The sequence below is a fragment of the Burkholderia sp. MSMB1459WGS genome (genome assembly GCF_001534535.1).
GTDB lineage: Bacteria > Pseudomonadota > Gammaproteobacteria > Burkholderiales > Burkholderiaceae > Burkholderia.
In genome coordinates, this window is record NZ_LPMU01000044.1 from 225,727 (window position 1) to 283,397 (window position 57,671).

Genomic DNA, 57,671 nt, shown 5'->3' on the forward strand with positions numbered 1-57,671 from the left:
GGGCCCGACAACTATCTGTCGTCGAATCCGCATTTCGCGCGCTCGGCGCTGGCGCGCTATACGCCGCGCGACTTCCTCGGGCTGCTCAAGCGCCATCGCGTGACCTGGCATGAAAAGCACAAGGGTCAGCTCTTTTGCGACCACGGCAGCGACGCGATCATCGACGTGCTGAAGCACGAGTGCGACGCGGGCGGCATCGCGTGGCGCCGGCCCGTCGTCGTCGACGCGGTGCGCCATACGCCGTCCGACGGCTTCACGCTCGATACGCAGCAGGCCGGCCCGATCGGTGCGCGTGCGCTGATCGTCGCAACCGGCGGCCTGTCCATCCCGAAGATCGGTGCGACCGACTTCGGCTATCGGCTCGCGAAGCAGTTCGGCCACAAGCTCGTCGATACGCGGCCCGCCCTCGTGCCGCTGACGTTCGCGCCGCAGGACTGGGCGCCGTTCGCGCCGCTGTCGGGCGTATCGCTCGAAGTGCGCGTATCGACCGGCGACAAAAAGCGCGGCGGCGAATTCGTCGAGGATCTGCTGCTGACCCATCGCGGGCTGTCCGGGCCGGGCATCCTGCAGATCTCGAGCTACTGGCAGCCCGGCGACCCGATCCGCGTCGACCTGCTGCCGCAGCGCGACACGGTGGCCGATCTGCTCGACGCGAAACGCACGTCGAAGCGCCAGATCGGTTCGCTGCTCGCCGACTGGGTGCCGTCGCGCCTCGCGCACGCGTGGCTCGACACGCATCGCGTCGCGGCCGACGCGCGGCTCGCGGACCTGCCCGACAAGACGCTGCGCCAGATCGGCGACGCGCTGTCCGGCTGGACGCTCACGCCGAACGGCACCGAAGGCTACAAGAAGGCCGAAGTGACGAAAGGCGGGGTCGATACGCGCGAGCTGTCGTCGGCGACGATGATGAGCGCGCGCGTGCCGGGGCTGTTCTTCGTCGGCGAGGCGGTGGACGTGACGGGCTGGCTCGGCGGCTACAACTTCCAGTGGGCGTGGGCGTCCGGCACGGCGGCCGGGCAGGCTGCGGCCGAGTATGCGCGCGGCGCCTGACGCACCGGCCCGCGCCGTTGCGCCGGGGGCGGCTCCGTGCCTTTGGGCAGTCGCTCTGCTATACTCGGTAGTCTTTCCCTGCAAACCTTTATTCGTGTCGGATCATGACGATCATTCGCGTTAAAGAGAACGAGCCGTTCGAAGTTGCAATGCGTCGCTTCAAGCGCACGATCGAGAAGAACGGTCTGCTGACCGAGCTTCGTGCGCGCGAGTTTTACGAGAAGCCGACCGCGGAACGCAAGCGCAAGAAGGCCGCGGCGGTGAAGCGTCACTACAAGCGTATTCGCAGCCAGACGCTGCCGAAGAAGCTGTACTGAACGATTGGGCGCCGCGCGGTTCGCTGAGCGGCGCACCGGCGACTCCGCGCGATCGGGTGCGATCGCGCAGCCGATCAGGCGGCGAGTCGCCGATGCCGGATTCGAGCAACCCGCTTGAGACACTGTCCCAAGCGGGTTTTTGTGTTGACGTCCGTTCGCGGGCGTCGGATTCACGTTTCCATCCCGGGTGAAAGATGAGTTTGAAAGAGCAGATCAGCGAAGACATGAAGGCCGCGATGCGCGCGAAGGAAAGCGAGCGTCTGGCAACGATTCGCCTGCTGATGGCCGCGATCAAGCAGCGCGAAGTCGATGATCGGGTCACGCTCGACGACGCGGGCGTCACGGCCGTGATCGACAAGATGATCAAGCAGCGCAAGGATTCGATCAGCCAGTTCCAGGCGGCCGGCCGCGACGATCTCGTCGCGAAGGAGCAGGCCGAGCTGACCGTGCTGGGCGGCTACATGCCCGCGCAACTGTCCGACGCCGAAGTGGCGGCCGAAGTCCAGGCGGCCGTCGCGCAAACCGGCGCTGCCGGCCCGCAGGACATGGGCAAGGTGATGGGCGTGCTGAAGGGCAAGCTCGCCGGCCGTGCCGACATGACGGCCGTTTCCGCGCAGGTCAAGGCCGCGCTCACGAAGTAAGACCCGTTCCCGGCGATGCGTGCGCCGGGCGCCGTATCCTCTTTTTTCGCTCGATCCCACGGTGATTCCGCATTCGTTCCTGCAGGATTTGCTGAACCGCGTCGATATCGTCGACGTGGTGGGCCGGTACGTGCAGCTCAAGAAGGGCGGCGCCAATTTCATGGGGCTGTGCCCGTTCCATAACGAGAAAAGCCCGTCGTTTACCGTCAGCCCGACCAAGCAGTTCTATCACTGCTTCGGTTGCGGCGCGCACGGCACCGCGATCGGCTTCCTGATGGAACACGCGGGGCTCACGTTCCCGGAAGCCGTGCAGGAGCTCGCGCAATCCGTCGGCCTGACCGTGCCGCACGAGCCGTCGATGCGCGGCGGCGGTGGGGGCGCAGGCGGGGGCGGCGACTATCCGGCGCCCGTGTCGAAATCGGTGGCGACCGCGCTGTCCGACGCGATGACGGCCGCGTGCGACTACTACCGCAAGCAGTTGCGCGGCGCGACCGTCGCGATCCAGTACCTGAAGAACCGGGGGCTGACCGGCGAGATCGCCGCACGCTTCGGTCTCGGCTATGCGCCGGACGGCTGGCAGAACCTCGAGGCCGCGTTCCCCGACTATCGCGACGAGTCGCTCGTCGAGGCGGGGCTCGTGATCGTCAGCGAGAAAACCGATGCGCAGGGCGTTGCGCGCCGCTACGACCGGTTCCGCGAGCGGATCATGTTTCCGATCCGCAACGTGAAGGGGCAGGTGATCGGTTTCGGCGGCCGCGTGCTCGGCAGCGGCGAACCGAAGTACCTGAACTCGCCGGAAACGCCGCTGTTCAACAAGGGCAGCGAGCTGTACGGGCTGTTCGAGGCGCGGCTCGCGATTCGCGAGCGCAAGTACGTGCTGGTCGTCGAGGGCTACATGGACGTCGTCGCGCTTGCGCAGCTAGGGTTTCCGAACGCGGTCGCGACGCTCGGTACCGCGTGCACGCCGATTCACGTGCAGAAGCTGCTGCGTCAGACCGACACGGTCATTTTCAGTTTCGACGGCGATTCGGCCGGGCGGCGCGCGGCCCGGCGCGCGCTCGAAGCATGCCTGCCGCATGCAGGCGACAACCGCACGATCCGGTTCCTTTTCCTGCCGACCGAGCACGATCCGGACAGCTACGTGCGCGAGTTCGGCGCGGACGCGTTCTCCGAGCAGGTCGAGCGCGCGATGCCGCTGTCCCAATTTCTGTTGAACGAAGCAATCGCAGGCAAGGCGCTCGATCAGCCGGAAGGCCGCGCGAAGGCGCTGTTCGATGCGAAGCCGCTGTTGCAGGCGCTGCCTGCGAACGCGTTGCGCGCGCAGATCATGCACATGTTCGCCGATCGCCTCGACATCCCGTTCGAAGAGGTCGCGGCGCTGTCGGACGTGGATACGCGTATCGCGGCGGCGCCGCGCCAGGCGCCCGCGCGCAGCGAGCGGCGCCGCGTGACGGACAGCGAAAAGCGCGCGTTGCGCACGCTGGTGATGCATCCGCGCGTCGCATCGCAGCTCGACGACGAACAGATTGCGACCCTGCGCGCGCTGCCGCGCATCGGCGAGCTGTTCGCGGAAGTCGTCGATCATGCGCGTGCGCTGGGCGACGGCGCGGAGTTCCGGCTGCTGTCGGATGTCCTGAGGACGTCCTCGAACGCGGCGACTTACGAGGAAATCTTCCGCGAAATTCTGGACTATGATGAAAACGTCCGCGATTTGCTGTTACAGAATCCGGAAGACGAGACGGTGCCCGAGCGGCAGCGTGAGCAGGAGCGGATTGCGGGGGAGGAGCTGCAGGCGGCAGTGCTCAAGATGCGCTATGACGCCTGCTGCGACCGGCTGGACAGGCTGGCGCGGCAATCCACCTTCACCCCCGAGGAATTGGCCGAATTGACGGAATTGAACCAGCAGCGAACCGACATGAAGCGTCGGCTCGGGCTGTAGGCGGCCGGGGCGCTTAGAGAGGGTTCCCCAGCGTGCTATAATATAAGGTTTCCAGCGGTTTGTTTTCCAAGCAGAGGCGAGAATCGCGATGGCAAAGACGACAGGCGGAAAGAAAGCAACAGGCAAGGGCTCGACGGAGCCGACCAAGAAGGTCACAGCGGCCAAGTCTGCTTCTTCCGCCAGGACAACGTCTTCAGCCACGTCAGCTCCTGCGGGAAAGAAAACCGCGGCCGGCACTGCTCAGGCTGCGCCGGCGCCGGCAGCCAGAACACGGGCTGCCGCCAGACCCGACTCCGGGCCGGCCAAGCCGGCGGCGAAGCGGGCAAGTGCGAAAAGCGCAAGGGACACGACTGCCGACGCGGACGAAACGGCAGTACGTACTACTCATGCACCCACGGTTCAACCGGCTGTCGTCCAGCAGCCGCGAGTCGATATAGCCGGTACGGCGAACTCCATGACCAAAAAGCTGAACGAAGTATCCGTCGAAGACGACGCAAATCAGAGCGACGAGCAGCCCGCAGCCGCGGCTGCACCGGGCAAATCCAAGGTGCGCGATCGTCGCGCCAAGGAAAAGGCGCTGCTGAAGGAAGCGTTCGCGACGAGCACGCCGGGCACGGCCGAGGAGCTCGAAGAGCGCCGCGTGAAGCTGCGCGCGCTGATCAAGCTCGGCAAGGAGCGCGGCTTCCTCACGTACGCCGAAATCAACGACCACCTGCCGGACAACTTCACCGAGACCGAAGCCCTCGAGGGCATCATCGGCACGTTCAACGACATGGGCGTGGCGGTATACGAGCAGGCGCCGGACGCGGAAACGCTGCTCCTGAACGACAACGCGCCCGCCGCGTCGTCGGACGATGAAGTCGAAGAGGAAGCGGAAGTCGCGCTGTCCACCGTCGATTCGGAATTCGGCCGTACGACCGATCCGGTCCGGATGTACATGCGCGAGATGGGCACCGTCGAGCTGCTCACGCGCGAAGGCGAAATCGAGATCGCGAAGCGGATCGAGGACGGCCTGCGCCACATGGTGATGGCCATCTCCGCGTGCCCGACCACGATCGCCGACATCCTCGCGATGGCCGAACGCGTCGCGAACGAAGAGATCCGCGTCGACGAACTCGTCGACGGCCTGCTCGATCCGAATGCTTCGGACTCCACCGATACGGACGGCTTCTCCGCGAAGGAAGCGGAAGCCATCGAGAACGAGGACGAGGAAGCCGAAGAGGAAGAGGAAGAAGAGGAAGAGGAGGAAGACGACGGTGCCGCGCAGGCATCGGCCAACGCCGCCCAGCTCGAAGCCCTCAAGCGCGCGTCGCTCGAGAAGTTCGCGCAGATCAGCGAGTGGTTCGACAAGATGCGCCGCGCGTTCGAGAAGGAAGGCTACAAGTCGAAGGCCTACCTGAAGGCGCAGGAAACGATCCAGAGCGAGCTGATGACGATCCGCTTCACCGCGCGCACCGTCGAACGCCTGTGCGATACGCTGCGTGCGCAGGTGGACGAAGTGCGCCAGGTCGAGCGTCAGATCCTGCACATCGTCGTCGACAAGTGCGGCATGCCGCGCTCGGAATTCATCGCGCGCTTCCCGGGCAACGAGACGGATCTCGACTGGGCCGAGAAGATCGCCGCGGAAGGCCATCCGTACAGCGCGGTGCTGTCGCGTAACGTTCCGGCGATCCGCGAACAGCAGCAGCGTCTGCTCGACCTGCAGGCGCGCGTCGTGCTGCCGTTGAAGGACCTGAAGGAAACCAACCGCCAGATGGCGGCCGGCGAACTGAAGGCGCGTCAGGCGAAGCGCGAAATGACCGAGGCCAACCTGCGTCTCGTGATCTCGATCGCGAAGAAGTACACGAACCGCGGCCTGCAGTTCCTCGACCTGATCCAGGAAGGCAACATCGGCCTGATGAAGGCGGTGGACAAGTTCGAATACCGTCGCGGCTACAAGTTCTCGACCTATGCGACGTGGTGGATCCGTCAGGCCATCACGCGCTCGATCGCCGACCAGGCGCGCACGATCCGTATTCCGGTTCACATGATCGAGACGATCAACAAGATGAACCGCATCTCGCGGCAGATCCTGCAGGAAACCGGCCTCGAGCCGGATCCGGCCACGCTCGCCGAAAAGATGGAGATGCCGGAAGACAAGATCCGCAAGATCATGAAGATCGCGAAGGAGCCGATCTCGATGGAAACGCCGATCGGTGACGACGACGATTCCCATCTCGGCGACTTCATCGAGGACACCAACACGGTCGCGCCGGCGGATGCCGCGCTGCATGCCAGCATGCGCGACGTCGTGAAGGACGTGCTCGATTCGCTGACGCCGCGCGAGGCGAAGGTGCTGCGGATGCGTTTCGGTATCGAGATGAGCACCGATCACACGCTCGAGGAAGTCGGCAAGCAGTTCGACGTCACGCGCGAGCGCATCCGTCAGATCGAGGCCAAGGCGCTGCGCAAGCTGCGTCACCCGAGCCGTTCCGACAAGCTGAAGTCGTTCCTCGAAGGGAACTGATTTCCAGCCTCCGTGCCGCGAACGCCGCCGGTATCCGCATGATGCCGGTGGCGTTCGTTCCCTTTGTCGTCTTTGTTGTTACAATGCCGGCCCGGCCTCGTTGTCGGGGTGGCGTGTAGCACGCTTTGCTTCTCGTCTGGGCCCCTAGCTCATGCTTGGTTAGAGCAGCGAACTCATAATTCGTTGGTGCCGGGTTCGACTCCCGGGGGGCCCACCAGATTCGCTTCCACGGTTGTCCGGGGAAGCCTCGAAACCCGCGATGCCGCACGGCGTCGCGGGTTTTTCTTTGGTGCGCCGCCTGAATGTGTCGAACGTATTGAACGCGTTCGTGCCGACGCTGCATGTCGCATCTTCGCCACCGCGGAAACACCGAAAGCGTGCCGCCCCGATATCAATCGAAGTATGCTGTAGCGCGATCCGGTCGCACGCTGGTCCGCAGCGCGCGTACCGTGGACCCGTGCCGCGCTTCGTCCGGCAGCCGGAAGCCAGAACAATCACAATCCGACTTCGCCCGACCTTGGGGGCGGCCAACATGATCATGCTGCGTTCGTGGGGTGCGATTCTGTCGTTGCTGATGCTCGTTGCGTGCGCGAGCCTGCCGCCGCAGGCCGATCGCACGCCGACGCATGCATTCACCGATACGGACAATACGCGGCTGGGCGTCGCGTTCCAGCAGCAGGCCGCCGCTCATCCGGGGCAGGACGCGTTTCATTTGCTGACCGATCCGGTCGACGCGCTGGATGCGCGCGTGCTGCTCGCCGACCGTGCCGACCGCTCGCTCGACCTGCAGTACTACATCTGGCACGACGATCTGACCGGGCACGAACTGGCCGATGCGATCATTCGCGCGGCCGATCGCGGCGTGCGCGTGCGCGCGCTGCTCGACGATCTCGGCACCAACGCGGACGACCGCAAGCTGCTCGAGATCAGCTCGCATCCGAACATCGAGATCCGGTTGTTCAATCCGGTGGCCACGCGCCGGTTCAAGAAGATCGGCACCGTGTTCGAGTTCTCGCGCGTCAACCGGCGCATGCACAACAAGGCGATGATCGCGGACAACCAGGCGGCGATCGTCGGCGGCCGCAATATCGGCGACGAATATTTCGGCGCATCGTCGATGCTGGAGTTCGGCGATCTCGACGTCGTCGTTCACGGCCCGGTCGTGAAGGACATCTCGACGGAATTCGATACGTTCTGGAATTCGCCGTATGCGTATCCGATCGATACGCTGGTCGGGCACGATGCGGCGCCGGGCGGGCTCGATCGCGAACGCGAGCGACTGCGCGACTACCTGAGGGCGATGGAGGACAATCCGTACGTGCTCGAGGCCCGGCAGCGACTCGACCGGATCGTCCATGGGCAGGGCACGGAGTTGTCGTGGGGGCATGCGACGGTGTTGTACGACGATCCGTCGAAGATCGCGCACGCGCCGAAGGACAGCGACGGGCACCTGATGCCGCAGTTGCGCGCGCTTGCGTTGCAGCCCCGGCACGACCTGCTGATCGTGTCGCCGTATTTCGTGCCGGGCAAGGAGGTGGTCGAGCGGTTGCGCGCGCTCGTGGCGAGCGGCGTGCGCGTGACGGTGCTGACCAATTCGCTCGCGTCGACCGACGTGGCGGCCGTGCATGCCGGCTACCGGCGCTATCGAAGCGATCTGGTGAACGCGGGCGTGCGGCTTTACGAGCGCCGGCCATCGGGCGACAAGAGCATTTCGAAGCAGGTCATCGTCGGCTCGTCGCGCGCGTCGCTGCACGCCAAGACCTACGTGTTCGATCACACGAGCATTTTCATCGGGTCGATGAATCTTGATCCGCGCTCGCTGAACCTCAATACGGAGATCGGCGTTTACTGCGAGAGCCCGGCGATTGCGTCGCAGGTCGCCAACGATCTGGAGGCGCGGCTCGACCAGATTGCATGGCGTGTCGACGCGAGAACCGATCCGGCCGGCAAAGGGCGGCTCAAGTGGATTCAGACGGACGCGGACGGGAAGATCACCGAGATCGATCACGAGCCGGAGGTATCCGTCCCGCGGCGCATGGAAGTGTGGTTCCTCGGGCTGTTTCCGATCGAATCGCAACTGTGAGCGACGTTCAGCGCCGCGCGCGGCGGTGCCGATCGATGATGTCGGCGAATTGCATTGCCGCCGTCTCGATCGTCGCGTCGCTCAGCCCTGAATAGCCGAGGACGAAGCCGTTGTACCGGCGGCCGTCGCCGCGGCGGCCGTTACCGCGGTGGCCGTCTCCGATGCAGTAGTGGCTCAACGGTTGCAGCAGCAAGCCGCGGGCGGCTGCGGCACGCGCGACGTCGGTATCGCGCAGCGGCACCGCGAGATCCGCGGAAAGATGCATGCCGCCCGGGCTTTCCCGCACGCTCAGCGACGTGCCGAGATGGCGCGCGAGCGCCGCTTCGAGGCTGCTGCGCCGGGCGGCGTAGAGCGCCCGCATCTTCCGCAGGTGCCGCGCAAACAGGCCGCTGTCGATGAATTCGGCCATCGCCAGCTGGTCGGCCGAGTGACCGCGATGGACGAGTTCGCGCAGCGTGCCGGTGAAGCGCTCGACGAGCACCTGCGGCACCACCATGAAACCGAGCCGAAGAGCGGGAAACATCGTCTTGCTGAACGTGCCGAGATAGCACACCGGGGCATCGGCATGCAGGCCCTGGATCGCGGGCAGCGGCTGGCCGCCGTGACGGAATTCGCTGTCGTAGTCGTCCTCGATGATCCACGCGCCGCATGCGCGGGCGCGCTCGACGAGCGCCGCGCGTCGCCGGGGGCTCATCAGCGCGCCGAGCGGGTACTGGTGCGACGGCGTCGTGTAGATCAGCCGCGGCGGGCGGGTGTGCCACTGCTCGTCGGTCGGCGCCATGCCTTCGCGATCGACCTCGATCGGCACGGGATTCAGGCCGGTCGACCGGAATGCGGTCCTCGCGCCGTTGTAGCAAGGATTCTCGAGCCAGCCGTAGTCGCCGGGATTCGCGAGCATGCGCGCGCAGAGTTCGAGGCTGCTCTGCGTGCCGTCGGTGATGAATACCTGGCCCGTGTCGCAGCGTACGCCGCGCGAGACGCGAATGTACGCGGCCACCGCGCGCCGCAGTTCGGGTAGCCCTTCGACCGGCCCGTACGCGAGCCGGGCGGGCGTGATGGTCTTCCATGCACGCTCGATGCACCGGCGCCACTGGGCAACCGGGAATTCGTCGAGGGAAGGGAGGCCGGGAACGAACGGCAGCATGCGTTCGGGCTCGGGGTCGGCGTTCTCCAGCCCCTGCACGCGCGCCGACAGGTGAACCGGTGCAGGGCCGTCCTCATGGACGGCGCTCGGCCGGCTGCATCCGTCCCATAACGTGATCGTGCCGTTGCGCGTGGCCGCGACGAAGCCTTCCTCGGCCAGGCGCTCGTACGCATAGACCGCGGAATTGCGCGCGATGCCAAGTTCGGCCGCGAGCACGCGCGTCGACGCGAGCCGCGTGCCGGGCGGCAGGTGCCCGTCCAGCAGCATGTCGCGCAGGCTCCGGTAGAGGGCTTCTTGCTGGCTATGTGTCGTCGCGCCGTCCTGTCTGGAAAGCGATGAGATGAGCAGCGCGAGATCCATGGGCTGGTTCCAGAAATTTTCCTTGTGCTGGTTCTTTCGAAGATGCCACGCGCATCGTATCGTTCATGTTCTCGCGGGGCAGGCCGGTGCACGCGCATTCTTGGCGATCGGCGCGGCTTTGCGATACGCGCGTATTTTGCTCGATTCGGCAAGCGACTGTCGATGGGTCGGACGACCGCGCGCTCACGCCCGGATACGGCACGATGCCGATACCATTCATTTCGCACTACAGATCTATGAACGACCGGACTCCTCTCTCTTCCACGCCACGTACGACGGTTCGCCGCCTGCCCGAGCTGGCGAGCCACGATCGCACGATGCTCTACCGCATCGTGGACGACGCGTACGTCTGTCACATCGCGTTCGGCGACGGGCAGAACACGCACTGCATCCCGACCGCGCACTGGAGAAAGGGCGACGAGCTCTATATCCACGGGTCCAACGGCAGCCGGATGATCAAGGCGCTGTCGGCTGGCGCGCAGGCTTGCGTCGCGATGACGCTTCTGGACGGCCTCGTGCTGGCCAGGTCCGCGTTCAATCATTCGATGAATTATCGATCCGCGGTGATCTACGGGCAGTTCGACGTGGTGGAAGGCAGCGAGGAAAAACTCGCCGCGCTGGATGCATTGATGGACAAGATCGCGCCGGGCCGCAAGCACGAAGCGCGGCCGGGCAATTCGAAGGAAATCAATGCGACCGGCGTGCTGCGGATTTCGATGTCGGAAGCGGCCGTGAAAATCAGCGATTCGCTGCCGTCCGACAAGGAAGAGGATCTCGGGCTGGCGGTCTGGGCCGGGATCTTGCCGTTGAAGACGACGCGCGGCGCGCCGGTGCATGCCGACGGTAACGTGCCGGTGCCGGATTATGTCCGGAACTGGGCCGATTGAGCGGCGCGACGAGGCCGCATCGGAAGAGGCGAGACGGCACGGCTCGCAGAGGACCCGCGAAGGTTGCGCAGCCTTCGCGGGTCGTCGGATGCGGTTGCGTACGAGACGTCGCGCTTGCGCATCCGGTTCGGTCAATGGCTCGTCAGCGCGCGAAATCCGACGTGCTCTGGATGAACGCGTTCAGCTTCGAGATGTTCACGCTGCCGAAGCCCGTCGTCGCATCCCAGCCTGCCTTCGCCTTGTAGCCGTAAGTGCCGCTGCCGTTGTTGCCGGACGTGACGTCGTGCAGCAGCGCCGCGTTGCTCGGGAAGTACTTGTAGATGCTCGACGCGGGGAACCCGAGCGTATTGTTGTTGGCCGACTGCAGCCGCGCCCAGATGCCCGTGAAGATCGGCGCGGCGAGGCTCGTGCCGCCTTCGTTGTTCAGGTAGCCCGAACCCCACAGCGTGTCGGACGTCTGGCCGTTCACGACGAGGATCGCGCCCGTGCGCAGGTCGGCGTCGAAGCCGACGTCGGGGAGCGCGCGCTTGGTCGAGCCGGTGAGGGTCGACGACTGCCACGTCGGCGCGGCCTCGTACTTGCTGTAGCCGCCGCCCGTCGACCATACGGTGCCCGGCTGCCAGCTCGGATCGTTCCAGACGATTTCGCTGTTGTACGCATTGGTCGACGTATTGGTGAACAGCGTCGTGCCGCCCACCGCGATCACGTACGGCGACGTGGCCGGCTCGCTCACCGTGTAGGTCGAACGCGACGGCGTGCCGCTCGCGCATTCGTACGCGCCGTGGTCGCCGGCGGAAACCGAGAAGGTTTGCCCTTGCGCGACCGCCTGCTTGAAGATGGTGTCGTCGGTGGCCTGCGAGCCGGTGCTGTACGCGGACGATTCGCATACGCCGAGCGATACGTTGATCACTTTCGCGACGTTGTCGGTCACGGCCTTGTTGTACGCGGCCGTGATCGCGGTGAGCGTCATCGACGGCGCGGTATAGAACACGACCTGCTTCACGCTGCCGCCGGCCGTGCCGACGATCGACTGGCTGTCGAGGTTCCATTCGACGGTGCCGTCGGTGTCGGTGTACGAACTGCCGGCCGGGCCCGTCTTCACGATGCTGCTGCTGATCGTGCCGAGGCCGTTGTTCGCGGCGAACGTATTGAGGTCGCTCACCGTTTGCGACAGATCGCCTTCGGAGATGATGCCGACCGTGGTCTGCGAGGCCGTCGGCGTGCCGTCGCCGCCGTAGATCGACGAGAATTCGGTCGGGTTGTGCGGCACCGCCGACGCGCCGGCCGGGATCGTCAGGTTGCTGGTGTTGCCTTGCGGCTTGCCGCCCGCGCCCGTATGCATGAGCTCGACGTTCTGCAGGCCGAGCACCGCGCCGACGATGTTGCCGATCGCGTTCGGCACTTGCGCGGCGTCGGTATTTGCATAAACGCTGCGGCCGTTGCGCGTGAAGCGCTTGAGGGTCGTGCGGAACGCGGACTGGACGGTTCCCGCGGTGCCGGACGCGGAGACCAGCAGCCGGTTCGGCGCGACCACGATATTCACGAAGCCGGCCTTGCGCAGATGCGCGACGACGGACGCGACCTGCTGGTCGGTCGGCGCATATTGCGCGGCGAATTGTGCAGGCGTCAGGAACTGCCGGTAGTGCGGCGAACCGGGCGTATGCAGGTCGCGCAGGTACTGATCGAGCTGTGCTTCGTTGCGCAGGTTCAGCCCGAGCACGATGTCCACCGATTCGCCGGGCGCCATGTCGATCGCGGCGGCCGCCGCGGCAGCCGTGCTCGCCGCGGGCGCGCCGGCCGTGCCGGCTTCGTTCTGCTGCACGAGCGGCAGGAAGCCCTTGGTGCGCGTTTCCGTCCAGCCGGCCGCGGGCGCGGCATGGGCGGTCGCCATGCCGAACGACGCGGCTGCGGCCGCGGCGGCGAGTGCGAGATTGACGGTGCGAATGTGCTTTTGTTTCTTGTTTGCAACCTGATTCATTTGAATTACCCCTCCGGTTGAACAACGAACGGCACGAACAACGATGGTCGACAGCGGTGCGGTCATGCACCGCCGCTTTCTGTCGCATGCGGGCGGGTGGCACGGACGCGACAGGGCCTTTCGCCCGATCCGGAAAGCGGTTTTTTCTCCGGGGGCGAAATACGAAAAACGCGGTAACGGAAAGGCTGCGCCGCAGGGCGGCGCAGTCGCGCCGGATTCGGCGCGGGCGGGAATGCTAGAGCAACAGCTTCGTTGTCCTGCTCATTTGATTCGATCCTTCGGCCCGCTGCCGGATGGCAGCCGTCCAGTGAAATGCATCGGGATGCTGCACGCGCCGGCGGGCGAACGCATCATTCGGCGGCGCGTACTTCGGTGCAGCGGAAGCGAAAAAAACGTGGAGCGGAATCGTTTGCGTGGCAGGCAATCCGTCGGATTGCTTGCATCGGACGGTATCAAGAACGAAAGTATGATGTCAAACTTTTTTTGATTATATGAAACAAAGTTAAAGCTGATAAAGCGCAATGATTTTGAAAAGATCGGCGGTATTTTGTAATGTTCGAAACCGGCAACGCAGGTAATGCCGAAAGCGACTCGCCGATCCTTTCCGATGCGTGTTGCAATGGCCAGTCGTTATCGAGGAAATGCTCGAATCGGCGGGGCCTGTCGTTCGGCGACCTGAAGGTCGTCGACGATCCGGAACAGCGCGTCGACATGCCGAAGCAGCGCATCGCGCGAGGACGCGTCGGCATCGGTGGCGAGCGTCCTGATGGCGTCGAGCCGAGTTTCGAGTTCGGCGAGCCGGGTGCGCGTGACGCGACTGTTGCCGGAGAAGGTGGCCGTCGCATCGGATGAATTCGCAGGTTTCATTGAATGAGTCATCGCATTGAAATGCTCGATGAAGCGCGACAGGTCGGCCGGACAGCCGGCACGGGAAACCGTGCGCGCCGACGAATCGCCGGCGACGGTCCGGGCGGCGGTGTCCGCCATGGCGTCGAGCGTCGCGAGCATACGGTGGATCAGCCTGAGCAGGTCGAACGCGGCGGCCAGCAGGCAGACGAACAGCGCCGTCGCCGGCACCAGGTAAGTGGACGCACTGCGGAGCATGACGTCGGTCGTCGCGTCGCGCAGCAGCGCGGCCGGCGCATGCAGTGCGTGGACGAAGAACGCGACGGTGCAGGCGAGCAGCACGACGACGCTCGCGGCGAGGCCGAACGCCCGCCCGATCTGCCGGCCGGGCCGTGCCGACAACGTCACCGCACGCCTCGCAGCCGGTAGCCGACGCCGCGCATCACTTCCGGCATGCCAGGTGCGCCGGCCTGTTCGAGTTTCTTGCGCAGCCTGCAGATGTGGCTGTCGACCGTGCGCTCCAGTGCGCTCACGTCGGCCATGCACGCGTCGAGCAACTCGCCGCGCGTGAATACGCGGCTCGGCGATCTCGCCAGGTGCGCGAGCAGCCGGAACTCCGTCAGCGTCAGCGTGATCGGCACCTCGGTGCCCGCCGTGCGCACGCGGGCCAGATAGCTGTCGGTGTCGACCTCGAGGTCGCCGACGCGCAGCATGCGCGTGGTCGGCGGCGCGACGGACCGGCGCAGGATCGCGCGCAACCGCGCGACGACTTCGGCCGGGTTGAACGGTTTGACGATGTAGTCGTCCGCGCCGGCGTGCAGGGCCTGCAGCCGGTCGAGGTCGCGATCGAACGCGGTGACGACGACAACGGGCGTATTGTCGCGCCGTCGCAACTCGGCGAGCACGTCCCAGCCGTTTTTCTGCGGCATCTTCACGTCGAGCAGGATCAGGTCGGGCTTCAGGCGCGGCTGCACGTCGAGCGCCGCTTGCCCGTCGGCGACGCGGTAGGTGCGAAAGCCGTCGTGCTTCAGGTATGCATCGAGGATGTCCGAGATGTCGGGCTCGTCTTCCGCGATCAGTATCAGGGAATTCGTCATGGAATGTACCGTGCGATGTCGAACAGTCGGGGCGGCCCGTGGCCGGGCCGGGGCACGCCGTTGCGCCACGCTGCCGCACGGGGCGCAACGGCGTCGTTCGTTCAGTTCTGCGCCAGGCGCTTCGACGGTGCGACGTCCTGGTCCGTCAGACCGCCGCCGAGCGCCTTGTACAGCGCAACGGCATTGCCGAGCTCGTCGCGGCGCAGGTCGAGCAGCGTCTGCCGTGCCGCATAGAGCTGCCGCTGCGAATCGAGCAGCTCCAGCCGCCCCTCGACACCCGCGCGATAGCGCAGGTTCGACAGGTCGGTGCGGCGTTCGGCCGAAGCGACCACGCGCGTCTGCGCGTCGATCTGGCGGCCGAAGGTTTCGCGCCCGGCGATGCCGTCGGCTACTTCGCGGAACGCGGCCTGGATCGCGCGTTCGTATTCGGCGATCGCGCTGGACTTGCGCACTTGCGCGAGACGCAGCTCGGAACGCAGCCGGCCACCCTGGAAGATCGGCACCGTGACCTGCGGCGCGAAGCTCCACACGCGCTGGCCGCCGTCGAACAGGCTGCCCATCGCTGGGCTGAGGAAACCGATCGACGACGTCAACGACAGGCGCGGAAAGAACGCGGCGCGCGCGGCGCCTATGTCCGCATTCGCGGCGACGAGATTTTGTTCGGCCTGCTGGATATCCGGGCGACGGAACAGCAGCTCGGACGGCAGGCCGGCCGGCAATTGCGTCATCACCGGTTGCTGCTGAAGCGGTAGCGGCTCGGGCAGATCCTTGGGCAGCTCGGCGCCGACCAGCAGGCGCAGCGCGTTGCGCGCCTGCTCGACGGCGCGCGTGCGCGCTTCGAGGTCGGCCGTCGCGCTCGCGACCTGGCCTTCTGCCTGCGCGATGTCGACGCCGCTCGCCTGATGCGCTTCCTTCAGGCGGCGCGCGAGATCGAGCGATTGTCGCCAGTCGGCGAGCGTGCGCTCGGACAACTGACGCTGCTCGTGCGCGAGGCGTTCGGCGAAGTACGCGTCCGCCACGCCGCCGACGAGCGAGATCTGCACCGCGCGGCGGCCGTGATCGGTTGCCAGATAGCGCGCGAACGCGGCATCCGATTGCGACTTCACGCGGCCGAACAGGTCGATCTCGAACGCGCTGATACCGACGTTCACGCCGTACTGGTTTTGCGTCGTGCCGAACAGCGGTGGATTCGACTGCGTGTCGTCCGACGTGCGCTGGCGCATGAAGTTCGCGCCGGCGCCGATCGACGGCAGACGCGCGGCGCGCTGGATGCCGTACTGCGCTTCGGCGGCCTCGACGTTCAGCGCCGCCACGCGCAGGTCGCGGTTGTTGTCGAGCGCGAGCTCGATCAGGCGCTGCAGGCGACGGTCGCCGAACATCGTGCGCCAGCCGAGATCGGCGGCGTTCGCGTGGAGATCGGCGGCAGCGGCGGCCGTGTAGGCCGTCGGCACCGGCATCGAGGGTTTGACCAGCGTCGGCGTGAGCGAGCAGGCCGACAGCGCGAGGACGAGGGGAAGAATAAGCAGTCGCATGGCATCAACCTTCCTGTCCGTGAGTCGGGGCCGCCGGCTGCTTGCGGGAAGCCCGCCATGCGCCGATGCGCTCCTGGATGCTCATCACGAACACAAAGAAAACGGGGACGAAGAAAATGGCCAGCACCGTGGCGGTCACCATGCCGCCGAACACGCCGGTGCCGATCGCGTGCTGCGTCTCGGCGCTGGCGCCGGTCGCGATCATCAGCGGCACGACGCCGAGGCCGAATGCGAGCGAGGTCATCAGGATCGGGCGCAGGCGCAGCTTCGACGCCTGCACGGCTGCCTCGATCAATCCCTTGCCTTCCTCGCGCAATTGCTTCGCGAACTCCACGATCAGGATCGCGTTCTTCGCGGACAGGCCGATCACGGTGATCATCCCGACCTTGAAGAACACGTCGTTCGGCAAGCCGCGCAGCAGCACCGCACCGATCGCGCCGATCAGGCCGAGCGGCACCACCAGCATCACCGACAGCGGAATCGACCAGCTTTCGTACAGCGCGGCGAGCACCAGGAACACGACGATCATCGACAGCACCATCAGCATCGGCGCCTGCGACGCCGACTGGCGTTCCTGCAGCGACTGGCCGGTCCACTCGACCGCGAAGCCCGGCGGCAATTGCGCGGCGAGACGTTCCATCTCGGCCATCGCCGCGCCGCTCGACTGGCCGGGGGCGGCGGTGCCGGAGATCCGCGCGGAAGGGTAGCCCTTGAAGCGCACCATCTGCAGCGGCGTGTCGGCCCACACCGGGCGCACCACTTCGGAAAGCGGCACCATGCCGCCGGCCGCGTTGCGCACGTACAGCTTCATCACGTTGTCGATCTGCATGCGCGCCGGCGCGTCGGCCTGGATGATCACCTGCTGCATGCGGCCGGCGTTCGGGAAGTCGTTCACGTAGGTGGAGCCCATCGCGGTCGACAGCGTGTCGCTGAGCGTCGCGAACGACACGCCGAGCGCCTGCGCCTTCGCGCGATCGATTTCGAGGCGGATGCTCGTGCCGGCGGGCAGGCTGTCCGGGTACACGCCGGTTACGACCTTGCTTTGCGCGGCGAGTTCGAGCAGCCTGGCTTCCGCAGCCTTGAGCGCGGCCGTGCCCTGGTTGGCGCGATCTTCCAGGCGCATCGAGAAGCCCGAGCTGTTGCCGAGTTCGTCGATGGCCGGCGGCAGCAGGCTCATCACCGTACCTTCGGTCACGCCGGCCATCGCCTGCTGCGCGAGCATGCCTTCCTCGAGCGTCGACGCGCCGCCGCGATTCTTCCAGTCCTTCATCACGGACCAGTTGATTGCCGCGTTCGGGCCCTGGCCCGAGAAGCCGTAGCCGATCACGGAAATGCTCGACTGGATTGCCGGACGCGAAGCAAGATGCCGCTCCAGCGTCCTGACCACGTCGTGCGTGCGCTCGGCGGTAGCGTCAGCGGGCAGCAGAAAGCTGGTGATGAAGTAGCCCTGATCCTCGTCCGGCAGGAACGACGACGGCAGGCTGCGGAAGCCGAACACCAGCGCGCCCGCAATCGCGACGAACACCAGCATCACGCGGCCCGTGCGGCCGACCAGGCGGCCGACGCGCGTCTCGTACCATTTCGTCAGGCGGTCGAAGCGGCGGTTGAACCAGCCGAAGAAGCCGCGCTTCTCGTGGTGGCCCGGCGCGAGCGGCTTGAGCATCGTCGCGCACAGGGCCGGCGTGAGCGTCAGCGCCAGCAACGCGGAGAACAGGATCGACACGGCCATCGACAGCGTGAACTGCTTGTAGATCACGCCCACCGAGCCGCTCGCCATCGCCATCGGCAGGAACACCGCGGTCAGCACCAGCGTGATGCCGACGATCGCGCCCGTGATTTCCTTCATCGCCTTGGACGTCGCGTCCTTCGGCGACAGTCCCTCCTCGGCCATCAGGCGTTCGACATTCTCGACGACGACGATCGCATCGTCGACGATGATGCCGATCGCGAGCACCATGCCGAACATCGTCAGCACGTTGATCGAGAAGCCGGTCAGCAGCATCACCGAGAAAGTGCCGAGCATCGCGACCGGCGCGACGATGGCCGGGATCAGCGTATAGCGCACGTTCTGCAGGAACAGGTACATCACGAGGAACACGAGCACCATCGCCTCGAACAGCGTGGCCAGCACTTTCTCGATCGAGATCTTGACGAACGGCGACGTGTCGAGCGGGATCGAGTAGGTCATGCCCGACGGCATCGACTTGCTCAGTTCGGCCATGCGCGTGCGGATCGCGTCCGCCGTCTTCACGGCGTTGGCGCCCGGTGCGAGCTGCACGCCGGCGAGCGTGGCCGGCCGGTTGTTCTCGCGGCTCACGAACATGTAGTTTTGCGAACCGAGCTCGACGCGCGCGACGTCGCCGAGCACGACCTTCGAGCCGTCCGCGTTCGCGCGCAGCACGACCTTCGCGAATTCCTCCGGCGTGGTGAGCTGGCCCTGCGCGGTGAGCGGCACGGTCACGCGCTGGCCCGGCAGCGCGGGCAGCGCACCGAGACTGCCCGGCGCGATCTGCACGTTCTGCTGGCCGATCGCGGTCGTCAGATCGCTCATCGACAAACCGAAATTGATCAGCTTCTGCGGATCGACCCAGATGCGCATCGCGCGCTCGGAGCCGAACTGCAGCACACGCCCGACACCGTCGATGCGCCGCAATTCCTCGGACACGCTGCGCGCCATGTAGTCGGCGAGCGCGCCTTCGTCGAAGCGGCCGCTGTCGGAGCGCAGGCCGATCAGCATCAGGAAGCCGGACGACGCGGATTCGACGATCAGCCCGTTCTGGCGCACGGCGGCAGGCAGGCGCGGCTCGATCGACTTGATCTTGTTCTGCACGTCGACCTGCGCCATCTCCGGATCGGTGCCGGGCTTGAACGTGACGGTGATCTGCGCGCTGCCGGACGTGTCGGCCGACGATTCGAAGTAGAGCAGGTTCTTGACGCCGGACAGCTCGCGCTCGATGAGGCTCAGCACGCCGTCGTTCATCGTCTGGGGCGTGGCGCCCGGATAGTTCGCGGTGATCGTGACGGACGGCGGTGCGACCGACGGGTAGCGTGCGACCGGCAGCTGCGGGATCGCGATCAGCCCCATCAGGATGATGAAGAGGGCGATCACCCACGCAAACACCGGGCGGCGGATAAAGAATTCAGCCATGGCGGGAGGCTCCTCGTGACTCAGTGCGCGGATGCGGCGGCCGCGTCAGGCGACTTCCAGTCGGTTGCGGCAGCCGCCGCGCCGTCGGTCAGGCGTTCCATGCCTTCGACGACGATCTTCTGGCCGGCCTGCAGGCCCGACTTGATGCGGTAGCTGCGGTTCGTGAGCTCGCCGACTTCGACGGCCTTCAGATGCGCGTTGCCCTTCGCGTCGAGCACCCATACCTGCGGCTTGCCGCCGGCGCGCACGACGGCCTGTTGCGGCACCATCACGGCGTTTGCGTAGTGGGCGCGCGGAATGCGGGCGCGCACGTACATGCCCGGCAGCAACTGGCGCTTCGGGTTGTCGACCAGCACGCGCAGCAGCACGTCACCGGTGCCCGGATCGACGTTGACGCCCGAAAACAGCATGCGGCCCTTGACGTCGTAGCGCGTGTCGTCGTCGCGCAGCACGTCGACCGGCAGGCCGTTGCCGTCGGACGCTTGCGGTTGAGCCGCGAGCGCGCCGCGCAGCGCGTCGAGCGAGGCGGCCGGCTGGCGCACGTCCACGTATACCTGGTCGATCTGCTGGATGCGCGCCATCGGCTGACTGTCGCTGCTCGACACCAGTGCACCTTCGGTCACGAGCGCCTGGTCGATGCGGCCGGCGATCGGCGCTTCCACGGTTGCGAATTTCAGGTCGAGCTGGCGTCGCGCAAGCGTCGCGCGGGCCTGCGCGACGTCGGCCGCGGCCTGGTCGCGTTGCGATACGGCGTCGTCGTACACCTGGCGGCTGATCGCATCGGCCTCGACGAGCGGCTTGAAGCGTGCGGCCTGCACCTTCGCGCGTTCGAGTGCGGCCTGCGCGCGCTGCAGCGATGCGGCGGCCGTGTCCATCTCCGCCTTGAACGGCGCCGGATTGATCTGGAACAGCGGCTGGCCCGGACGAACTTCGGTGCCCTGTTCGAACAGCCGGCGTTGCACGATGCCGCTCACCTGCGGCCGGATCTCGGCCACGCGCACGGCCGCGACGCGGCCGGGCAAGTCTTCGGTCACGTCGACGCGCGTGGCGGCCACGGTCATGGCCGCCACCGGTGTGGCCGGCGCGGCGGCCTGCTGTTCGGACGGCCCGCAACCCGCCAGCATTGCCGCCACCAGCGCGCATACGGCGCCGTGGCAGCATCGTTTCTGATTGTTCATAGCGACTCCAGGAAGCGCAGGCAGCCCACTGCCTGCTTTGACGGACCGGAGTCTGACGCGCGTAGTTGGTGTCTTTGATGCGGAAAGATGGAGATTCGATGGAGGTGGCGAATGGCACCGAAAAACGATGGCGGCGGGGGCGGACGACGCTTGGCGGCACGCTGGCTGGGGACGACGGGTCTGCCGGGTGCCCGGCGTCGTGTCGGCGGCGGGGCGCGCGTGGATGCTGCCGAAAGCGGTGCGTGGCGACGAGCGCGCCATTGGCCGATCGCTATCGGGACCCGGCGCAGGCATCGCGCGATATCGAAGCGGACCCGGCCAGCGAATGGGCTGCGCCTTTCTTCATGCGGTACGGGATCGACCATCCCGATCCGGAGCGGATCGCATTCTATCGTCTGCTCGACGAGTATTTTCGAGTCGGAACGTGAGCGCGGACGACGCACGGATCGATTTTTCCTGTTCCGTACGTCAACCGAATTTCGTAGTACTCCTGCTGTTTCCGTGCGAATTTCCGCATTCGCTACGAAGTTCCGGCGTCAGTCGCGATCCCGCCACGCGTACGCGAAACGAAGGCCGTCGCCGAGCGTGCACTGGAAAACCTGCGCGGGTGCGACGGGCTGGTACGTGGTGGGCGAAAGCGAGCGTACCGTCACCGTCGCGCTTTCGTCCTGCATCACGCGGTACTGGATCAGCTCGAGTACGGTCGCGCCGCTCGGCTGGACGGTGAGGTGCTGGTTGGCGAACGCGAGCGTATTGCCGCCGACTTCCATGAAGTCGCGTATCGCGAAGCCGCCGGACACGGTGGGCGCCGCTGCCTGGGTAGCCGCCTGCTGCGCGTGCTGGCACTGGTTCGGCGAAAAGATCGCGGTGACCGTCGCGCCGGCAAAGAGCCGCGTGCGCAACTGACGATACGAATTGGCGCTGTCCGGCTGGGGGCTCGCGGCGGCGGCAGCGAGACTGGTTGTCGCGCCGGCGGCAACCAGAACAATGGCGAAGCGATTCAGCATTTTCCCGTCTCCGTGCGATGAAACCAACGGCACGATAGCACGGCGCATCCGCATCGTTCAGACGGTCGATCCGTAGTCGCACTACCGTTTGGCGCCGGCATCCCGCAGTGCGTCCGCGGCATACGTGTTGTCGTGCGTCAGCGCGAGTTGAAGCAGCGATTGGCCGCGCCGGTCGACATGGTTCGGATTCGCGCCATGCGCGACGAGCAGCGGAATCAGCTCGAAGCGGTTGAACAGCGTCGCGAACCCGAGCGCGGTTTCGCCGGCGCCGTTCGTCTGGTCGATCGGGCAGTGCGTGTCGATCAGGCGCCGCGCGATGTCGGGTTCGTTCTTGAAGAGGGCGCCCATCAGCGCCGTATTGCCGTGACGATCGCCAATGCACGCATTGGCGCCCGCCGACAACAGGTAGTCGAGCGCCGCAGGCTGCCCATCGTACGACGCGAGGATCACGGCCGTATAGCCGTGGCTGTCGGTGGCGTCGATGGGATAGCCGGCGTCGTGCAACGCGCGCAGGATATCGACGCGGCCGACGCGCGCGGCGTCGAACCAGTCGTCGTCATAGCGGCGCAGCGCGGCAGGGTCGGCCTTGCCGTATGCAGGCCGGTCGGGCAGGTGCGCGCAACCGGCGAGCGCGGCCAGCGCGAGCGACGCCGCGGCCGCGCGGATCGCGTGGGTGAAGCGTTCGGATCGCATGAGGATGTCCTGATGAGGTGGCCGGGCCGACGTGCGCGGGGCGAGCGCACACGTCGGCAGCGACCGTCGTCGCGGGATCAGTTGTCGCTCAGCTTCGCCGCGAGCGATTGCACTTGCTGGACGTTCGCGTGAACGGCCTGCGCGAGGCGCGTACCGTAATCGGCGTCGGCCTTGTAGAAGTACGACAGCATCGCGTACTGGTTGTGCGCGTTCTTCACCTGACCGAGATCGCCGGACAGCGCGGTGACGAGGTCGTCCTTGTCCTGCTGCGACAGGCTGCGGTAGTACTCGCCCGCCTGACGGAACGGCAGCTTCTTGCGGATCGCTTCCTGCTGCGTCGTGCCGCCGAGCGCCATGCGGACCGACTTGTACTGCGGATCCTGCGCGAGTTCGTTCAGCGTCGACGGTTCGTAATTCACCTCGCCCTTGCGGTCGCCGGCATTCATCTTGCCGTCCTGGTTGTTGTTGACGACCGGTACGACCGGGCGGTTGATCGGCAGATCCATGTAGTTCGCGCCGAGCCGGTACATTTGCGTGTCGGCGTATGCGAACAGGCGATCCTGCAGCATCCGGTCTTCGGACGGTTCGATGCCCGGCACGAGCCGCGACGGCGCGAACGCCGATTCCTCGGTCGACTGGAAATAGTTATCGGGCACGCGGTTGAGCGTCATCGTGCCGATCTTGCGTTCAGGCACGCCGGTCCAGACCTTCGTATCGTCGAGCGCGTCGAAGTCGAAGCGGTTCAGGTCCTTCGGCGCGAGCACCTGCACGTACAGATCCCACTTCGGGAAATCGCCCTGTTTCAGCGCGCCGTACAGGTCGTTCGTCATCATGTTCCAGTCGCGGCCGATCGATGCAGCGATCTCCTGCGGCCGCAGGCCGTGCACGCCTTGCTGGCTCTTCCAGTGGAACTTCACGTAGTGCACCTCGCCCTGCGCATTGACGAACTTGAACGCGTGCACCGCGAAGCCGTCCATGCGGCGATACGAATCGGGCATGCCGGCGTCCGTATACAGCATCGTCAGCATGTGGGTCGCTTCTGGCGTGTGCGCGAAGAAATCGAACGCGAGGTTCGGATCCTGCACGCCGGTCACCGCGCTCGGTTTGTTCGCGTGCACGAAGTCGGGGAACTTGATGCCGTCGCGGATGAAGAACACCGGCCAGTTGATGCCGACCATGTCCCAGTTGCCCTGCTGCGTATAGAACTTCACCGCGAAGCCGCGCGGGTCGCGCGCCTGCTCGGGCGAGCCGCGATAGCCCATCACGGTGGAGAAGCGCACGAACACGGGCGTGCGGGTGCCGGGCGTGAAGACCTTCGCTTTCGTCAGGTCGGAGATGTCGGCGCTCGGCACGAACTCGCCGAATGCGCCGGTGCCGCGTGCATGCACGACGCGTTCCGGAATGCGCTCGCGATCGAAGCGCTGCAGTTTCTCGATGAGTGCGGAGTCCTGCAGCAGCACCGGGCCGGCGGGGCCGGCCGTTTGCGAATTCTGGTTGTCGCCCACGGGCGCGCCGGTGTCGCGCGTGAGTTCGGCGGCATGCGGAGCAGCGGAGAGTGCCACGCAGATCGCGGCGACTGCGTGCCGCAGCACGCGATGGGAAGATGAGGACATGACGATGGAACTCCTTGAATCCGATCGGTGGTGGGGAAGCCGACTGAATTAGAAGAGATCGTCAGACGATTGGCTAATTGATATTCGATATGTTTTCGATAGCCGTGGGGTCGATGCCGCGCGAACCCTTCGTTGCGCACGAAACGAAACCGTATCGTTGCGCGCGCAGGGAGTCGTTGCGGCGCGCATGATGCATCGGCCGTGCATGATTTCTGGCGGCGCCGTCAACCGGCGCTCGTTTGCCATCCGAGCCCGAGGCTCTTTTGTATCGACACGTAGTTCTTGATCAGTTCGGCTTGCCCGGCGATCACGTTCTGCTGCGCGGAGAGCGCTTCGCGTTGCGTATCGAGCAGGTCGATCATCGACGCGACGCCCGCGCGATAGCGCTGGTCCATCAGCGCGCGCGAATGCACGGCCGACGTCTGCACCTTCGTCAACGCGACGACGTGCTCGCGCTGATGCCCGTAACGCTGCAGCGCGGTGTTGGCATCCTGCAATGCGCCGAGCACGGCCTTCTGATAATTCGCTTCCGCTTCGTCGCGCGACGCTTCGGCCGCGCGTACCGCGCCGCGCGTGCGTCCGAAGTCGAGAATGTTCCATTGCAGGTACGGCGCACCGATCCACGTGAAATTCTGCTTGCGGAACAGGTGGCCGGGGTCGGTCGCGCTGAAACCGAGATCGCCGAGCAACGTCACCTTCGGGAAATAGTCGGCGACGTGCTCGCCGATCTGCGCATGACTCGACGCGAGCCGGCGTTCGGCCGCGCGGATGTCGGGGCGCTGTTTCAGCAACGTGGCCGGGTCGCCGATCGCGACGCTGCCGGGCAGCGTCGGCAACGCTGCGTCCGGGGTCGACAGCACGGCGTCGAGCGCGCCCGGCGCGCGGCCCGTCAGGATCGCGAGACGGTCGAGCGATTCGGTTACCTGCGCATCGAGCGGGATCAGCGACGCGCGCGTGTTCTCGACCTGCGTCGTCAGCCGCTCGATGTCCGCATCGGCCGCGACGCCGCGCGCGCGGCGCTGCTGCGTGAGTTCGAGCATCTGCTGCTGCAATTGCGCGGTGCGCCGCGACAACGCAAGTCGTTGCTGCTGGTCGCGCAGGTCGACATACGCATTCGCGACTTCGGCCGCGATCGACACCTGCGTGTCGGCGAGATCGGCATCGACGGCTTCGGCCTGCGCGGAAGCGGCTTCGACCGCGCGGCGCGTGCCGCCGAACAGGTCGATTTCCCAGGTCGCGTCGAAGCCCGCCGAATAGAGTTGCAGCGGCCCCGAGCCGCCGAGCGACGGCGACGTGCCGCCCGACTGGCCCGAGCCGCTCGACGGCAGCAGCGAACCGAGCGCGCCGACGTCCGGTTCGCGCATGCGGATGGCCGCGACGGTGGCCGACGATTTCGGCATCTGCGCGGCGCGCTGCTGCGAGAGCTGCGCGCGCGCCGCGCGCAGGCGTGCCTGCGCGGCGTGCAGATCGGGGTTGTACACGAGCGCCGCGGTGATCAGCTCGTCGAGCTGCCGATCGTTCAGCGCGTGCCACCACGCGCTCGGCGCGGGTGCGGTGGTGTCGACGCCGGTGGCCGGCGCACGCACGAAGATCGGTGCATCGGGTGCGGCGGGCGCGCCGCGGTAGTCGGGGCCGACCGTGCAGCCGGCGAGCAGGCACGCGGCCGCGCACAGGGTGAGCGCGGGGCGGCGGAGCAGGGGGAAGGATTTCATCGCGTATGACGGGTCAATGGCCGGACGACATCGGTTGCGGCCCGCGCGGCGTTCTCAGCAGCAGCGCGAGCGGCACGCAGGCGAGCAGTGCGAGGCCCAGCAGATAGAAGGTTTCGGAATAGGTCATCACGACGGCCTGGATCTGGATCTGCTGCGCCAGTTGGCCGAGCGCGCGCATGTTCGAATACGCGAGATCGCCGGTGTGCGCGAACCAGTTGGCCGCATAGGCCGACAGTCGATCCTGACCGATGGGCGAGTTCGCGGTCACCGATTCGCGCAGCGCGGCCGTATGGAAGGTCGTGCGCCGATCGATCACGGTGCCGATGATCGCGAGCCCGATCGAGCCGCCGAGGTTGCGCGCCATGTTGTAGAGCCCGGCCGCATCGCCCGAGTCTTCGCGCGCGACGGCCGCCATCGACGCCTGGTTGAGCGGCATCATCGCGAGCATCTGCGCGAGGCCGCGGATCAGTTGCGACCACACGAAATCGTGGCCGACGCTCTGCGCGGTCAGGCTGATGTCGAGCATGCAGCTCAGGCAGAACAGCAGCAGCCCCGTGATCACGAGAATGCGGAAATCGACCTTGCCGAGCAGACGCGGCAGGATCGGCATCACGAGAAAGGCCGGCAGCCCGGACAGCAGCATGATCGCGCCGGCCTGTTCCGCGTTGTAGCCGGCGACGATCGCGAGGAACTGCGGCAACAGGTAGGACACGCCATACAGCCCGGCGCCGACGGCGGACACGATCACGATCACGCTCGCGTAGCGCGGGTTGCGCATCAGCGACAGCCGCATGATCGGCCGTTTCGCGAAGCGCTGCGACAACGCGATCAGGATCATCCCGACCAACGACACGATGCTCAGCGTGACGATCATCTGCGATTCGAACCAGCGTTCGCGCTGGCCTTCCTCTAGCACGACGGTCAGCGAGCTCAGGCCGATCGCGAGGCCGAGGATGCCGAGCCAGTCCGCGTTGAAGAACGCACTCCATTGCGGTCGGTCCGACGGCAGGCCGAACACCAGCAGCGCCATCAGCAGCAGGCAGACGGGCAGGTTCAGGAAGAAGCACCAGCTCCAGTCCACGTTCTCCGCGAGCCAGCCGCCGAGCACGGGGCCGAACAGCGGCCCGAGCAGCACGATCAGGCCGAACATCGTCATCCCGACCGGCAACTGCGACAGCGGCAGGCGCGTGCGGATGATCGTCTGCGCGGTCGGGATCAGCGCGCCGCCGGTGAAGCCCTGGCCGATCCGGCCGGCGATCATCATCGGCAGCGAATGCGACCACCCGCACATCATCGAGAACGCGATGAACAGCGCGGAGTTCGTCAGCAGGAAATTGCGCAGCCCGAACACGCGCGTGAGCCATGCGGCGAGCGGGATCATCACGATTTCCGACATCAGGTAGCCGGTCGAGATCCACGTGCCTTCGGTGCCGGTCGCGCCGATTTCGCCCTGGATCTGCGGCAGCGCGGAGTTCGTGATCGAGATGTCGAGCGTCGCCATCAGCGCGCCGAGCGCACCGGCCGCGACCGCGATCCAGTCGGTCACGCTCGCGCGGCCTTCGTGCGGCGGCGTGGGTATCGTGGCGGGCGTATCAGCCATGATGCTGCTCGTCGCGGGCCGAACGCGTATCGACGTCGACCGTCACCGACAGCCCGGGCAACAGCATGCGTTGCGCGCGGGCATTCGCGGCGAGACGGATGCGCACGGGCACGCGCTGGACGATCTTCGTGAAATTGCCGGTCGCGTTCTCGGGCGGCAGCAGCGCGAACTGCGCGCCGGTGCCGGGCGCGAAGCTGTCGACGACGCCGGACAGCGGGCCGTCCGGCAGCGCGTCGACATGCAGCTCGACGGGCTGGCCGACGCGCATGTTGCCGATCTGCGTTTCCTTGAAGTTCGCGACGAGATAGATCGAGTCGACCGGCACGACGGTCAGCAGGCGCGTGCCGGGCTGCACGTATTGCCCGACGCGCACCGTGCGGTCGCCGACGCGGCCCGCGAGCGTGCTGCGTACGATCGTGTTGTCGAGGTCGAGCTGCGCCTGGGCGGCGCTGGCCTGCGCGGCCTCGAGCTGCGCGCGCGCCTGCTGGAGCTGCGCGGTGAACGACGCGATCTGCGTGCGGGCGGCGGCGATCGACGCGTTGTTCGCGGCGAGCGTCGCGCGCGCCTGGTCGCGCGTGCTTTTCAGGTCGGCCACGCGTTCGTGCGTTTCGGCGCCGGTCGCCGCGAGCGGCGCATAGCGCGTGTACTCGTCGCTCGCGTGTTGCGCGTTGATCCGCGACACCTTCGCCTGTGCGTCGGCCTGTTCGAGATTCGCGCGCTGCTGGCTGATGTCGGCTTCGGCGCGCGCGATATCGGCGCGACGGGCGTCGACGGTCGCCAGCGCTTGCGCGAGCGCCACCTGGTACTGCCGGACGTCGAGCCGTACGAGCGGATCGCCGGCCTTGACGGGCTGGTTGTCGCGCACGTAGACGTCGGTCACGTAGCCGGCGACCTTCGGCGCGGCAGTCATGCTGTCGGCCTGCAGGTACGCATCGTTGGTGCTTTCGATGAAGCGGCCGATCGTCCACCAGCGGCCGAGCCATACCGCGCCGCCGACGGCCGCGAGCACGGCGACCGCGAGCAGGATGCGCCGCTTCGTTCCGCCGTTGCGCGGCGTTGTTCCGTTTTCCTGACGATCTGCTTTCTGTGGCGGGTCTTGTGGCGTCGACATGCGGGATCCAATTTATTCCAAGTGGAAGAATTATTCCAGTTGATAAAATTGTGTCAAGTAGAATGTCGATCGATCGAATGACGAGGAAGGCATGAACGAAGCGAAGAAGCTGCGCCGCACGTCGGCGGGCGGCTACGCGCGCGGCGACGAAACGCGCCAGCGGATCATCGAGGCGGCGATCGAACTGTTCGGCGAGCGCGGGTTCGCGGGCGCGTCGACGCGCGAGATCGCCGCGAGGGCGGGCGTGAACGCGCCGGCGCTCCAGTACTACTTCGAGAACAAGGAAGGCGTGTACCGCGCGTGCGTCGAGACGATCGCCGAGAGCGGCTGGCAGGTGTTCGCGCCGGCGGTCGGCCATGCGCGGGCGATGCTCGACGCTCATGCGAGCGTCGACGAACTGATCGAAGCGTTCATCGGGCTGCTGCGTGCGTTGTCGGACCGGATGTTCACCGCGCCGAAGACGATGAACCAGCGGATGTTCTTCGCGCGCGAGCAGGGCGGCCAGGAACCGGCGAGCGCGAGCGAAATCCTGATGACGCGCATGCGCAAGCCGCTGAACGACGTGTGCGCCGAGCTGATCGGCCGCATCACGGGGCGGCCGGCCGACGATTCCGTCACGCGGTTGCGCGCGCTGAGCCTGTTCGGGCAGCTCACGGTGTTCCACATCGCGCAGCGTTCGGCGCTGCAGTTGCTCGAATGGGAGGCGTTCGACGGCGCGCGCGCGGCGCTCGTGACCGAAACGATCGCCGACCAGACGCGCGTGCTGCTCGAGCAATGGCATGCGCAGCGCGATGCGGGTGCCGCCGAGGGGGAATCCGCGCCGAAGCGCGGGCGGGGTGCCGCGGCGAAACGCGCGGCGAAGCCGGCGGCGGCGCCTCCCGCCGCGAAAAGCACGGCCCGCGTGAAGAAGCCTGCCGCGCGTTGAGCGCGACGGATCACTTGCTCCCGACGATCAACCCGGCTTGCGCTCCGCTGCGTCGGGCGACGGCGGCCGGGCTGCCGTATCGGCGGCATTCCGCGTGTCGGCGCGCAGGTCGTTTTCATCGTGGCCGACCGGCCGCGATCCGTCCGCATAGGCCACGACGCTGCGCTGCGGATTGGCGATCCGGATTCCGCGTTCGCGGAACGTCTCCGCGATCCGCCGGTTGAATTCGCGCTGCACGCTCCAGCGCGCCGAGTCCGTGCATTGCATCTGTCCGGCCAGCGCGAGCGCCGCGCCGTCGACCTGGTCGATGCCCCAGTAGCTGAAGTCCGACAGAATGCCGTCGTGGTACTTCGGGTCGTCGCGCAACGCGGCGCCGATTTCCTTCAGCGTCGCGATCGCGCGGTCGATGTCCTCGTCGTACGCGATGCTGACCTTGACCGCCGCGTTGCCGAGCCCTCGATTCGTATTGTTGACGGTCGTCACCGAGCTGAACGGGATCGTGTACAGCGACCCGTCGCCGGCGCGCAGGCGCACGGTGCGGATCGACAGGTATTCGACCGTCCCCGACACGCCGGCGAGCGTGACCCAGTCGCCGACCTGCATCGCGTTTTCCATCAGCAGGAAGATCCCGGTGATGAAATCCTGCACGAGCTTCTGCGAGCCGAAACCGAGCGCGACGCCGAAGATGCTGGCGCCGGCCAGTAGCGGGCCGACGTTCACGCCGAGTTCGCTGAGGCCCGTCAGCACGACGACGAGCGCGATCATCACGAACAGCAGCGAGCGCAGCATCGGCAGCAGCGTGCGCAGCCGCGCGGCCCGCACCAGGTTGCCTTCGCGCGTCCAGCGTTGCAGGCGGCGCTCGATCGCGATGTTGGCCGCTTCCCACACGACGAGCGCGACGATCGCCGCGATCGCGATCGTCACCAGCGCGGAGGCGAGCCGGTGGCCGATCGTACCCGTCTCGAACGCGCGGAAGATCGGCACGCCCCAGATCTGCAGCAGCAACAGGACGGTCACGACGCCGAGCGCGCCCGACACGATCCGGCGCAGCAGCGGGTAGTAGCGGTACGCGTGCAGATGAACGAGCGTGCGCTCGTCCTCGCGGCGCTGGAACAGCCGCGCGAGCGCGCCGAACACGACGATCGACACCATCCGCATCGCGATCATCGCGGCGATCGAGCGGCCGCCGAGCGTGATCAGCACGCGGTAGCCGTTGTGGACGTCGAGCGCCCACACGAACCACAGTGCCATCACGATGAAGACCGAGACGGGTGCCCACGCGTCCGCGAGTGCGTTGCCGACGACCGTGAAGGTCGGACGATCCGCGCCGGCGGCACGGATCCGGGCCGCGACCGGCCGGCGGCACTGAAGGATCAGCACCGAGATCATCACGTGCCCGACGAGCGCGACGGCCTTCAGCAGCGCGACATGGCCTGCTTCGGTCAGGCCGAAGTTCGCGGCGATCTCGACGGCCGCCGTGCACGCGCCGACCACGATCGCGATCCGCGCGATCGAGCGTTGCGCGAACTCGGCCCATGCATCGCTGATATGCAGCAGCCGCAATTGCCGTGCGTCGGGCTGGAAGAACAGCCGGCTGACGATCGTGACGAGCCGGCAAATCACGTAGGTGTCGATCAATGCTTCGAGCGCGGATTCGATCGGCGTGCCTGCTTCGACGAGCAACGACATCGTCAGGCTCGCGACACCGACGAACACGAGCAGCGGCACCGCGCGCAGCGCGAGACTGACGAGCGCGCGCGGCATCCGGTGCAGCAGCGTGGTGTGCCGGCGCGCGTGGCCTCGGCTTGGGGAGGGCGCGGTGTCCGCAGCATTGGCGGCCGCGGTGTCGGGCGGGGTGGACGTGTCGGGCGGCGGCGCGTGATCCTCGTCCGATGCGTCGGAATCGGGCGCGGGGCTGCGCGATGCATCGGCGCGGCGCGCGGCCACCGTCGCCAGCGCACGTCGCAGCAGCCGCTTCGCGAGCCATTCGACGACGAGCGCAGGCAGCAGCACCGCGAGGAGGATCCCGAGCGTGCGAGTCAGATCCGCACGCTGGTCGGCGCGCGCGAGCTTGTCGTGCCACCAGCTTCCCACCGAACCGATGTCGAGCAGCGAGCGCAGCGATTCCTGCAGCGCGTTGCCGATCTGGGCGGCCCAGCGCGATCCCTGGCGGACGAGCATCGATGCGAGCCCGTTCGACGTGAGCGCGGCCGGCGCCGCGGCAGCCGATGCGCCGCTGGCCGCAGACGCCGCGCTTGCCGGCACGGGGGGCGCGCTCAATGCGCCGACGGCCGCGATGGCGCGCAGCGTCGTTTCGACCTGCGCGCGCTCGCGCGGGTTTTCCAGCACATTCAGTGCCTGTCGCGCTTCTTGCGGCGTCAGCGCGGGCGCGGTATCGGAGGCGGCCGACGCGGCGGCCGGCGCAGGCGTGGCCGCGTGGGCGGCCGAGACGACGGCGGCGAGCAGCCAGCCGAGGAGGATATGTCGCATGGCGTGGGCATGCGGGTGCGTCTCGTCACGCGGCCCGCGAGGCTGAATGATGGACGGAAGTTAACATGATCGCGATCGGAACCGAATAGTTCCGTCGCCGGCTGTTCGATCGGGCGTAAGCGAGGCGGTGCGGGCGTTGGCGAGGCATGCGCGCAAGCCGTGTGCCGGATGCAGGCTGCCGATCGTCCGATATCGGCGGGAACGTCCTGCCTGCCTGGTCGTAAGGCGTCTGTAACGCGTGTACGCCGGTGCCGATCGGCGAGGCGCCGCGGCGCGAGCGTTCGTCCGGCCACGACCGACGCTTGCACCGCATCGTATGGATCGGGATTCCTGACGAATCACGCTCGCTCGTCATGAAATACCGGCAAGACATGCTCGGCGATTTCTTCGATGACGTCGCGTACGGGCCGGTCCGATCCAGGGTTCAGCGTGACGTGGTGCGTGCCCGCCGCGCGCATCTCGTGCAGGATGTCGACCAACGCGCGCCGCCCGGTTGCATAACCGAGCGGCAGCGCGGTGGCCGGCGTATCGGGATGCGCGGCGAGATCGAGCCGCATCGATACGCCGAATGCACGAAATTCCGGCGACGCGAGCCGGTCGACCGCCGCGCGCCACATCGAATAGCGGGCACGCTGCGTATCCGGATCGCGGTGATACGTCATCCAGCCGATCGAATGCCGGGCGATCCAGTCGACGCTCTGTCCGCCCGAGCCGACCGCGAGCATCGGCACCGCATCGCCGCCGCGCGGCAGCAGCGTGAATTCGGGCGCATCGGGCGGCGCGTGGTCGGGCAGCACGCGCGACGGCACGCCGAGCGCGGCCGCGACGACGTCCCAGTGCGCGCGATAGCGGTCGCGCCGGGTTTCCGCGTCGACGCCGAACGCCGCATATTCGGGCGGCCGGTCGCCCGAGCCGAGCCCCAGGATGAAGCGCCCGCCCGACAGCGTCGCGACCGACAGCGCGCCTTTCGCGATATGCAGCGGATGACGCAGCGGCAGCACGATCGCGCCGCTGGCGAGCGCGATCCCGCGGGTGCGCGACGCCAGCGCGCCGAGCAGTACCCACGGGTCGAGGTGGCCGACCGGGTCGGGATAGTCGGCGCTGTTCAGCGGCACGTCGCGAATCCACAGCGCGCGAAAGCCGAGCGAATCGGCCAGCGCCGCGAGTTCGAGCTGTTCGTTGAAGTCCGCGACGATGCGGCCGCTGCGAAGCAGCGGAAGCGTGAGGCCGATCGACAGCCGTCCCGCCGAGAAGACACGATGCGCGACGTCGGGGCGGGTGGGAGTGGGAGTGGGGGTGGGGATGGTCATGGCGAATCCTTGGCGGCGAGGCAGCGGGAACGCGCGGCGTTCAGTGTCCGAATGCTAGCGTGTTTGCGCGATGCACGAGCGGGACGGCCAAGCCTCGCGCTGCCTGACCCGCAGCGTCGCGCCGTGCGGCGCGAGTCCGGTCGTGACGCCATGCACTGCGATGCGCGGTTGCGACCGGTGCGATAGACCGGCGTGCGGGAGCCGATATCCAGCCGGTGCTTCGTGTCGGACATGCGGCGCGTGCGGGTTCCGGCCGGGCGTTGGCGAATCGCGGGAACGAGTGAGGCCGGCCGGTCGCGTCCGATCGCGGCGCGACGTCGGATGTGGGGCGTAAGGTGATCGGCCACGCCGCACGGCGACGACGCGACGATGCCGGCGGTGCGTTTCAGTTTCGAAACGTTCGCGCTTTCCGACGGCGCGCGATGCCTGCCCGCGGCCCGCGAGGCCTTGCCGCATGAAGCATGGTGCGCTCCTTGCATGGTTGTATGGGCCGTGAGTGCGATCGCGGGTGCAGTCGGCTCGGCAATCGCTTCAGTGGGTCGGACATATCGAACACGGGGACAAGAGAATGAAAAAAGACCGAAACGCAACGCATCGTGTTGCAAACATGAATCGCCGACCTGCCAGGGTATTCGCTTCGCCGTTGATTGCGGCGACGTGAGCGAGCGGCTTTCCGTTCCATCCGGGTAATCGGTTTCGTTCCGAACGATGGCGTGCAGGCGTGACGCACGAGTCCGACCGGTGCCGGTCGGCCGTCGGCGGCGAACCGCGTGCAGGCGGATGGTCCCGGCCGGATCCCGGAATCGTCATGCCTTGGCGCAACGACGTCGTCGCGCGGCGCATGCGTTTGCACGCCGCGCATTGCGCGGGCACGACGAGCGCACCGAACGGGATCGGGTCGGGAAAGCCGGCGACGCGCCGACGTGCGCGGCCGGGCGGAACACGCGGAGTCAGGGGGAACGTCCGTCGAATGCGGGATGACGGACGTCGCAACATTGTGCTGTCAGTTGATCCACTACCCCGATGGATCAATTGTTGAAGCGCCCGTCGCCGAGCGGCGGCGGGCGTCTTTTTGCGTGCCCGCGTGCCGTGGCGGCGGCCAGCCCGATCGCACGGCGTTCTGTATCATGTGCTGGCGTGCGTGGCGGCCCGTGCGGGCGCACGGCCTGCCGGCGCGACCGATCACGTTGCCAACATGAACGATAACGCCTTGCCCGATTCTTCCATCGTCGACGCCGATCCGGCCGCGCTCGATGCGCTGCAGACGTTCGTCGAGCGTCATCCTCGCCTGCTCGTGCTGACCGGCGCGGGCATCAGCACCGATTCCGGCATTCCCGGTTACCGCGACCGCAATGGCCAATGGATGCGCTCGCCGCCGATTCAGCTTCACGAATTCCTCGGTTCCGACGCCGCACGGCGCCGCTACTGGGCGCGCAGCATGATCGGCTGGCCGGTCGTCGGCCGCGCGCGGCCGAACGGGTCGCATGTCGCGCTGGCGCGGCTCGGCGGCGCGGGCCGGATCGAGCGCCTCGTCACGCAGAACGTCGACGGCCTGCATCAGCGCGCGGGCAGCGGCGACGTGATCGAGCTGCACGGCGGCATCGACGGCGTCACCTGCCTCGAATGCGGCGCACATCATGCGCGAGCCGCGATCCAGACCGTGCTCGAAGCCGACAATCCCGAGCTGCTGGGCGCGCAGGCCGAGCCGGCCGCGGACGGCGACGCGCATCTCGAATGGGCCGCGCTCGATACGTTCCGCATCCCGGCGTGCCCAGCGTGCGGCGGCCTGCTGAAGCCGGCGGTCGTGTTCTTCGGCGAGAACGTGCCGCGCGAGCGCGTGGCGCTGGCGTCGCAGGCGCTCGAGGCCGCCGACGCGTTGCTCGTCGTCGGCTCGTCGCTGATGGTGTATTCCGGCTACCGCTTCTGCGTGTGGGCGCAGGCGCAGCACAAGCCGGTCGCCGCACTCAATCTCGGCCGTACGCGCGCCGACCCGATGCTGACGCTGAAGGTCGAGGCGCGCTGCACTCCCGCGCTCGACGCACTCGTGGCGCGGCTGGGGCTCGGGCGCAACAGCGACACGAAGGAGCATGCATCGTGACCGGCGCCGCTACTTCGCCCGATCCGTCCGCACGGCTGTCGGCGCCGGCGGCCGAACGCAATCGCGGCCCGATCCTCGACGTGCTGCGCCGCGTGCTGCCCGCGAGCGGCAGCGTGCTCGAAATCGCGAGCGGCACGGGGCAGCACGTCGTGCACTTCGCGCAGGCGTTGCCGGGCCTGCACTGGCAGCCGAGCGATCCCGATGCGCACGCGCGGCGTTCGATCGCCGCGTGGGTCGCGCATGCGGCCCTCGAGAACGTCGCCGGGCCGCTGGCGTTCGACGTACGCGACACGCCGTGGCCGGTCGCGGCGCTCGACGCGATCGTCTGCATCAACATGATCCATATCTCGCCGTGGGCCTGCACCGACGCGCTGTTCGCGGGTGCGTCGCGCGTGCTGCGGCCGGGCGGCGTGCTGTTCCTGTACGGTCCGTACCGTCGCGAAGGCCGGCATACGGCGCCGTCGAACGAAGCCTTCGACCGGCAGTTGCGCAGCCGCGACCCGTCGTGGGGCGTGCGCGATCTCGAGACCGTGGTCGCGCTCGGCCTCGATCGCGGGCTCGACTGCATCGAGGTCGTCGAGATGCCGGCGAACAACCTGAGCGTCGTGTTCCGGCGCCTGCCGCACGCGGAGCAATGACACGCAAGCGGGCAGCGCCGCCGGGTTTCCACTATCCTTTCGCCTGTGCGCGCGGCCCGGCTCGGGTCGCGCCCCGTTTTTTCCGGAGAATTGACTAATGGGCAAACAAGCAATCGGTGTGATCGGGCTCGCGGTGATGGGCCGCAATCTCGCACTCAATATCGAGAGCCGCGGTTACGCGGTGTCGGTGTACAACCGCAGCCGCGAGAAAACCGACGAACTGATCGCCGAATTCCCCGGCCGCAATCTGGTGCCGACCTATACGCTCGAGGAGTTCGTCGCGTCGCTCGAAACGCCGCGCCGGATCCTGATGATGGTGAAGGCCGGGGAAGCGACCGATGCGACGATCGCATCGCTCAAGCCGCTGCTCGAGAAGGGCGATGTGCTGATCGACGGCGGCAACACGCACTTCACCGACACGATCCGCCGCAACCAGGAACTCGCGCAGTCGGGCCTGCATTTCATCGGCACCGGCGTGTCGGGCGGCGAAGAGGGCGCGCTGCGCGGCCCGTCGATCATGCCCGGCGGCCAGCGCGACGCGTACGACCTCGTCGAGCCGATCCTCAAGCAGATCGCCGCGAAGGCGCCGTCGGACGGCGAGCCGTGCGTCGCGTACATGGGCCCGGACGGCGCGGGCCACTACGTGAAGATGGTTCACAACGGCATCGAATACGGCGACATGCAGCTGATCGCCGAAAGCTACTCGGTGCTGAAGGACGTCGCGGGCCTGACCAACGACGAACTCGGCGCGGTGTACACCGAATGGAACCAGGGCGAGCTCGACAGCTACCTGATTGAGATCACGTCGAAGATCTTCGGCAAGAAGGACGAGGAGACCGGCAAGCATCTCGTCGACGTGATTCTCGATCGCGCCGCGCAGAAGGGCACCGGCAAGTGGACGAGCCAGAATGCGCTGGATCTCGGCGTGCCGCTGCCGCTCATCACGGAGTCGGTGTTCGCGCGCGTGCTGTCGTCGCTGAAGACGGAGCGCGTCGCGGCCAGCAAGATCCTGTCGGGCCCGGCTGCCGCGCCGTTCGACGGCGATCGTGCCGCGTTCGTCGAAGCGGTGCGCCGCGCGCTGTACCTGAGCAAGGTGATCTCGTACGCGCAGGGCTTCGCGCAACTGCGCACGGCGTCGGAAGAGTACGGCTGGAACCTCGATCTCGGGACGATCGCGAAGATCTTCCGCGCGGGCTGCATCATCCGCGCGCGCTTCCTGCAGAAGATCACCGACGCGTACGCGAAGGATCCGGCGCTCGCGAACCTGCTGCTCGACCCGTACTTCAAGGACATCGCCGCGAACTACCAGGCGTCGCTGCGCGACGTCGTGGTGGCCGCGGTGAAGGCCGGCGTGCCGGTCCCGGCGTTCGCGTCGGCGGTCGCGTACTTCGACAGCTACCGTTCCGAGCGGCTGCCGGCGAACCTTGTGCAGGCGCAGCGAGACTTCTTCGGCGCGCATACGTTCGAGCGCACCGACAAGCCGGGCAGCTTCCACGCGAACTGGTCGTAACCGGCGTGCGGCGGCGGCATTGTTGCGAAAATCTATTCTTTGAATAGGGTTTTTCTATCCCGGATGCCGACATTGTTGGCTCCGGGGAAACAGTGTTTTCGCTCTTTCATGGTTTTCCCTAGGTGCTGACGGGACTAAACTCTGTTCCATCGCTGCAGACATGGTGTGTGCGGCGGAGCAAAAAAATCCCGGAGGTAATCATGAAATCGCTGATCGCAACGTTCGCTGCTGCTGCTGTCCTCGCCGTCCCCGCCGTCTCGTTCGCCCAACAGAACGCGCCCGTCACCCGTGCACAGGTGAAGGCCGAGCTGGTCCAGCTGCAACAGGCCGGCTACAAGCTGGGCAGCGACCGGACCAACTATCCGGAAGGCATCCAGGCTGCCGAAGCCCGTGTGAACCCGCAACAGAACGTCGCTGCGGCCGACACGACCGGCTACGGTGCACAACCGGCCGCCGGCCAAGAGTCGGGCGCACCGGCTGCGGCCAAGACCGGCTGGCAAGTCAAGCGCATCTCGGACGGCGCACCGGTCTACAAGGGTCGTTAATGGTACGGCCGCGCTGGCGACCGCATCCGACCCCCTGTAGTACAACGGCCCGACGTACCGCATAGCGGTACGTCGGGCCGTTTTCATTGGCGGCGCGCGATGCGCCGCCGTTCAGTGCAGCGGGCGTCTGCCGCGCCCGATATCGCGAAACAGCGCTTCGGCGGGTTCCAGTACCTGCAGCCACGTTTCGTCGTAACCGCTCAGCGTATCGAGTGCGTCGCGCAGCCGTTCGATCGCGAGGACCGGCAACTCGACGCTGTGGCGCGTGGCGCCCGTCAGGTGCGTGACGCTCGCCAACTGGACGAGCGCATCGGCCGCTTCGGCGACGTCGGTCGCGAACAGCAGGTGCCGGTTGAGCAATTCGACCAGACCGCTGGAACCGGCGAAATCGTCGGCGTCGAGCTGCACGGAGAGAAACGTCGCGTTATTCATTGTCATGCTCCTCGTTGTCGTTGGATCGCGCTGCGCATCGTCGAGTATAGGCGGCGATCGAAGCGGAGAATATGACGGGGCCGATACGGTCGGCGAGGATGACGGCACCCCGCAGGGAAACCTTCGAAGCCCCGGCCGAGCGGCCCGCCTGGCACGGCTCGCGGCCCGCCGGCGCGCCCGCGCGACGCCGCAAGATTGTTTCCGGATCCGCCAACTGTCGGGGCCTCGACCGCGACAAATGGTATCTTTGCCGATCGGGACGCGCGAAAAAGGGGCCGGTGAGCTCATTCGCGCCGACGTCCCGCTGTGGAAACTGACGGCCGCGACAGCGGTCGGATACTGGTTGATCCGGCCGTTCGGCCGGACATCGTGCGTCGCTTGCCGGGGGGCGGTGGGCGGCGCAACGACGGCAAATCCGGGAGGACCCTTGAGAGAAACTATTCCCATCCACGACGCGCTCACGCGCTGGCTGCCGCAGGCGGCGCTCGTTGCCGCGGCCATCGCGCTTGCGGGCTGCACGATGACGCCGTGGACCGACAGTTGGCAGCCCACGCGTCAACCGGCGCCCACGTCGGCTGCGACGCCGGGCGTGATTGCCGGCTATTACCGCGTGAACCCGGGCGATACGCTGGCGGGCATCGCGAACGCCTACGGGCAGCGCGTGCAGGACGTGGCCAGCTGGAACCACATGGCGCCCACCGACGCCGTGTCGCCGGGCCAGGTGCTGCGGGTCGCGCCGCCGCCGGCCGCGGCCTCGTACGGGCAGCCTCCCGCGGCGGCCGCCCAGCCGGGCTCGCTCGCATGGCCGGCCACGGGCATCGTCGCGACGCCGTTCTCGGCCGGCAAGACGCGCGGCGTCGTGATCGCCGCATCCGGGCCCGACCATTCGGTGCGGGCCGCGGCAAACGGGCGCGTGGTGTACGCCGGCTCCGGCGTCAAGGCGTATGGTCCGCTCGTGATCCTGAAGCACGACAACGGGCTCATCACGGCTTACGGGCACAACGGCAAGCTGCTCGTCAACGAAGGCGACGCGGTGCGCCAGGGGCAGCCGGTCGCCGAAATGGGCACCGACGCGAGCGGTCGTTCGACGTTCGAGTTCGAGGTCCGTCAGAACGGCAAGGTCGTCGATCCGATGAACTTCCTGCCGCGCAACGGCGGCTGATCGCCGGCATCGCCACGTGTGCGCCGGGTGGCGCACACGTTCCTACCTCTTTCACCCGTTCCCCTTCATCCTTCCCTGAGCGTCGCGCCGGCAGACTGTGTCGCACGATTGCCGAGCCAGCAAATGCCCAATGCGAGCGCCGCCGCGCCGAACGCGATCAGCGAACACTGGATCGCGACGGGCAGGTAGCCGTGCGGCCGCGGATCGACGAACGGGTAGGGATACCAGTTCTCCACCGCGCCGCGCACGAGCGTATAGCCGAGATAGACGACCGGGAAGCCGAGCCATGCGAATGCGCTGCGGCGCGGAATCGGCGAGCGCGGTTCGACATACAGCCAGTCGCACAGCACCACGAGCGGCACGATCCGGTGCAGTACCCAGTTGTTGAACGCCGGCGTGACGTGGCGCAGCGCATCGAGCCGTGCGAGCAGGAGCTCGTAGACGATCGCGGTGATCAGCACGTACAGCACCGCCGCGCCGCGCATCGATTCGTAGCGGGCCGAGCCGGGGCGCGCGATGCGCCACAGCCCCGCGGCCAGCATCGCGGCTGCGTAGAGGCTGCTCAGTTGCGTGAAATAGCTGAGGTAGTTGCCGAGATGGAAGTTCGGCAGGCGCCAGTAGTCGGCGACGCTGTGCAGCGTGGTGGACACCGCGAGCAACGCGGCGATCAGCCGGTAGGCCGCAACGAAGAACGCTTTGCTCATGATGCCCGCGCGCCGTCGCACCAAAGCTTCATCGTGCCACAGCCGCCTGCGTGCGCGATGCGGATTTTCCATAGGGCGGCCTTGCGCGGCGCGCGTCGACGATTCGTCGGATATTTGATCGCGCCGTGCAAAACCGGACGCCCATGCGGCTACAATCGCCACAGCGTTGCCAGGCGGCGGCCGGTTGCAGCTGGCGCCCTCCCCGAATACAACACGAGACGAAGCATGAAAAACATCCTCGCGAAACAGACGCGCTACAGCTCGCCCGCGATCTTCTTCCACTGGGCCATCTTCGTGCTGGTCGCGCTGGCCTACCTGGCCATCGAGATTCGCGGACCGAAAGGCAGCGACAGCCGTGCGTTCTGGATGAACGTGCATCTGACGGCCGGTACGTTGGTCCTCGTGCTGTCGGTGCTGCGCGTGCTGTGGCGAGTCGTCAGCCGCGTGCCGGAAGCGATTCCGCAGGCGGTGCTGCTGCGCTGGCTGTCGAAGCTCGCACATGTCGCGCTCTACGTGTTCATCATCGCGCAGCCGCTGCTCGGCATCATGACGGTCAACATGGGCGGCAAGCCGGTGTCGCTCGACTGGCTCGGCGTGTCGTTCACGCTGTTCGGCCCCGACAAGGCGCTGCGGCCGACGATCAAGGAAGCGCACGAACTGATCGGCAACGCGTTCTATTTCGTGATCGGCCTGCATGCGCTGGCCGCGCTCTACCATCACTTCATCCGGCGCGACGACGTGCTGCGGCGCATGACGCCCTGATCGTCCCGTTTCCGGAGCATGCAGCAGGCGGGGGCGCATGGTTGCGTTGGCAACCATGCGCCCCCGGTTCGTTTACTTTCGCCAGCACTGTTCACCGCGTTGAACATTCTGTAACATCTCGGCTGCCTTTACATTCCGCTTACTCGTCGCCGCGCATGCTGCACCGACATCGTCACCTGACTGCCTGGCTTGGCCTGCTCGCGATCTGGATCGCGATCGCGGCGCCGCTGGTGTCGCAGTGGCGTATCGCGCAGGCGGCCACCCCCGATGCGATCGTCTGCAGTACCGAGCATGGTGCGCATCGTTCGTCCGATACGGGCGGCATGCACGGTCATGCACTGCATCTCGACGCGTGCGGCTACTGCGGCTTCTTCGCGCATAGCCCGGCCATCGGCGCGCCTGCCGCCGCATCGGTCGACTCCATTCCCGTCGTTTCCGCTTCCGCCGTCGCGTCGCCTGCCGTCGCGGTGCGCAGCGACCGCTATCCGCGCGCCTATCCACGCGCACCGCCCGAGCGCGCCTGACGCGTTTCCCGCCGTTCCTACTTCCGCCGATATCCGTGCGGCCCGTCGAGGCCGCGTGGAGGGCGTCACTCGGGCTTTCGATCATGACCAATTTCCAGTTGCGTGCGCCGTGTGCGTCACGCAATGCCGGTGCGCGACCGCTGCCGCGCATGCTGAAACTTACCGTTCCCGCACTGGCCGCCAGTGCGCTGGCCGCGAGCGCCGCCGCGGCCGACACCCCGCATGCGGCCGGCGCGACGGCGGACGCCGCCGCCGTGCTGTTGCCGCCCGTCGAAGTCGTCGCGTCGCCGCTGTCGACGCCGCTCGTCGTCGTCACGGATCCGAAGGCGCCGCGCCAGCCGCTGCCGGCGAGCGACGGCGCCGATTACCTGAAGACGATTCCCGGCTTCACGTCGATCCGCAGCGGCGGCACGAACGGTGACCCCGTGCTGCGCGGGATGTTCGGGTCGCGGCTGAACATCCTGGCGAACGGGATGCCGACGCTCGGCGCGTGCCCGAACCGGATGGACGCGCCGACGTCGTATATCGCGCCGGAAAGCTACGACAAGGTCACCGTCGTGAAGGGGCCGCAGACCGTGTTGTACGGTCCGGGCGCGTCGGCCGGCACCGTGCTGTTCGAGCGCGTGACGCCGCGTTTCGAGCGCCCCGGCATGCGCTTCGACGGCAGTCTCGTCGGCGGGTCGTTCGGCCGCAACGACCAGAATCTCGACCTGAGCGCCGGCACGCCGGACGTCTATGGCCGCGTGACCGCGAACCACGCGCATTCGCAGGACTACGAGGACGGCAACGGCAATACCGTGCCGTCGCAGTGGGACAAGTGGAACGCCGATGCGGCACTCGGCTGGACCCCCGACGACCATACGCGCGTCGAGCTGACCGCCGGCACCGGCGACGGCTATGCGCGCTATGCAGGCCGCGGGATGGACGGCGCGCATTTCCGCCGCGAGACGTTCGGCCTGTCGTTCGACAAGCGGCATCTCGGCGACGTGCTCGACCGGATCGAGGCGCGCGTGTATTACAACGAAGCCGATCACGTGATGGACAACTATACGTTGCGGCAACCCGACCCGACGAGCAGCATGCCGATGCGAATGGCCTCGGAAGTGCGACGCCGCACGGTCGGCGCGCGTGCGGCCGCGACGTTTCGCTTCGGCGACGACTTCAAGCTCGAAACGGGCGCCGATGCGCAATCGAACCGGCTCGATTCTCGCGCGTCGATGGGGCAGCAGAACTACCGCGATCAGCCGTGGGGTGCGCAGGCGACGATGTGGAACGCGGGCGTGTTCGGCGAGTTGACGTGGTATGCGAGCGACGTATCGCGCGTGATAGGCGGCGCGCGCGTCGACTATGCGAGCGCACGCGACAAGCGTGCGATGCAGCGCGGCATGATGACGAGCAAGCCGAACCCGACCTTCGACGACGATCGGACGAAAGTGCTGCCGAGCGGCTTCGTGCGTTACGAGCGCGATCTCGCGTCGCTGCCCGTCACGTGGTACGCGGGGATCGGCCACGCGGAGCGTTATCCGGACTACTGGGAACTGTTCTCCGCGACGCGCGGGCCGGCCGGCTCGGTCAACGCGTTCTCGGCGGTGCAGCCGGAGAAGACCACCCAGCTCGATATCGGCGCGCAATACAGGAGCGACCGGTTCGATGCATGGGTGTCGGCGTACGCGGGCTACGTACAGGACTTCATCCTGTTCAACTATGCGGCCGGCATGATGGGGCCGACCACGCAGGCAACCAACGTCAACGCGCAGATCATGGGCGGCGAAGCCGGCGTGTCGTGGCGACCCGTCGCGCCGCTGCGCGTCGAGACGTCGCTTGCGTATGCATGGGGGCGCAACGTGGCGAGCGGCGATCCGCTGCCGCAGATGCCGCCGCTCGAGGCGCGCATCGGGGTCGAATACACGCGCGGCGCATGGTCGGCGGGCGGCCTGTGGCGCATCGTTGCGCCGCAGCATCGCTACGCGCCGAACGAGGGCAACGTGGTCGGCAAGGACTTCGGCCCGAGCGCCGGATTCGGCGTGCTGTCGCTGCATACGCAGTACAACGTCAGCAAGACCGTGCAGATCTCGGTGGGCGTCGACAACGTGCTCGACAAGGCCTACACCGAGCATCTGAACCTCGCCGGCAACGCGGGCTTCGGCTACCCGGCGAACGCGCCGGTGATGGAGCCGGGGCGTACCGCGTGGGTGCGCGTGAGCGCGAAGCTGTAGCGCGCATCGCGCATGTGCGTCGCAGCATGCGCCTGCCGGAACGCCGCACCGCCCGAACGGGCGGTGCGCGTCAACCGATTAGAGAACCGTATCTAGTCGGGGCGCAAACGTTCGCGAGTCGTGCTTCACTCCCGCAGTCGACACACACGGTGCGCGCGATGCGGCATGCGTGTCGATCCGGTGTCATTCGCACCGGCAGCACAATAATCAGGAGAACATGCATGGCCAGATCGATGCGTTCCAGGGTAATGGCAGGGGCAGTGGCATGCGCGATGAGCGTCGCGCCGTTCGCGGGGACGGCCGCGCTGATGACGCTCGCGACGACGCGCACGGCGATGGCGGCAACCGCGCCCGTCGACGACTATGCGACGACGCGCTATCCGATCATTCTCGTGCACGGGCTGACCGGCACCGACAAGTATGCGGGCGTACTCGAGTACTGGTACGGCATCCAGGAAGACCTGCAGCAGCATGGCGCGACCGTCTACGTCGCGAACCTGTCGGGCTTCCAGAGTGACGACGGCCCGAACGGGCGCGGCGAACAGTTGCTGGCGTACGTGAAGACGGTGCTCGCCGCGACCGGCGCGACCAAGGTCAATCTCGTCGGTCACAGCCAGGGCGGGTTGACGTCGCGCTATGTCGCGGCCGTCGCGCCCGATCTCGTCGCGTCGGTGACGACGATCGGCACGCCGCATCGCGGCTCCGAGTTCGCCGACTTCGTGCAGGGCGTGCTCGCGTACGATCCGACCGGGTTGTCGTCCACGGTGATCGCTGCATTCGTCAATGTGTTCGGCATCCTGACGAGCAGCAATCACAACACGAACCAGGACGCGCTCGCGTCGTTGAAGACGCTGACCACCGCGCAAGCCGCCACCTACAACCAGAACTATCCGAGCGCGGGCCTCGGCGCGCCCGGAAGCTGCCAGACCGGTGCGTCGACGGAAACCGTCGGCGGCAACACGCATCTGCTGTATTCGTGGGCCGGCACGGCGATCCAGCCGACGCTTTCCGTGCTCGGCGTGACGGGGGCGACGGACACGAGCACCCTTCCGGTCGTCGATCCGGCGAACGCGCTCGACCTGTCGACGCTCGCGCTGTATGGCACGGGCGCGGTGATGATCAATCGCGGCTCGGGCCAGAACGATGGGCTCGTGTCGAAGTGCAGCGCGCTGTACGGCAAGGTGCTGAGCACGAGCTACAAGTGGAACCATCTCGACGAGATCAACCAGTTGCTCGGCGTGCGCGGCGCGTATGCGGAAGATCCGGTCGCGGTGATCCGCACGCATGCGAACCGGTTGAAGCTCGCGGGCGTGTGATCGATGGCGGCACGTGAAGGGCGCGCGCCGCTGGCGCGGCGCGTGGCGATCTATGGTGTCGCGGGGCTGGCGGCGGTTGCTGGCGTCGCGATGTGGAGCGGTGCGGGATCGCATCGCGGCACGGGCGCCGCGGGCGATGCGCCGGCGGCGGCAGCGGTGGGCGGCGTGGCGGCTGCCGCACCGCATCCCGCCGTGCCGGCGAGTGCGGGCCTGCCGCCGTCGCTCGCCGGTTCCAGCGCACCACGGTTGCCGCTCGATGCGGGCGGGCATCTCGCGAAGTCGCGCGCGGTGCGCGATTTCTTCGACTATTGCCTGAGTGCGCAGAGCGACCTGAGCGCGTCCGCGCTCGATGCGTTTGTCGTACGCGAGATCGCCGCGCAACTCGACGGCACGGTCGCGCAGGCCGAGGCGCTCGACGTATGGCACCGGTATCGCGCGTATCTCGATGCGCTCGCGACGTTGCGCGATGCCGGAGCGGCCGACAAGTCGGACCTGGGCGCGTTGCAGCTTGCGCTGGATCAGCGCGCGTCGATCGCGTACCGCACGCTCGGCGACTGGAGCCAGCCGTTCTTCGGTGCGGAGCAGTGGCGGCAGCGCTACGACCTGGCACGGTTGAAGATCGTTCGGGATCGCTCACTGACGGATGTGCAGAAGGCCGAGCGGCTCGCGGCGCTCGAACAGCAGATGCCGGCCGACGAACGCGCGGCGCAGCAGCGGGTGGACCGGCAGCGCGCCGCGATCGACCAGATCGCGCAATTGCAGAAGAGCGGCGCGACGCCCGATGCGATGCGCGCGCAACTGACGCAGACGCTCGGCCCCGAGGCGGCGGCACGCGTCGCGCAGATGCAGCAGGACGATGCGTCGTGGCAGAGCCGTTACGCGGATTATGCGGCGCAGCGTGCGCAGATCGAATCGGCCGGTCTGTCGCCGCAGGATCGCGACGCGCAGATTGCCGCGCTGCGGCAGCGCGTGTTCACGAAGCCAGGCGAAGCCGTGCGCGCGGCATCGCTCGATCGTGGAGCGGGCAGCGCGCATTGACGAATCGGGTGCCGCCGTATGCGGCGGGCTTCATGCCGCGCGCGTGATGTCTCGCGGCAGATGGTGCTCGATGGTATCGGCGAGCGTGTCGAACGCGGGGCGGATGCCTTCGTGCGCGACGCATGCATAGCCGAGCAGCAGGCCCTGTCGCGCGGTGTCGAGGTTGCTGTAGTAGCTGGTGAGCGGGCGCACGATCACGCCCGCGTCGAATGCGCTCTGCGTGACGGCGCGATCGTCGCACGCGTCGGGCAGGCCGAGCACCAGATGCAGGCCGGCTTCGTCGCCCATCACCGGCAGCGCGTCGCCGAAGCGCGCGCGGATCGCGTCGATCATCAGTTGCCGGCGCTCGCCGTACAGCGTGCGCATTCGTCTGACGTGCGAAGTGAGATGGCCGTCCATGATGAATTCGGCGAGCACGGCCTGCTGCATCAACTGGCCTTCGCGATACAGCTCCGACAGCCCGGTGCGGAAGGTGTCGACCAGATGCTCGGGCACGACCATGTAGCCCATCCGCAGCCCCGGGAACAGCATCTTGCCGAGACTGCCGACGTAGATCACGCGGCCGCCATCGTCGAGCCCCTGCAGCGACGCGAGCGGGCGGCTGCCGTAGCGGAATTCGCTGTCGTAGTCGTCCTCGATGATCCAGCAGCGGTGCTGGCGCGCATATTCGAGCAGCATGCGGCGCCGCGCGAGACTCATCACCATCCCGAGCGGGTACTGATGCGACGGCGTGACGAGCACGAGCCGCGGCGGACGCTGCATGTCGCTCGCGCGCGGGTCGAGCCCTTCCTGGTCGACCGGCACCGGCGCGAGCGTGAGGCCGGCCGCCTGCAGGACGCTGCGCACGCCCCAGTAGCAGGGTTCCTCGACCCACGCGCGATCGCCGATGTCGGACAGCAGCCGCACCGCGAGATCGATCGATTGATGGATGCCCGTCGTGATGATCACCTGGTCCGGCGAGCATTTGACCGAGCGCGCGACGCGCAGGTAATCGGCGAGCGCGCGCCGCAGCGGCCGGTAGCCGCCGCCCGGCGCATAGGTCAGCAGCTCCGGATTGGCCTCCTTCCACAGCCGCGCCTGCAGGCGGCTCCACGTGCGGCTCGGGAATTCCGACACGTCCGGCACCCCTGGCATGAACGCCCCCCACTGGCGCCGCGAGACGCCTGCATGCTCGATCAGTTGCCGCCCGCGCATCGACAGGCTGCCCTGCGCGTCGGGCGGCGGCGGTTCGTCCGCGACCGACGACGGCGCGGCGCCCGGCACGCGGATCGCGGCGGCGTCCGGCCGCGTGTCGGCCACGTAGGTGCCGCTGCCGGTCGTCGTCAGCACATAGCCTTCGGCCGTCAACTGGTCGTACACGTGCAGGACCGTATTGCGCGCGATCGACAGGTCGCCCGCGAGCGTGCGCGAACTCGGCAGCTTTGTTCCCGGCCCCAATTCTCCGGTCAGGATGGCCTGCTGCATCAGTTGCAGCAGTTGCCGGTACATCGGTTCGGGCGAGCTGCGGTCGATGCGGGCGGAGAGCCAGTCGGCGACGATCACGGTATCCAAAGTGGTCCTACTTGGAATATTGAAATGGTTCCCTATTGTAGAACCGTGCGCGCCGTATAGTGACTCGCATCTCAAAATCAATTGCGCGGAGCCAGGGGGACAGCACGATGAAGTCCGATGATGTGATCGTCAGCTTTCGCGGCGTGCGGAAGACCTACGACGGCGAGACGCTCGTCGTCAAATCGCTCGACCTCGACATCCGCCGCGGGGAATTCCTGACGCTGCTCGGGCCCTCCGGCTCGGGCAAGACGACCTGCCTGATGATGCTCGCCGGCTTCGAATTCCCGACGGGCGGCGAGATCCGCCTCGACGGCGAGCTGCTGAACAACGTGCCGCCGCACAAGCGCAACATCGGCATGGTGTTCCAGAACTACGCGCTGTTTCCGCACCTGACGGTCGAGCAGAACGTCGCGTATCCGTTGACGGTACGCAAGCTGCCTGCCGCCGAGCGCGCGGAGCGCGTCGCGCATGCGCTGAGGATGGTGCAGATGGAGCGCTTCGCGAAACGCTATCCGGCGCAACTGTCGGGCGGCCAGCAGCAGCGCATCGCGCTGGCGCGCGCGCTCGTGTTCGAGCCGAAGCTGGTGCTGATGGACGAGCCGCTCGGCGCGCTCGACAAGCAGTTGCGCGAACACATGCAGTACGAACTGAAGGCGCTGCACGAAAAGCTCGGCGTGACCTTCGTGTACGTGACGCACGACCAGGGCGAGGCGTTGACGATGTCCGACCGCGTCGCCGTGTTCGACAAGGGCATCGTGCAGCAGCTCGACACCGTCGACCGCCTGTACGAATCGCCGTGCAACGAATTCGTCGCGAACTTCATCGGCGACAGCAACCGGCTGCGCGGCACCATCGCGCGCGTCGACGGCGAATTCTGCGAATTCCGGCTCGACGACGGCACGAAGCTCGTCGGCCGCCATATCGGCGAAGCCGCCGAGGGCGCAGCGGCCGTCGCGTGCATCCGCCCCGAGCGCATGAGCCTCGCGGCGCACGGCGCGAATGGTGCGAACGGCACCGCCAATTGCGTGAGCGGCGAGGCGCGCAGCCTCATCTATTTCGGCGATCACGTGCGCATGCGCTGCGCGCTGCCCGGCCAGGACGAATGTTTCGTGAAGGTGCCGCTCGGCACCGGCGCGCTCGACGCGTTTTCGCCCGGCGCGCCCGTCTCGCTTGCGTTCTCGCCCGAACATTTGCGCGTATTCGCGTGAGCACGGTTTACCTGGTTTCCCGCAGCACGTCGTCAACAACAAAGCCCACTTCCACCACGAGAGGAGAGGAACCATCATGAAACGAGCAAGCTTCACCGCGCGCCGCACGGCGCTCGCGCTGGCACTGGCCGCGTTCGGCGCATCGGCCACGGCTGCCGAGCTCACGGTCGTCAACTTCGGCGGCGCGAACGGCGACGCGCAGAAGGTCGCATTCAACCAGCCGTTCGAGAAGGCGACCGGCAACAAGGTCACGGCCGTCGAATACAACGGCGAGCAGGCGAAGGTGAAGGCGATGGTCGAGGCGAAGCACGTCAACTGGGACGTGGTCGAAGTCGAATCGGGCGACCTGAACCGCGGCTGCGACGAAGGGCTGTACGAGAAGCTCGACTGGTCGAAGATCGCGAAGAAATCCGACCTGATCCCGGAATCGCCGCAGGTGTGCGGCGTCGGCTTCTTCGTGTGGTCGACGGCGCTGTCGTACAACGCGGACAAGCTGAAGTCGGCGCCGACCGGCTGGGCCGATTTCTGGAACGTGAAGAAATTCCCCGGCAAGCGCGGGATGCGCAAGGGCGCGCGCTACAACCTCGAATTCGCGCTGATGGCCGACGGCGTCGCGACGAAGGACGTCTACAAGGTGCTCGGCACGAAGGCCGGCCAGGATCGCGCGTTCAAGAAGCTCGACGAGCTGAAGCCGTACATCCAGTGGTGGGAAGCGGGTGCGCAGCCGCCGCAGTTCCTCGTCGCCGGCGACGTCGTGATGTCGACCGCGTACAACGGCCGCATCGACGCCGCGCAGAAGGAAGGCAAGAACCTGAAGGTCGTGTGGAACGGCAGCATTTACGACCTCGACTACTGGGCGATTCCGAAGGGCTCGCCGAACAAGGCGCTCGCCGAGCAGTACATCGCGTACACGCTGACGCCGAAGCCGCAGCAGGTGTATGCGCAGCACATCGCGTACGGCCCGGCGAACATCGCCGCGATCAAGTCGCTCGACGCGAAGACGCTCGCGAACCTGCCGAACTCGCCGGCCAACGGCAAGAACGCGGTGCTGGAGGACATCGGCTTCTGGACCGACCACAGCGACGAGCTCGAACAGCGCTTCGCCGCGTGGGCAACGAAGTAACCGGTCAGGCATCCTCACGGGTGTCGTGATGCAACCGACCGCGCGACGCGTCGATCGCGTCGCGCGGCATTCCGCCGGAACGTGCCCGGCCGGAGAGAACCGTTGAATACGATGACGATCGCGCCATCCTCGCCGTCGACCGCCGCGCTCAAGCGCGAGCTGAAGGCCGCCGAGGCCCGCAAGCGCACGATGGCGCTGCTGCTGGTGGCGCCGCTCGCGATTTTCCTGCTGCTGATTTTCGTCGTGCCGATCGGCACGCTGCTCACGCGCGCGGTGCAGAACCCGGAGATCGCGACCGCGTTGCCGAACACGGTCGCCGCGTTGTCGGGCTGGGACCGCAAGACGCCGCCGGCGGACGCCGCGTATGTCGCGCTCGCGGCCGACATGACCAAGGTGGCCGACAGCGAGGCGATGGGCGCGCTCGCACGGCGGCTGAACACCGAGATTCCCGGCTATCGCTCGCTCGTCGCGAAGACGGCGCGTGCGATCCCGCTGAAGGGCGACGGCGACGCGGCGCCGACGCCTGCGCAGACGCGCGCCAAGCTGATCGACCTCGATGCGCGCTGGGGCGAGCTCGCGTACTGGCAGGCGATCGCGAAGAACGGCAGCCAGGTGTCGCCGTTCTACCTGCTCGCGGCGCTCGATCACAAGCAGGACGGCTTCGGCCGCATCGTGCAGGCCGATCCCGACCAGTCGATCTACCTCGCGATCTTCGGCCGCACGTTCGTGATCGGCATCGCCGTCACGCTGTTCGCGCTGCTGCTCGGCTATCCGCTCGCATACTGGATCTCGACGCTGTCGGAGCGGCGCGCGAACCTCGCGATGATTCTCGTGCTGATTCCGTTCTGGACCTCGGTGCTCGTGCGCGTCGCCGCATGGATCGTGCTGCTGCAGAGCGAAGGGCTCGTCAACAAGGCGCTGCTCGGCAGCGGGCTGATCTCGCATCCGCTGACGCTGCTGTTCAACCGCGTCGGCGTGTACATCTCGATGACGCACATCCTGCTGCCGTTCATGATCCTGCCGCTCTACAGCGTGATGAAGTCGATTCCGCCGACCTATCAGCGCGCGGCCGTGTCGCTCGGCAGCCATCCGTTTGCCGCGTTCTGGCGCGTGTACGTGCCGCAGACCTATCCGGGCGTCGGCGCGGGCGCGCTGCTCGTCTTCATCCTCGCGATCGGCTACTACATCACGCCCGCGCTGCTCGGCGGGCCGAACGACCAGATGGTCAGCTACTACGTCGCGTACTTCACGAACGTGACGATCAACTGGGGCATGGCGTGCGCGCTCGGCGGGCTGCTGCTCGCGGCGACGCTCGTGCTGTACGCGGTGTACGGGCGCTTCACGCGCACCAACGTGAGCCTCGGCTGAGCGCCGGGCACTGGAAAACGGGAAGGGGATGCCCACCATGAAACTCGCCAGGCCGCTGTTCGCGCCGCACATGTCGTTCGTCGAGCGCGCGTGGTACGTCGCGTTGCGCGTGCTCGTCGTGCTGACGCTGCTGTACCTGATCCTGCCGGTGCTCGCGATCGTGCCGCTGTCGTTCTCGTCGAGCACGTTCCTCGTCTATCCGATTCCGGGTTTCTCCACGCGCTGGTACGAGAACCTGATCGCATCGGACGAGTGGCGGATGGCCGCGAAGAACAGCTTCATCGTCGCGCCGTCGGCGACCGTCGTTGCGACCGTGCTCGGCACGCTCGCGGCCATCGGCCTGACGAAGGCCGACTTCCGCGGCAAGGGGCTGCTGATGGCCGTGCTGCTGTCGCCGATGATCGTGCCGGTCGTCGTGGTCGGTGTCGGCATGTACCTGTTCTTCGCGCCGCTCGGGCTCGCGAATACGTACACGGGGCTGATCGCCGCGCACGCGGCGCTCGGCGTGCCGTTCGTCGTGACGACGGTGGCCGCGACGCTGCAGGGCTTCAACCAGAATCTCGTGCGCGCGAGCCTGTCGCTCGGCGCGAATCCGGTCACGACGTTCTTCCGCGTGACGCTGCCGGTGATCGCGCCGGGCGTGATGTCGGGCGCGCTGTTCGCATTCGCGACGTCGTTCGACGAAGTGGTCGTCACGCTGTTCCTCGCGGGCGCGGACCAGACGACGCTGCCGCGCCAGATGTTTACGGGCATTCGCGAGAACATCAGCCCGACGATCGCCGCGCTCGCGACGATCCTGATCGTCTTCTCGACGAGCCTGCTGCTCGCGCTCGAATGGCTGCGCGGCCGCAATGCGCGGCGTGCGGTGTCGTAAATAGCGGCGCCGGCCGCCCCGTTCGGCGGGCCGTAAGGCCGCCGATCGTTGCGTCTTCGACGATGCCGCGCACCCGGCGCGGCGTGGCGAAGCTTTCATTTTGCCGACTGACGAGGCGGCCGCCTGCACGTTCGATGCGGCTCTGCAACAATACGGCTCGCGGCGCCGCGCGCTCCGTTGCCGTTGCACGGAGGATGCGGTGCCGCGCCGCTCAATCCGCGACGCTGCGCGTCGCTCGTCAGCCGAGCCCATCTTGTCCGAATTCGCTTCCCCCGCCGGCGCGCATGAGCCGGCCGTCAACTGGCGCGCGATGTCCGCCGTGCTGCTGGCCGTCGCGCTCGCGACGCTCGACACCGCGATCGCGAACACCGCGCTGCCCGCCATCGCGGCCGACCTGCATGCGTCGCCGGCCGCGTCCGTGTGGATCATCAACGCCTATCAGCTCGCGATGGTCGCGACGCTGCTGCCGTTCGCGTCGCTCGGCGACATCGTCGGCCACAAGCGCGTGTATGTCGCCGGGCTGGCGGTGTTCACGCTGGCGTCGCTCGGGTGTTCGCTCGCGTCGACGCTGCCGACGCTGACGGCCGCGCGCATCGTGCAGGGCTTCGGCGCGAGCGCGATCATGAGCGTCAACGTCGCGCTGATCCGTGGCCTGTTTCCCGCGCATCGGCTCGGGCGCGGCGTCGGTTTCAACGCGCTCGTCGTCGGCGTGTCGTTCGCGGTGGGGCCGACGATCGCGTCGCTGATCCTGTCGGTGGCCGCGTGGCCGTGGCTGTTCGCGGTGAACGTGCCGCTCGGCGTGTGCGCGCTCGCCGTGGCGATTCCGTCGCTGCCGCAGACGGCGCGCGGCAAGCATGCGTTCGATCCGGTTGCGGCGCTGTTCAACGTGATCACGTTCGCGTCGCTGATCTTCGCGCTCGGCGAATTCGCGCAGCGCGGGCCGCTGACGGTCGTGTTCGCGGCGGCCGCGATAGCCTTCTCGTTCGGCTGGCTGCTGATCCGCCGCCAGGCCGGGCATCCGGCGCCGATGCTGCCGGTCGACCTGTTCCGCCGGCCCGTGTTCACGCTGTCCGCGCTGACCGCCGTGTGCGCGTTCGCCGCGCAAGGGCTCGCATTCGTGTCGCTGCCGTTCTATTTCGAAACCGTCCTGCATCGCAACGCGGTCGAAACGGGGTTCCTGATGACGCCGTGGTCGGCGATCGTCGCGCTCGCCGCGCCGATCGCGGGGCGGCTGTCGGATCGTTATCCGCCCGGGCTGCTCGGTGCGATCGGCCTGGCGTTGCTGAGTGCGGGCATGGTGTCGCTCGCCGCGCTGCCGGTGTCGCCGGGCGTCGTCGATATCGGCTGGCGGATGATGCTGTGCGGCGCGGGCTTCGGCTTCTTCCAGTCGCCGAACCTGAAAGCGCTGATGTCGAGCGCGCCGCCCGAGCGCAGCGGCGGCGCGAGCGGGATCATCGCGACCGCGCGGCTGATCGGGCAGGCGACGGGCGCGGCGCTGGTTGCACTGTCGTTCGGGATCGCGGGGCGCCACGGGCCGACGCTTGCGTTGATGCTCGGGGCGGGCTTTGCGGGCGCGGCGAGCGTCGCGAGCGGCCTGCGGCTGTTCGCGCCGTCGCATCGGGCCGGCGCACCGGTCGTGTCGGAGCGCGTAAAGGAACCGGCGACGGAGTAGGGCACGGCACGATCCAAGCCGGCGCACGGCAACCATCGCCGCGCGCCGGTCTTCATGCATCGCTCAGAACCCGCCGGACTTGATCAGCTGGTTGAGGTTCGCGATGTTCAGGCTGCCGAAGCCGGTCGTCGGATCCCAGCCGGTGCCTGCGTTGTAGCCGTACCCCTGATAGCCGTTGTTCCCCGACACGACGTCATAGCGCACGAGCGACGGGTTCGCCGGAATGTCCGCGTAGAAGTTGCCGGCAGGGAAGCCGAGGCCCGTGCCGTTCGCCGCGAGCAGCCGCGCCCAGAAGCCCGTGAAGATCGGCGCGGCGAGGCTCGTGCCGCCGATCTGCTGCAACTGGCCGTAGTTGTAGATGTACGCGCCCGTGCTCTGCGCGGCGTCGAACGACACGTCCGGCAGTTGACGGTTGCTGCCCGACTGCCACGCCGGCGCCGGCAGGATCGTGCTGACGCCCCCGCCCGTCGCCCACAGCTTGCCGTTCGAATCGAGCCCTTCGTTCCACACCGTCTCCTTCGAGAACGCGCCGGCCGACGTCGTGTAGAGCGTCGTGCCGCCGATCGCGAGCACGTGCGGCGACGAAGCCGGCCACGACACCGTGTAGTTCGCGCCGTCCGGGTAGCCGCGGTTGTTGCACTCGTACACGCCTTCGTCGCCGGACGATACCGAGAACGTCTGGCCCTGCGCGGCCGCCGTCGTGAAGATCTGTTCCTCGGCGTCGAGCGTGCCGTCCGCGTTCGCATCGGTTTCGCACCAGCCGAGCGAGACGTTGATCACCTTCGCGGTGTTGTCCGACACCGCACGGTTGAACGCCTGCGTGAGGCCCGTGTTGCCGGCGGCGTTGAGGTCCGCCATGTAGAACACCAGCTTGCCGACCTGGCCGCCGGCCGAGCCGACGATCGACTGGCTGTCGAGATCCCATTCGCCCTGGCCGTCCTGGTCGTCGGTGTAGCTGCCGCCCGTGCCGTTGGTCTTGACGGTCTGCGTCGCGACCGTGCCGTAGCCGTTGCTCGACGTGAACTGCTTCAGGTCCTGCAGCGTCTGCGATACGCCGCCGATCGTGATGATGCCGACGGTCACGCCGGCCGCGGTCGGCACGCCGGTCGCGTTGTAGAGGCCCGGGAATTCCTTCGGGTAGTGGCCCGTCGCCGTGCCGGCCGCGAGCGCCTGCGGCTTCGCCACGTTGCCGACGCGCAGCATCGGCCGCGCACGCGCGACACTTTGCAGCCCGAGCACCGAGCCGACGACGTCGCCGAGTGCACGCGGCACCTGCGCGGTCGACGTGTTGGCGAAGCCCGAGCGGCCCGCGTACTGGAAGTGCACGAGCGACGTGTTGAACGCGGTCTTCACCGTGCCAGCCGTGCCGTGCGCGGAAACCAGCAGCCGGTTCGGCGCGACTTCGACGTTCACGAAGCCGCTCTTGTGCAGATAGTCGACGACCGACTTCACCTGCGCGTCGGTCGGCGCGTAGTTCGCGAGGAACTGCTCGTGCGTCAGGTACTGGCGGTAATGCGCGCTGCCGGGCCGGTTCACGTCGCGCGCCAGTTGCTTGAGCTGGGCGGCGTTGCGCAGCTTCAGGCTGACGACGACGTCGGTCGTCTCGCCGGCCGCGAGTTCGAGCGACGGCATCGCACTGCGCGCCATCAACTGCGGGCCGGTCAGAAAGGCCTTCGTATGGGTATCGACCCAATCCGTCGCCGCGTGCGCCGCCGCGGCGGCGAACACGAGCGGTGCCACGCACGCAAGGCGGCGGGGCGACGGAAGGGGAAGGGCAAACCAGGCGTTCCTTTTCATCGGGAGTCCTTTTTTAGGAGAGGCGACGTTACTGGAACCCCCGGCCCTTGTGGGGCCGCGAGCGGTGACGAGCGTAGGGCGTCGGTGCCGTTCGGGTAGCTGCCAGTTTCCATAGCTGTCAGTTCTGACAACGGGGGCGCATGAGTGCATGCGCGGCGCCGTGCGCGCCGGGAGTGGCGGCGCCGGTGAGCGGAACCGGTTCGCGGTGCGAAGGCGTGGCAACGCGCGTCGCTCCCGCGCACGCGTCGCTCGTTGCAGCATCGGAATGTGCGCGGTCGCGGACGGGCGCGCCGCGCGGATGCATGGCGTTTGCGTGTCAATGGCTGCACGTCGGATCGCACTATGTGGTCATTGGAAGCGACTCGTCAGGAACCGATTCGCGCAGGGATGTGAACGGAGCCGGCCGACCCCGAACGTTTCCCGAACTGTGGAACGGCGCATCGGCCAGTCTTGCAGGCGGCTTTCGGATCGCACGTCGTAATCGTGAATTAGAGGAAAGACTCGAATTCGGCGTCGGCTCGAGCCGGTGCGGCGCACGTGGCGGTCGTGCAGAGATCGATCCGCGTGGTGCGCGAAATTGCGCCTTGACGTATGCCGATCAGCGGATATCCTTCGATTCATAACCGATCGGTTATGAATCGAAGGACGACATGCAAACTGCTCAGGACACGCTTTTCAGAACGCTTGCCGATCCCACGCGCCGCGCGCTTTTCGAGCGGCTGTGCGCGGAGGGGGAACTGACGGTTGCCGCGCTGACGGCCCATGCGGGCGTCTCGCAGCCGGCCGTGTCGAAACACCTTGGCGTACTGAAGCAGGCCGGGCTCGTGAACGACCGTCACGAAGGCCGGCAGACGCACTACAGCGCGCAGCCGAAAGCGCTGGCCCCGTTGATCGACTGGACGAGCCAGATGGCAGGCTTCTGGCAGAGCCGGTTCGATGCCCTCGAAGATCTGCTCAAAAGGATGGATCAGTAATGAACCGAGCCACTACCGAAACGCGCTCCGTCGTCGTCGACCGGGAGCTGCCCCATCCGCCGGAGAAAATCTGGCGCGCGCTCACGCAACCGCACCTGATCGAGGTGTGGCTCATGAAGAGCGACTTCGAGCCCGTCGCGGGCCATGCCTTCCATTTCCGCGCGGACTGGGGCTCGGTCGACTGCACGGTCCTCACGATCGAGCCGCATCGCACGCTGTCCTATACGTGGGCGGCGCACGGGCTCGACAGCATCGTGACGTGGACGCTCACGCCGACGCCGGCCGGCACGCACCTGCGCATGGAGCAGGTCGGCTTCCGCCCCGACCAGGAGCAGGCGTACCGCGGCGCGCAGTACGGCTGGGTACGGTTCTTCGACTCGCTCGCACAGGTGCTGTCGCGTCCCGACGAAGGCACGGAGGCCCGCGCATGAGTGCACCGGAGCTCACATCGTCGGCGCGCATCGATGCGCTGATCGCGGGCATCGCCGACTGGCGCGGCAAAACCTTGGCCGACGTGCGCCAGACGATCCTCGCGGCGCAAGCGGGCATCGTCGAGGAATGGAAATGGATGGGCAGCCCCGTCTGGTCGTGCGACGGGACGATCGCGGTCGCGAACGCGCACAAGGGCAAGGTGAAAGTGACGTTCATGCACGGCGCGCAGCTCCCCGATCCGGACAAGCTGTTCAACGACGGCCTCGACGGCAATGCGCGACGCGCGATCGATCTGTTCGAAGGCGACAAGCTCGACAAGCGGGCGTTGAAGAATCTCGTGCGCGCGGCGATCGAATACAACCGCACGCACCTGAAGAAAAACGCGCGAGGCTCGGGCGCGAAGGCGCGCGCAGACAAGGCGGCTTAAGGCACTTAAGGGCGCGTAAAGCCGCGTACAGCCACGTAAAGCACGGGCGAAAAAAAGCCCGACACGAGGTCGGGCATCCAAATCGGCCGCAACCGCCCGCGAGGCGGCTGCGGCGCCTGCAACGGCTGCGCGC

At 67.3% G+C, this 57,671-nt stretch carries 47 protein-coding genes and 1 tRNA gene (1 of these 48 running past the window's edge); 29 read left to right on the forward strand and 19 right to left on the reverse strand.

Features of this window, described 5'->3' with window-relative positions:
• The 7 genes from WT97_RS17735 to WT97_RS17765 form a co-directional block, all read left to right on the forward strand.
• Positions 1–1,050 carry the 3' portion of an NAD(P)/FAD-dependent oxidoreductase gene (locus tag WT97_RS17735; RefSeq protein WP_257127272.1) on the forward strand. It extends 180 nt beyond the left edge of the window, so the window shows 1,050 of its 1,230 coding nt (coding positions 181–1,230); the start codon falls outside the window, past its left edge; it ends in the stop codon at positions 1,048–1,050.
• 104 nt (positions 1,051–1,154) lie between these two features.
• Positions 1,155–1,367, forward strand: a complete 213-nt coding sequence (gene rpsU / locus WT97_RS17740; RefSeq protein ID WP_006479415.1) for a 30S ribosomal protein S21 — start codon at positions 1,155–1,157, stop codon at positions 1,365–1,367.
• 194 nt (positions 1,368–1,561) lie between these two features.
• Complete coding sequence (locus WT97_RS17745; RefSeq protein ID WP_059501201.1) at positions 1,562–2,008, forward strand: GatB/YqeY domain-containing protein; 447 nt, start codon at positions 1,562–1,564, stop codon at positions 2,006–2,008.
• A 61-nt stretch (positions 2,009–2,069) separates the two neighbouring features.
• On the forward strand, positions 2,070–3,947 hold the full coding sequence (gene dnaG, locus WT97_RS17750) for a DNA primase (protein WP_059793965.1): 1,878 nt from the start codon (positions 2,070–2,072) through the stop codon (positions 3,945–3,947).
• Positions 3,948–4,035: 88 nt separating this feature from the next.
• Entirely contained in the window at positions 4,036–6,453 is a 2,418-nt protein-coding gene (gene rpoD / locus WT97_RS17755; protein WP_080747667.1) for an RNA polymerase sigma factor RpoD, read from the forward strand.
• 138 nt (positions 6,454–6,591) lie between these two features.
• Positions 6,592–6,670: transfer RNA gene (locus tag WT97_RS17760), tRNA-Ile, on the forward strand.
• Positions 6,671–6,985: 315 nt separating this feature from the next.
• Entirely contained in the window at positions 6,986–8,536 is a 1,551-nt protein-coding gene (locus WT97_RS17765; RefSeq protein ID WP_060353941.1) for a phospholipase D family protein, read from the forward strand.
• 7 nt (positions 8,537–8,543) lie between these two features.
• Here the strand turns inward: WT97_RS17765 and WT97_RS17770 are convergent, their stop codons facing one another.
• The gene (locus tag WT97_RS17770) at positions 8,544–10,040 is read right to left on the reverse strand and encodes a PLP-dependent aminotransferase family protein (RefSeq protein WP_060353942.1); all 1,497 of its coding nucleotides are present in this window, start codon (positions 10,038–10,040) and stop codon (positions 8,544–8,546) included.
• Between the two features lie 236 nt (positions 10,041–10,276).
• On the opposite strand from WT97_RS17770, the gene WT97_RS17775 reads away from it, so the two are divergent.
• Positions 10,277–10,927: a pyridoxamine 5'-phosphate oxidase family protein gene (locus WT97_RS17775; RefSeq protein ID WP_060353943.1), complete on the forward strand. Its 651-nt coding sequence runs from the start codon at positions 10,277–10,279 to the stop codon at positions 10,925–10,927.
• A gap of 142 nt (positions 10,928–11,069) precedes the next feature.
• Here WT97_RS17775 and WT97_RS17780 read toward each other — a convergent pair whose 3' ends face one another.
• Positions 11,070–12,905, reverse strand: coding sequence for a protease pro-enzyme activation domain-containing protein (locus WT97_RS17780; protein WP_059793892.1), 1,836 nt, complete (start codon positions 12,903–12,905; stop codon positions 11,070–11,072).
• A gap of 43 nt (positions 12,906–12,948) precedes the next feature.
• Between WT97_RS17780 and WT97_RS34145 the strand changes: the two genes are divergently transcribed.
• Complete coding sequence (locus WT97_RS34145) at positions 12,949–13,392, forward strand: hypothetical protein (protein ID WP_156440271.1); 444 nt, start codon at positions 12,949–12,951, stop codon at positions 13,390–13,392.
• A 143-nt stretch (positions 13,393–13,535) separates the two neighbouring features.
• On the opposite strand, the gene WT97_RS17785 is transcribed toward WT97_RS34145, so the two are convergent.
• The 5 genes from WT97_RS17785 to WT97_RS17805 form a co-directional block, all read right to left on the reverse strand.
• A complete protein-coding gene (locus tag WT97_RS17785) occupies positions 13,536–14,093 on the reverse strand; it encodes a histidine kinase (protein WP_257128510.1) in 558 nt (185 codons plus the stop codon).
• A gap of 62 nt (positions 14,094–14,155) precedes the next feature.
• Positions 14,156–14,848: a response regulator gene (locus tag WT97_RS17790; RefSeq protein WP_060353945.1), complete on the reverse strand. Its 693-nt coding sequence runs from the start codon at positions 14,846–14,848 to the stop codon at positions 14,156–14,158.
• A 101-nt stretch (positions 14,849–14,949) separates the two neighbouring features.
• Positions 14,950–16,380, reverse strand: coding sequence for an efflux transporter outer membrane subunit (locus WT97_RS17795; RefSeq protein ID WP_060353946.1), 1,431 nt, complete (start codon positions 16,378–16,380; stop codon positions 14,950–14,952).
• A gap of 4 nt (positions 16,381–16,384) precedes the next feature.
• On the reverse strand, positions 16,385–19,528 hold the full coding sequence (locus tag WT97_RS17800) for an efflux RND transporter permease subunit (protein WP_060353947.1): 3,144 nt from the start codon (positions 19,526–19,528) through the stop codon (positions 16,385–16,387).
• A 20-nt stretch (positions 19,529–19,548) separates the two neighbouring features.
• Complete coding sequence (locus tag WT97_RS17805) at positions 19,549–20,706, reverse strand: efflux RND transporter periplasmic adaptor subunit (protein WP_060353948.1); 1,158 nt, start codon at positions 20,704–20,706, stop codon at positions 19,549–19,551.
• A 260-nt stretch (positions 20,707–20,966) separates the two neighbouring features.
• On the opposite strand from WT97_RS17805, the gene WT97_RS33005 reads away from it, so the two are divergent.
• Positions 20,967–21,134: a hypothetical protein gene (locus WT97_RS33005; RefSeq protein WP_179949784.1), complete on the forward strand. Its 168-nt coding sequence runs from the start codon at positions 20,967–20,969 to the stop codon at positions 21,132–21,134.
• A 108-nt stretch (positions 21,135–21,242) separates the two neighbouring features.
• Here the strand turns inward: WT97_RS33005 and WT97_RS17810 are convergent, their stop codons facing one another.
• The 6 genes from WT97_RS17810 to WT97_RS17835 form a co-directional block, all read right to left on the reverse strand.
• Positions 21,243–21,713: a VirK family protein gene (locus tag WT97_RS17810; protein ID WP_059501189.1), complete on the reverse strand. Its 471-nt coding sequence runs from the start codon at positions 21,711–21,713 to the stop codon at positions 21,243–21,245.
• Between the two features lie 81 nt (positions 21,714–21,794).
• Entirely contained in the window at positions 21,795–22,406 is a 612-nt protein-coding gene (locus tag WT97_RS17815; protein WP_059793900.1) for an ankyrin repeat domain-containing protein, read from the reverse strand.
• Between the two features lie 77 nt (positions 22,407–22,483).
• Entirely contained in the window at positions 22,484–24,019 is a 1,536-nt protein-coding gene (locus tag WT97_RS17820; protein ID WP_060353949.1) for a catalase, read from the reverse strand.
• Positions 24,020–24,243: 224 nt separating this feature from the next.
• Complete coding sequence (locus WT97_RS17825; protein WP_060035758.1) at positions 24,244–25,731, reverse strand: efflux transporter outer membrane subunit; 1,488 nt, start codon at positions 25,729–25,731, stop codon at positions 24,244–24,246.
• 13 nt (positions 25,732–25,744) lie between these two features.
• Positions 25,745–27,331: an MDR family MFS transporter gene (locus WT97_RS17830; protein ID WP_059793904.1), complete on the reverse strand. Its 1,587-nt coding sequence runs from the start codon at positions 27,329–27,331 to the stop codon at positions 25,745–25,747.
• A complete protein-coding gene (locus WT97_RS17835) occupies positions 27,324–28,442 on the reverse strand; it encodes an HlyD family secretion protein (RefSeq protein ID WP_059793906.1) in 1,119 nt (372 codons plus the stop codon). Before WT97_RS17835 ends, WT97_RS17830 begins: the two co-directional genes overlap by 8 nt.
• 91 nt (positions 28,443–28,533) lie before the next feature.
• Between WT97_RS17835 and WT97_RS17840 the strand changes: the two genes are divergently transcribed.
• Positions 28,534–29,367 carry a CerR family C-terminal domain-containing protein gene (locus WT97_RS17840; protein ID WP_060353950.1) on the forward strand — a complete coding sequence of 278 codons (834 nt, stop codon included), beginning with the start codon at positions 28,534–28,536 and terminating at the stop codon, positions 29,365–29,367.
• A 27-nt stretch (positions 29,368–29,394) separates the two neighbouring features.
• On the opposite strand, the gene WT97_RS17845 is transcribed toward WT97_RS17840, so the two are convergent.
• Together WT97_RS17845 and WT97_RS17850 are read right to left on the reverse strand one after the other, a co-directional pair.
• Positions 29,395–31,857: a mechanosensitive ion channel family protein gene (locus tag WT97_RS17845; protein WP_060353951.1), complete on the reverse strand. Its 2,463-nt coding sequence runs from the start codon at positions 31,855–31,857 to the stop codon at positions 29,395–29,397.
• A 338-nt stretch (positions 31,858–32,195) separates the two neighbouring features.
• Positions 32,196–33,167, reverse strand: a complete 972-nt coding sequence (locus tag WT97_RS17850) for an LLM class oxidoreductase (RefSeq protein WP_060353952.1) — start codon at positions 33,165–33,167, stop codon at positions 32,196–32,198.
• A 1,195-nt stretch (positions 33,168–34,362) separates the two neighbouring features.
• Here WT97_RS17850 and WT97_RS17855 point away from each other — a divergent pair.
• From WT97_RS17855 to WT97_RS17870, 4 genes are all read left to right on the forward strand, one after another.
• Positions 34,363–35,265: an NAD-dependent protein deacetylase gene (locus tag WT97_RS17855; RefSeq protein ID WP_060354073.1), complete on the forward strand. Its 903-nt coding sequence runs from the start codon at positions 34,363–34,365 to the stop codon at positions 35,263–35,265.
• Positions 35,262–35,903: a DUF938 domain-containing protein gene (locus WT97_RS17860; RefSeq protein ID WP_060035755.1), complete on the forward strand. Its 642-nt coding sequence runs from the start codon at positions 35,262–35,264 to the stop codon at positions 35,901–35,903. The genes WT97_RS17855 and WT97_RS17860 overlap by 4 nt, the downstream gene beginning before the upstream one ends.
• A gap of 97 nt (positions 35,904–36,000) precedes the next feature.
• Positions 36,001–37,413: an NADP-dependent phosphogluconate dehydrogenase gene (gene gndA, locus WT97_RS17865; protein ID WP_021160879.1), complete on the forward strand. Its 1,413-nt coding sequence runs from the start codon at positions 36,001–36,003 to the stop codon at positions 37,411–37,413.
• A 200-nt stretch (positions 37,414–37,613) separates the two neighbouring features.
• Entirely contained in the window at positions 37,614–37,958 is a 345-nt protein-coding gene (locus WT97_RS17870) for a DUF4148 domain-containing protein (RefSeq protein ID WP_034205207.1), read from the forward strand.
• Between the two features lie 111 nt (positions 37,959–38,069).
• On the opposite strand, the gene WT97_RS17875 is transcribed toward WT97_RS17870, so the two are convergent.
• Positions 38,070–38,390, reverse strand: coding sequence for a hypothetical protein (locus tag WT97_RS17875; protein ID WP_011694691.1), 321 nt, complete (start codon positions 38,388–38,390; stop codon positions 38,070–38,072).
• A gap of 427 nt (positions 38,391–38,817) precedes the next feature.
• Here WT97_RS17875 and WT97_RS17880 point away from each other — a divergent pair, with 427 nt between their 5' ends.
• The gene (locus WT97_RS17880) at positions 38,818–39,552 is read left to right on the forward strand and encodes a peptidoglycan DD-metalloendopeptidase family protein (protein ID WP_059501179.1); all 735 of its coding nucleotides are present in this window, start codon (positions 38,818–38,820) and stop codon (positions 39,550–39,552) included.
• Between the two features lie 65 nt (positions 39,553–39,617).
• On the opposite strand, the gene WT97_RS17885 is transcribed toward WT97_RS17880, so the two are convergent.
• A complete protein-coding gene (locus WT97_RS17885; protein WP_060354074.1) occupies positions 39,618–40,256 on the reverse strand; it encodes a Pr6Pr family membrane protein in 639 nt (212 codons plus the stop codon).
• 225 nt (positions 40,257–40,481) lie between these two features.
• On the opposite strand from WT97_RS17885, the gene WT97_RS17890 reads away from it, so the two are divergent.
• The 5 genes from WT97_RS17890 to WT97_RS17910 all read left to right on the forward strand — a co-directional run bounded on the left by WT97_RS17890 (position 40,482) and on the right by WT97_RS17910 (position 46,112).
• Positions 40,482–41,018 carry a cytochrome b gene (locus WT97_RS17890; protein ID WP_060353953.1) on the forward strand — a complete coding sequence of 179 codons (537 nt, stop codon included), beginning with the start codon at positions 40,482–40,484 and terminating at the stop codon, positions 41,016–41,018.
• A gap of 155 nt (positions 41,019–41,173) precedes the next feature.
• On the forward strand, positions 41,174–41,542 hold the full coding sequence (locus WT97_RS17895) for a DUF2946 domain-containing protein (protein WP_060353954.1): 369 nt from the start codon (positions 41,174–41,176) through the stop codon (positions 41,540–41,542).
• Between the two features lie 83 nt (positions 41,543–41,625).
• The gene (locus WT97_RS17900; RefSeq protein ID WP_060353955.1) at positions 41,626–43,758 is read left to right on the forward strand and encodes a TonB-dependent copper receptor; all 2,133 of its coding nucleotides are present in this window, start codon (positions 41,626–41,628) and stop codon (positions 43,756–43,758) included.
• Positions 43,759–43,979: 221 nt separating this feature from the next.
• Positions 43,980–45,074 carry a triacylglycerol lipase gene (locus WT97_RS17905; protein ID WP_059793924.1) on the forward strand — a complete coding sequence of 365 codons (1,095 nt, stop codon included), beginning with the start codon at positions 43,980–43,982 and terminating at the stop codon, positions 45,072–45,074.
• A gap of 3 nt (positions 45,075–45,077) precedes the next feature.
• On the forward strand, positions 45,078–46,112 hold the full coding sequence (locus tag WT97_RS17910; RefSeq protein WP_060353956.1) for a lipase secretion chaperone: 1,035 nt from the start codon (positions 45,078–45,080) through the stop codon (positions 46,110–46,112).
• Between the two features lie 30 nt (positions 46,113–46,142).
• On the opposite strand, the gene WT97_RS17915 is transcribed toward WT97_RS17910, so the two are convergent.
• Positions 46,143–47,663 (reverse strand): PLP-dependent aminotransferase family protein, encoded by a 1,521-nt coding sequence (locus WT97_RS17915; RefSeq protein ID WP_060353957.1) that lies wholly within the window; start codon positions 47,661–47,663, stop codon positions 46,143–46,145.
• Positions 47,664–47,770: 107 nt separating this feature from the next.
• Between WT97_RS17915 and WT97_RS17920 the strand changes: the two genes are divergently transcribed.
• The 5 genes from WT97_RS17920 (at position 47,771) to WT97_RS17940 (ending at position 53,908) form a co-directional block, all read left to right on the forward strand.
• Positions 47,771–48,871: an ABC transporter ATP-binding protein gene (locus WT97_RS17920; protein ID WP_060035748.1), complete on the forward strand. Its 1,101-nt coding sequence runs from the start codon at positions 47,771–47,773 to the stop codon at positions 48,869–48,871.
• Positions 48,872–48,947: 76 nt separating this feature from the next.
• The gene (locus tag WT97_RS17925; protein ID WP_060353958.1) at positions 48,948–49,994 is read left to right on the forward strand and encodes an ABC transporter substrate-binding protein; all 1,047 of its coding nucleotides are present in this window, start codon (positions 48,948–48,950) and stop codon (positions 49,992–49,994) included.
• Positions 49,995–50,105: 111 nt separating this feature from the next.
• Positions 50,106–51,362, forward strand: coding sequence for an ABC transporter permease (locus tag WT97_RS17930; RefSeq protein ID WP_060354075.1), 1,257 nt, complete (start codon positions 50,106–50,108; stop codon positions 51,360–51,362).
• Positions 51,363–51,399: 37 nt separating this feature from the next.
• The gene (locus WT97_RS17935) at positions 51,400–52,236 is read left to right on the forward strand and encodes an ABC transporter permease (RefSeq protein WP_027782591.1); all 837 of its coding nucleotides are present in this window, start codon (positions 51,400–51,402) and stop codon (positions 52,234–52,236) included.
• Positions 52,237–52,489: 253 nt separating this feature from the next.
• Positions 52,490–53,908 (forward strand): MFS transporter, encoded by a 1,419-nt coding sequence (locus WT97_RS17940; protein WP_082742251.1) that lies wholly within the window; start codon positions 52,490–52,492, stop codon positions 53,906–53,908.
• A gap of 63 nt (positions 53,909–53,971) precedes the next feature.
• Here the strand turns inward: WT97_RS17940 and WT97_RS17945 are convergent, their stop codons facing one another.
• Complete coding sequence (locus WT97_RS17945) at positions 53,972–55,705, reverse strand: protease pro-enzyme activation domain-containing protein (RefSeq protein WP_060353959.1); 1,734 nt, start codon at positions 55,703–55,705, stop codon at positions 53,972–53,974.
• Between the two features lie 650 nt (positions 55,706–56,355).
• Between WT97_RS17945 and WT97_RS17950 the strand changes: the two genes are divergently transcribed.
• The 3 genes from WT97_RS17950 to WT97_RS17960 are packed head-to-tail and all read left to right on the forward strand — an operon-like array spanning position 56,356 to position 57,538.
• Positions 56,356–56,679, forward strand: coding sequence for a helix-turn-helix transcriptional regulator (locus WT97_RS17950; protein WP_059501169.1), 324 nt, complete (start codon positions 56,356–56,358; stop codon positions 56,677–56,679).
• Positions 56,679–57,110, forward strand: a complete 432-nt coding sequence (locus WT97_RS17955) for an SRPBCC domain-containing protein (protein WP_060353960.1) — start codon at positions 56,679–56,681, stop codon at positions 57,108–57,110. Before WT97_RS17950 ends, WT97_RS17955 begins: the two co-directional genes overlap by 1 nt.
• Positions 57,107–57,538 (forward strand): DUF1801 domain-containing protein, encoded by a 432-nt coding sequence (locus WT97_RS17960; protein ID WP_060353961.1) that lies wholly within the window; start codon positions 57,107–57,109, stop codon positions 57,536–57,538. Before WT97_RS17955 ends, WT97_RS17960 begins: the two co-directional genes overlap by 4 nt.
• The last annotated feature ends 133 nt before the right edge of the window (positions 57,539–57,671 follow it).

Coding starts and splice junctions, on each gene's coding strand:
- WT97_RS17925 (WP_060353958.1), top strand. CDS start 48,948: ATGAAACGAGCAAGCTTCACCGCGCGCCGCACGGCGCTCGCGCTGGCA.
- WT97_RS17775 (WP_060353943.1), top strand. CDS start 10,277: ATGAACGACCGGACTCCTCTCTCTTCCACGCCACGTACGACGGTTCGC.
- gndA (WP_021160879.1), top strand. CDS start 36,001: ATGGGCAAACAAGCAATCGGTGTGATCGGGCTCGCGGTGATGGGCCGC.
- WT97_RS17810 (WP_059501189.1), bottom strand. CDS start 21,713: ATGCTGAATCGCTTCGCCATTGTTCTGGTTGCCGCCGGCGCGACAACC.
- WT97_RS17875 (WP_011694691.1), bottom strand. CDS start 38,390: ATGAATAACGCGACGTTTCTCTCCGTGCAGCTCGACGCCGACGATTTC.
- WT97_RS17815 (WP_059793900.1), bottom strand. CDS start 22,406: ATGCGATCCGAACGCTTCACCCACGCGATCCGCGCGGCCGCGGCGTCG.
- WT97_RS17885 (WP_060354074.1), bottom strand. CDS start 40,256: ATGAGCAAAGCGTTCTTCGTTGCGGCCTACCGGCTGATCGCCGCGTTG.
- WT97_RS17850 (WP_060353952.1), bottom strand. CDS start 33,167: ATGACCATCCCCACCCCCACTCCCACTCCCACCCGCCCCGACGTCGCG.
- WT97_RS17910 (WP_060353956.1), top strand. CDS start 45,078: ATGGCGGCACGTGAAGGGCGCGCGCCGCTGGCGCGGCGCGTGGCGATC.
- WT97_RS17745 (WP_059501201.1), top strand. CDS start 1,562: ATGAGTTTGAAAGAGCAGATCAGCGAAGACATGAAGGCCGCGATGCGC.
- rpoD (WP_080747667.1), top strand. CDS start 4,036: ATGGCAAAGACGACAGGCGGAAAGAAAGCAACAGGCAAGGGCTCGACG.
- WT97_RS17960 (WP_060353961.1), top strand. CDS start 57,107: ATGAGTGCACCGGAGCTCACATCGTCGGCGCGCATCGATGCGCTGATC.
- WT97_RS17935 (WP_027782591.1), top strand. CDS start 51,400: ATGAAACTCGCCAGGCCGCTGTTCGCGCCGCACATGTCGTTCGTCGAG.
- WT97_RS17920 (WP_060035748.1), top strand. CDS start 47,771: ATGAAGTCCGATGATGTGATCGTCAGCTTTCGCGGCGTGCGGAAGACC.
- rpsU (WP_006479415.1), top strand. CDS start 1,155: ATGACGATCATTCGCGTTAAAGAGAACGAGCCGTTCGAAGTTGCAATG.
- WT97_RS17835 (WP_059793906.1), bottom strand. CDS start 28,442: ATGTCGACGCCACAAGACCCGCCACAGAAAGCAGATCGTCAGGAAAAC.
- WT97_RS17795 (WP_060353946.1), bottom strand. CDS start 16,380: ATGCGACTGCTTATTCTTCCCCTCGTCCTCGCGCTGTCGGCCTGCTCG.
- WT97_RS17900 (WP_060353955.1), top strand. CDS start 41,626: ATGACCAATTTCCAGTTGCGTGCGCCGTGTGCGTCACGCAATGCCGGT.
- WT97_RS17845 (WP_060353951.1), bottom strand. CDS start 31,857: ATGCGACATATCCTCCTCGGCTGGCTGCTCGCCGCCGTCGTCTCGGCC.
- WT97_RS17825 (WP_060035758.1), bottom strand. CDS start 25,731: ATGAAATCCTTCCCCCTGCTCCGCCGCCCCGCGCTCACCCTGTGCGCG.
- WT97_RS17955 (WP_060353960.1), top strand. CDS start 56,679: ATGAACCGAGCCACTACCGAAACGCGCTCCGTCGTCGTCGACCGGGAG.
- WT97_RS17905 (WP_059793924.1), top strand. CDS start 43,980: ATGGCCAGATCGATGCGTTCCAGGGTAATGGCAGGGGCAGTGGCATGC.
- WT97_RS17855 (WP_060354073.1), top strand. CDS start 34,363: ATGAACGATAACGCCTTGCCCGATTCTTCCATCGTCGACGCCGATCCG.
- WT97_RS17800 (WP_060353947.1), bottom strand. CDS start 19,528: ATGGCTGAATTCTTTATCCGCCGCCCGGTGTTTGCGTGGGTGATCGCC.
- WT97_RS17930 (WP_060354075.1), top strand. CDS start 50,106: ATGACGATCGCGCCATCCTCGCCGTCGACCGCCGCGCTCAAGCGCGAG.
- WT97_RS17870 (WP_034205207.1), top strand. CDS start 37,614: ATGAAATCGCTGATCGCAACGTTCGCTGCTGCTGCTGTCCTCGCCGTC.
- WT97_RS17770 (WP_060353942.1), bottom strand. CDS start 10,040: ATGGATCTCGCGCTGCTCATCTCATCGCTTTCCAGACAGGACGGCGCG.
- WT97_RS17805 (WP_060353948.1), bottom strand. CDS start 20,706: ATGAACAATCAGAAACGATGCTGCCACGGCGCCGTATGCGCGCTGGTG.
- WT97_RS17950 (WP_059501169.1), top strand. CDS start 56,356: ATGCAAACTGCTCAGGACACGCTTTTCAGAACGCTTGCCGATCCCACG.
- WT97_RS17830 (WP_059793904.1), bottom strand. CDS start 27,331: ATGGCTGATACGCCCGCCACGATACCCACGCCGCCGCACGAAGGCCGC.
- WT97_RS17820 (WP_060353949.1), bottom strand. CDS start 24,019: ATGTCCTCATCTTCCCATCGCGTGCTGCGGCACGCAGTCGCCGCGATC.
- WT97_RS17945 (WP_060353959.1), bottom strand. CDS start 55,705: ATGAAAAGGAACGCCTGGTTTGCCCTTCCCCTTCCGTCGCCCCGCCGC.
- WT97_RS34145 (WP_156440271.1), top strand. CDS start 12,949: ATGGTCGACAGCGGTGCGGTCATGCACCGCCGCTTTCTGTCGCATGCG.
- WT97_RS17840 (WP_060353950.1), top strand. CDS start 28,534: ATGAACGAAGCGAAGAAGCTGCGCCGCACGTCGGCGGGCGGCTACGCG.
- WT97_RS17895 (WP_060353954.1), top strand. CDS start 41,174: ATGCTGCACCGACATCGTCACCTGACTGCCTGGCTTGGCCTGCTCGCG.
- WT97_RS17765 (WP_060353941.1), top strand. CDS start 6,986: ATGATCATGCTGCGTTCGTGGGGTGCGATTCTGTCGTTGCTGATGCTC.
- WT97_RS17780 (WP_059793892.1), bottom strand. CDS start 12,905: ATGAATCAGGTTGCAAACAAGAAACAAAAGCACATTCGCACCGTCAAT.
- WT97_RS17790 (WP_060353945.1), bottom strand. CDS start 14,848: ATGACGAATTCCCTGATACTGATCGCGGAAGACGAGCCCGACATCTCG.
- WT97_RS17890 (WP_060353953.1), top strand. CDS start 40,482: ATGAAAAACATCCTCGCGAAACAGACGCGCTACAGCTCGCCCGCGATC.